At 54.1% G+C, this 57,671-nt stretch carries 49 protein-coding genes (2 of these 49 only partly in view); 23 read left to right on the top strand and 26 right to left on the bottom strand.

Annotation, left to right across the window (positions count from 1 at the left end; all coding sequences use genetic code 11):
• Window positions 1-665, top strand: the 3' portion of a protein-coding gene (locus tag DB48_RS01600) for a DUF4382 domain-containing protein (protein WP_052813604.1). 340 nt of this gene lie to the left of the window's left edge; only the last 665 of its 1,005 coding nucleotides appear in the window; the start codon falls outside the window, past its left edge; the stop codon is at window positions 663-665.
• A 13-nt stretch (window positions 666-678) separates the two neighbouring features.
• Here DB48_RS01600 and DB48_RS01595 read toward each other — a convergent pair whose 3' ends face one another.
• Window positions 679-2,529 (bottom strand): ABC transporter transmembrane domain-containing protein, encoded by a 1,851-nt coding sequence (locus tag DB48_RS01595; protein ID WP_235375312.1) that lies wholly within the window; start codon window positions 2,527-2,529, stop codon window positions 679-681.
• A 109-nt stretch (window positions 2,530-2,638) separates the two neighbouring features.
• Window positions 2,639-3,949, bottom strand: a complete 1,311-nt coding sequence (locus DB48_RS01590; RefSeq protein WP_041508568.1) for a short-chain fatty acid transporter — start codon at window positions 3,947-3,949, stop codon at window positions 2,639-2,641.
• Between the two features lie 187 nt (window positions 3,950-4,136).
• On the opposite strand from DB48_RS01590, the gene DB48_RS01585 reads away from it, so the two are divergent.
• On the top strand, window positions 4,137-4,460 hold the full coding sequence (locus DB48_RS01585; RefSeq protein WP_041508567.1) for a DUF2956 domain-containing protein: 324 nt from the start codon (window positions 4,137-4,139) through the stop codon (window positions 4,458-4,460).
• Window positions 4,461-4,494: 34 nt separating this feature from the next.
• Here DB48_RS01585 and DB48_RS01580 read toward each other — a convergent pair whose 3' ends face one another.
• Window positions 4,495-4,794 carry a winged helix-turn-helix domain-containing protein gene (locus DB48_RS01580; protein ID WP_041508566.1) on the bottom strand — a complete coding sequence of 100 codons (300 nt, stop codon included), beginning with the start codon at window positions 4,792-4,794 and terminating at the stop codon, window positions 4,495-4,497.
• 145 nt (window positions 4,795-4,939) lie between these two features.
• Here DB48_RS01580 and DB48_RS01575 point away from each other — a divergent pair, with 145 nt between their 5' ends.
• Genes DB48_RS01575 through DB48_RS01560 form a run of 4 tightly spaced genes read left to right on the top strand, consistent with a single transcriptional unit; the run spans window position 4,940 to window position 8,436 of the window.
• Window positions 4,940-5,503, top strand: coding sequence for a PH domain-containing protein (locus DB48_RS01575; RefSeq protein ID WP_052813603.1), 564 nt, complete (start codon window positions 4,940-4,942; stop codon window positions 5,501-5,503).
• Window positions 5,504-5,506: 3 nt separating this feature from the next.
• Window positions 5,507-7,057, top strand: a complete 1,551-nt coding sequence (locus DB48_RS01570) for a PH domain-containing protein (RefSeq protein ID WP_041508565.1) — start codon at window positions 5,507-5,509, stop codon at window positions 7,055-7,057.
• Window positions 7,058-7,076: 19 nt separating this feature from the next.
• On the top strand, window positions 7,077-7,631 hold the full coding sequence (locus DB48_RS01565) for a DUF924 family protein (protein WP_041508564.1): 555 nt from the start codon (window positions 7,077-7,079) through the stop codon (window positions 7,629-7,631).
• A 43-nt stretch (window positions 7,632-7,674) separates the two neighbouring features.
• Window positions 7,675-8,436 carry a sulfite exporter TauE/SafE family protein gene (locus tag DB48_RS01560; protein ID WP_041508563.1) on the top strand — a complete coding sequence of 254 codons (762 nt, stop codon included), beginning with the start codon at window positions 7,675-7,677 and terminating at the stop codon, window positions 8,434-8,436.
• Between the two features lie 21 nt (window positions 8,437-8,457).
• Here the strand turns inward: DB48_RS01560 and DB48_RS01555 are convergent, their stop codons facing one another.
• Both DB48_RS01555 and DB48_RS01550 read right to left on the bottom strand, forming a co-directional pair.
• Window positions 8,458-8,847, bottom strand: coding sequence for a hypothetical protein (locus tag DB48_RS01555; protein WP_041508562.1), 390 nt, complete (start codon window positions 8,845-8,847; stop codon window positions 8,458-8,460).
• A gap of 4 nt (window positions 8,848-8,851) precedes the next feature.
• A complete protein-coding gene (locus DB48_RS01550; RefSeq protein WP_041508561.1) occupies window positions 8,852-9,835 on the bottom strand; it encodes a zinc metalloprotease in 984 nt (327 codons plus the stop codon).
• Between the two features lie 270 nt (window positions 9,836-10,105).
• On the opposite strand from DB48_RS01550, the gene DB48_RS01545 reads away from it, so the two are divergent.
• Entirely contained in the window at window positions 10,106-12,277 is a 2,172-nt protein-coding gene (locus tag DB48_RS01545; protein WP_041508560.1) for a TonB-dependent siderophore receptor, read from the top strand.
• A gap of 101 nt (window positions 12,278-12,378) precedes the next feature.
• On the opposite strand, the gene DB48_RS01540 is transcribed toward DB48_RS01545, so the two are convergent.
• Entirely contained in the window at window positions 12,379-13,419 is a 1,041-nt protein-coding gene (locus DB48_RS01540; protein WP_041508559.1) for an alkene reductase, read from the bottom strand.
• A gap of 131 nt (window positions 13,420-13,550) precedes the next feature.
• On the opposite strand from DB48_RS01540, the gene DB48_RS01535 reads away from it, so the two are divergent.
• Window positions 13,551-14,129: a TetR/AcrR family transcriptional regulator gene (locus DB48_RS01535; protein ID WP_041508558.1), complete on the top strand. Its 579-nt coding sequence runs from the start codon at window positions 13,551-13,553 to the stop codon at window positions 14,127-14,129.
• Window positions 14,130-14,231: 102 nt separating this feature from the next.
• Here the strand turns inward: DB48_RS01535 and DB48_RS01530 are convergent, their stop codons facing one another.
• The 3 genes from DB48_RS01530 to DB48_RS01520 form a co-directional block, all read right to left on the bottom strand.
• A complete protein-coding gene (locus DB48_RS01530; protein WP_041508557.1) occupies window positions 14,232-14,675 on the bottom strand; it encodes a universal stress protein in 444 nt (147 codons plus the stop codon).
• 100 nt (window positions 14,676-14,775) lie between these two features.
• Window positions 14,776-15,207 (bottom strand): universal stress protein, encoded by a 432-nt coding sequence (locus tag DB48_RS01525; RefSeq protein WP_041508556.1) that lies wholly within the window; start codon window positions 15,205-15,207, stop codon window positions 14,776-14,778.
• A gap of 401 nt (window positions 15,208-15,608) precedes the next feature.
• The gene (locus tag DB48_RS01520; RefSeq protein ID WP_041508555.1) at window positions 15,609-15,986 is read right to left on the bottom strand and encodes an STAS/SEC14 domain-containing protein; all 378 of its coding nucleotides are present in this window, start codon (window positions 15,984-15,986) and stop codon (window positions 15,609-15,611) included.
• A 412-nt stretch (window positions 15,987-16,398) separates the two neighbouring features.
• Between DB48_RS01520 and DB48_RS01515 the strand changes: the two genes are divergently transcribed.
• A complete protein-coding gene (locus tag DB48_RS01515; protein WP_052813602.1) occupies window positions 16,399-17,823 on the top strand; it encodes a coniferyl aldehyde dehydrogenase in 1,425 nt (474 codons plus the stop codon).
• Window positions 17,824-17,835: 12 nt separating this feature from the next.
• On the top strand, window positions 17,836-18,420 hold the full coding sequence (locus DB48_RS01510; protein WP_041508554.1) for a TetR/AcrR family transcriptional regulator: 585 nt from the start codon (window positions 17,836-17,838) through the stop codon (window positions 18,418-18,420).
• A gap of 1 nt (window position 18,421) precedes the next feature.
• Here the strand turns inward: DB48_RS01510 and DB48_RS01505 are convergent, their stop codons facing one another.
• The gene (locus DB48_RS01505) at window positions 18,422-19,303 is read right to left on the bottom strand and encodes a LysR family transcriptional regulator (RefSeq protein ID WP_041508553.1); all 882 of its coding nucleotides are present in this window, start codon (window positions 19,301-19,303) and stop codon (window positions 18,422-18,424) included.
• A 110-nt stretch (window positions 19,304-19,413) separates the two neighbouring features.
• Between DB48_RS01505 and DB48_RS01500 the strand changes: the two genes are divergently transcribed.
• The gene (locus DB48_RS01500; RefSeq protein ID WP_041508552.1) at window positions 19,414-20,085 is read left to right on the top strand and encodes a type 1 glutamine amidotransferase domain-containing protein; all 672 of its coding nucleotides are present in this window, start codon (window positions 19,414-19,416) and stop codon (window positions 20,083-20,085) included.
• Between the two features lie 132 nt (window positions 20,086-20,217).
• Window positions 20,218-21,375 carry a membrane dipeptidase gene (locus DB48_RS01495; protein ID WP_041508551.1) on the top strand — a complete coding sequence of 386 codons (1,158 nt, stop codon included), beginning with the start codon at window positions 20,218-20,220 and terminating at the stop codon, window positions 21,373-21,375.
• 367 nt (window positions 21,376-21,742) lie between these two features.
• Here DB48_RS01495 and DB48_RS01490 read toward each other — a convergent pair whose 3' ends face one another.
• Complete coding sequence (locus DB48_RS01490; protein ID WP_041508550.1) at window positions 21,743-22,702, bottom strand: hypothetical protein; 960 nt, start codon at window positions 22,700-22,702, stop codon at window positions 21,743-21,745.
• Between the two features lie 589 nt (window positions 22,703-23,291).
• Between DB48_RS01490 and DB48_RS01485 the strand changes: the two genes are divergently transcribed.
• Window positions 23,292-24,176: a DMT family transporter gene (locus DB48_RS01485; RefSeq protein ID WP_041508549.1), complete on the top strand. Its 885-nt coding sequence runs from the start codon at window positions 23,292-23,294 to the stop codon at window positions 24,174-24,176.
• Between the two features lie 238 nt (window positions 24,177-24,414).
• Here DB48_RS01485 and recJ read toward each other — a convergent pair whose 3' ends face one another.
• The 4 genes from recJ to brnQ form a co-directional block, all read right to left on the bottom strand.
• Window positions 24,415-26,139 (bottom strand): single-stranded-DNA-specific exonuclease RecJ, encoded by a 1,725-nt coding sequence (gene recJ, locus DB48_RS01480; protein WP_041508548.1) that lies wholly within the window; start codon window positions 26,137-26,139, stop codon window positions 24,415-24,417.
• Between the two features lie 94 nt (window positions 26,140-26,233).
• Window positions 26,234-26,983: a bifunctional protein-disulfide isomerase/oxidoreductase DsbC gene (gene dsbC / locus DB48_RS01475; RefSeq protein WP_041508547.1), complete on the bottom strand. Its 750-nt coding sequence runs from the start codon at window positions 26,981-26,983 to the stop codon at window positions 26,234-26,236.
• A 219-nt stretch (window positions 26,984-27,202) separates the two neighbouring features.
• On the bottom strand, window positions 27,203-28,120 hold the full coding sequence (gene xerD, locus DB48_RS01470) for a site-specific tyrosine recombinase XerD (protein WP_041508546.1): 918 nt from the start codon (window positions 28,118-28,120) through the stop codon (window positions 27,203-27,205).
• Window positions 28,121-28,202: 82 nt separating this feature from the next.
• The gene (brnQ, locus tag DB48_RS01465; RefSeq protein WP_041508545.1) at window positions 28,203-29,534 is read right to left on the bottom strand and encodes a branched-chain amino acid transport system II carrier protein; all 1,332 of its coding nucleotides are present in this window, start codon (window positions 29,532-29,534) and stop codon (window positions 28,203-28,205) included.
• Window positions 29,535-29,991: 457 nt separating this feature from the next.
• On the opposite strand from brnQ, the gene DB48_RS01460 reads away from it, so the two are divergent.
• The 6 genes from DB48_RS01460 to DB48_RS01435 all read left to right on the top strand — a co-directional run bounded on the left by DB48_RS01460 (window position 29,992) and on the right by DB48_RS01435 (window position 39,657).
• Window positions 29,992-30,705 carry a tRNA1(Val) (adenine(37)-N6)-methyltransferase gene (locus tag DB48_RS01460; protein WP_041508544.1) on the top strand — a complete coding sequence of 238 codons (714 nt, stop codon included), beginning with the start codon at window positions 29,992-29,994 and terminating at the stop codon, window positions 30,703-30,705.
• 89 nt (window positions 30,706-30,794) lie between these two features.
• Entirely contained in the window at window positions 30,795-32,015 is a 1,221-nt protein-coding gene (gene srmB, locus DB48_RS01455; RefSeq protein ID WP_041508543.1) for an ATP-dependent RNA helicase SrmB, read from the top strand.
• Window positions 32,016-32,251: 236 nt separating this feature from the next.
• A complete protein-coding gene (locus tag DB48_RS01450) occupies window positions 32,252-33,466 on the top strand; it encodes an efflux RND transporter periplasmic adaptor subunit (RefSeq protein WP_041508542.1) in 1,215 nt (404 codons plus the stop codon).
• A complete protein-coding gene (locus DB48_RS01445) occupies window positions 33,466-36,603 on the top strand; it encodes an efflux RND transporter permease subunit (protein WP_041508541.1) in 3,138 nt (1,045 codons plus the stop codon). Before DB48_RS01450 ends, DB48_RS01445 begins: the two co-directional genes overlap by 1 nt.
• Before the next feature lie 150 nt (window positions 36,604-36,753).
• Window positions 36,754-37,356 (top strand): TatD family nuclease-associated radical SAM protein, encoded by a 603-nt coding sequence (locus tag DB48_RS01440; protein ID WP_041508540.1) that lies wholly within the window; start codon window positions 36,754-36,756, stop codon window positions 37,354-37,356.
• 84 nt (window positions 37,357-37,440) lie between these two features.
• Complete coding sequence (locus DB48_RS01435) at window positions 37,441-39,657, top strand: PAS domain-containing protein (protein WP_052813601.1); 2,217 nt, start codon at window positions 37,441-37,443, stop codon at window positions 39,655-39,657.
• 59 nt (window positions 39,658-39,716) lie between these two features.
• Here the strand turns inward: DB48_RS01435 and DB48_RS01430 are convergent, their stop codons facing one another.
• On the bottom strand, window positions 39,717-40,670 hold the full coding sequence (locus DB48_RS01430) for a LysR family transcriptional regulator (protein ID WP_041508539.1): 954 nt from the start codon (window positions 40,668-40,670) through the stop codon (window positions 39,717-39,719).
• Window positions 40,657-41,634, bottom strand: coding sequence for a LysR family transcriptional regulator (locus DB48_RS01425; RefSeq protein WP_041508538.1), 978 nt, complete (start codon window positions 41,632-41,634; stop codon window positions 40,657-40,659). Before DB48_RS01425 ends, DB48_RS01430 begins: the two co-directional genes overlap by 14 nt.
• Window positions 41,635-42,152: 518 nt before the next feature.
• Between DB48_RS01425 and DB48_RS01420 the strand changes: the two genes are divergently transcribed.
• Window positions 42,153-44,330, top strand: coding sequence for an OmcA/MtrC family decaheme c-type cytochrome (locus DB48_RS01420; protein WP_041508537.1), 2,178 nt, complete (start codon window positions 42,153-42,155; stop codon window positions 44,328-44,330).
• Window positions 44,331-44,907: 577 nt separating this feature from the next.
• On the opposite strand, the gene DB48_RS01415 is transcribed toward DB48_RS01420, so the two are convergent.
• Together DB48_RS01415 and DB48_RS01410 are read right to left on the bottom strand one after the other, a co-directional pair.
• The gene (locus DB48_RS01415) at window positions 44,908-45,900 is read right to left on the bottom strand and encodes an AraC family transcriptional regulator (protein WP_041508536.1); all 993 of its coding nucleotides are present in this window, start codon (window positions 45,898-45,900) and stop codon (window positions 44,908-44,910) included.
• 60 nt (window positions 45,901-45,960) lie between these two features.
• Window positions 45,961-46,743 (bottom strand): SDR family NAD(P)-dependent oxidoreductase, encoded by a 783-nt coding sequence (locus DB48_RS01410; protein WP_041508666.1) that lies wholly within the window; start codon window positions 46,741-46,743, stop codon window positions 45,961-45,963.
• 720 nt (window positions 46,744-47,463) lie between these two features.
• Between DB48_RS01410 and DB48_RS01405 the strand changes: the two genes are divergently transcribed.
• On the top strand, window positions 47,464-48,057 hold the full coding sequence (locus DB48_RS01405) for a hypothetical protein (RefSeq protein WP_152619073.1): 594 nt from the start codon (window positions 47,464-47,466) through the stop codon (window positions 48,055-48,057).
• 1,172 nt (window positions 48,058-49,229) lie between these two features.
• Here DB48_RS01405 and DB48_RS01395 read toward each other — a convergent pair.
• From DB48_RS01395 to DB48_RS01385, 3 genes are all read right to left on the bottom strand, one after another.
• On the bottom strand, window positions 49,230-50,639 hold the full coding sequence (locus DB48_RS01395; protein ID WP_041508533.1) for a hypothetical protein: 1,410 nt from the start codon (window positions 50,637-50,639) through the stop codon (window positions 49,230-49,232).
• 69 nt (window positions 50,640-50,708) lie between these two features.
• A complete protein-coding gene (locus tag DB48_RS01390) occupies window positions 50,709-51,230 on the bottom strand; it encodes a hypothetical protein (protein WP_041508532.1) in 522 nt (173 codons plus the stop codon).
• Window positions 51,223-52,044 (bottom strand): winged helix-turn-helix domain-containing protein, encoded by an 822-nt coding sequence (locus DB48_RS01385; RefSeq protein ID WP_041508531.1) that lies wholly within the window; start codon window positions 52,042-52,044, stop codon window positions 51,223-51,225. The genes DB48_RS01390 and DB48_RS01385 overlap by 8 nt, the downstream gene beginning before the upstream one ends.
• Before the next feature lie 723 nt (window positions 52,045-52,767).
• Here DB48_RS01385 and DB48_RS01380 point away from each other — a divergent pair.
• Window positions 52,768-53,589: a hypothetical protein gene (locus DB48_RS01380; protein ID WP_041508665.1), complete on the top strand. Its 822-nt coding sequence runs from the start codon at window positions 52,768-52,770 to the stop codon at window positions 53,587-53,589.
• Window positions 53,590-53,600: 11 nt separating this feature from the next.
• Window positions 53,601-54,125 carry a hypothetical protein gene (locus tag DB48_RS01375; protein ID WP_041508530.1) on the top strand — a complete coding sequence of 175 codons (525 nt, stop codon included), beginning with the start codon at window positions 53,601-53,603 and terminating at the stop codon, window positions 54,123-54,125.
• Between the two features lie 325 nt (window positions 54,126-54,450).
• Here DB48_RS01375 and DB48_RS19595 read toward each other — a convergent pair whose 3' ends face one another.
• From DB48_RS19595 to DB48_RS01355, 4 genes are all read right to left on the bottom strand, one after another.
• A complete protein-coding gene (locus DB48_RS19595; protein WP_052813600.1) occupies window positions 54,451-54,906 on the bottom strand; it encodes a winged helix-turn-helix domain-containing protein in 456 nt (151 codons plus the stop codon).
• Between the two features lie 244 nt (window positions 54,907-55,150).
• Entirely contained in the window at window positions 55,151-55,891 is a 741-nt protein-coding gene (locus tag DB48_RS01365; RefSeq protein ID WP_041508529.1) for a DUF481 domain-containing protein, read from the bottom strand.
• Window positions 55,892-56,107: 216 nt separating this feature from the next.
• Window positions 56,108-57,172 (bottom strand): class II fructose-bisphosphate aldolase, encoded by a 1,065-nt coding sequence (gene fba, locus DB48_RS01360; RefSeq protein ID WP_041508528.1) that lies wholly within the window; start codon window positions 57,170-57,172, stop codon window positions 56,108-56,110.
• A gap of 145 nt (window positions 57,173-57,317) precedes the next feature.
• Window positions 57,318-57,671, bottom strand: the 3' portion of a protein-coding gene (locus DB48_RS01355) for a phosphoglycerate kinase (RefSeq protein ID WP_041508527.1). Its footprint extends 822 nt past the window's final position; only the last 354 of its 1,176 coding nucleotides appear in the window; its start codon lies off the right edge, out of view; the stop codon is at window positions 57,318-57,320.

Genomic DNA, 57,671 nt, shown 5'->3' with positions numbered 1-57,671 from the left:
ACGACGTGCATTTCACTCTGGTCAATGGCGATCAGGCCCAGGGCTGCGCCATCGAAAATGGCCAGGGCTTACATCCACTGATGATAGAAGATGGCCACCTGCCCCTGGCAAACTTCACCCTGGGTGAGCACCAGCACCTCAACCTGACCATGGAGATCGATCTCTATCAGGCCATGCATCTCACAGATGGTCAATATCAGCTCAACCATCACGGCATCTACTCTATCGACGACGATTCCATGGGCCACCTCTTCGGTGAGATGGATCCTCAATGGATAGCCGATTGTGAGACGCAATACGCCGATAGCGCTCCCGAGGGCGGCCATTTCTATCACATGGCCTATCTCTACTCGAATGAGGTCACCAGCCTTGCCCAGATGGGCGACATAGCGCAGACCCGCAGCGACGGTCTGTTCTCGCCGGTGGCCATCTCCCCCATACGCCAGGACGCCGACGGCAACTGGTCGTTCGCCATGGGCTATCTACCGGCCGGTAGCTACCGGGTGGGTTATACCTGTCTGGGACATCTGGACTCCCCGACCGAAAATGATATGACTCAGGGCGGCTTTAAGCTCTTTGAGGATGGCGGAGCGATCACGGTTGAAGATGGCGGCAGAGAAACCCGCCATCAGTGTGGTGGTGGCCACGGCGGCCACAGAGGCTAACCTTTCAGGGTCTTTAGGCCTCATCACTGAGCAGCTGCAGGCTGGCGAACTCGCGGTAGAGGCTGCTGCTCTGCATCAGCTCGCCATGGGTACCGCTGGCCACCAGCTCTCCCTTATCCATCACCAGGATACGGTCGGCGTTGAGCACTGTGGCCAGGCGATGGGCGATGATCAGCGTGGTTCGTCCCTGCATCAAGACATCCAGGGCCTGTTTCACCTTCTGTTCACTCACCGCATCCAGCGCACTGGTCGCCTCGTCGAGCAGCAATACCGGCCTGTCTGCCAATATCGCCCGGGCGATGGCGATGCGCTGCTTCTGTCCGCCCGACAGGCGCACGCCGCGCTCACCCAGATAGGTCTGATAGCCCTCGCTAAAGTCAGAGATAAACTCGTCGGCGCGGGCGGCAACACAGGCCGCCTGCACCTCCTCCAAGCTGGCGTCGGGGCGACCGTAACGCACATTCTCCAGCACGCTGGTGGCAAAGATCACCGACTCCTGGGGCACCAGGGCATATTGTTGACGTAGCAGCTGCGGACTCAGACTGGCGATGTCGATACCATCTAAGGCGATCACCCCGCTGTCCAGCACATAGAAGCGCTGCAACAGCTCGAACAGGGTACTCTTGCCCGCACCGCTGGCGCCCACCAATGCCACCCGCTCACCGGGGCGAATATGCAGGCTAAGACCACGAATCACCTCATTGTGCCCCTTATCCTGTGCCTCAAGGCGGTCAACCTTGTCATCTTGATCGCCTTCCTGATTTGCCAGGGTGCGATAACTGAAACGCACCTGCTTGAGGCTCAGTTCGCCGCGTACCTTGCTCGGCAGGCTTAGCGGCGTTGCCGCAACTGGAATATCGATAGGCGTCTCCACCAGCTCTATCAGTCGCTCTGTGGCACCGGCGGCGCGCTGGATCTCACCTATCACCTCGCTGATGGTCGCCACGGCACCAGCCACCATCACGGCGTAGAACATGAAGGCGGAGAGTTCACCCGGCGTGATCGCCCCAGCCATCACATCCTTGGCGCCCACCCAGGTGATCAGGGCGATGGCCAAGATACTGAGAAACATCACCAGAGAGATGAGTATCGCCCGGTACTTGATGCGTCCCCTGGCCGCCTCCATCACCGCCTCGACCCGCTCGAAGAACAGCTGCCTGTCGCGATCCTCGTGGCAGTAGGCCTGCACCGTATGGATCTCGTGCAGCGACTCATCCACATAGGCCCCCAGATCCCCGACCCTGTCTTGGCTTTTACGCGACAGCTCGCGCACCTTACGGCCAAAGAAGAAGATAGGCCCGAGCACCAAGGGCACGGCGAGCAGCACCAGGGCGGTCAGCTTAAGGCTGGTGATCGCCATCATCACCAGGCCACCGACGACTGTGACGCAGGCCCGCAGCGCCATGGAGAGGCTGGAGCCCACCACAGATTGCAACAGGGTGGCATCGGCGGTGAAGCGGGAGATCACCTCCCCGGTGCGTAGCCTGGCGTAGAACCCAGGCGAGAGCTTAAGCAGATGGTCATATACCTTGAGGCGGATATCGGCGCTAACCCGCTCTCCCAGCCAGGTCATCAGGTAGAAGCGGCAGAAGATGGCCGAACTGCTCAACGCGGTGATGCCTATCACCAGCAAGATGATCTCGTTGAGGCGCTCGCTATTTTCCCTGAGGAAACCTTCGTCCACCATGAGGCGTACCCCCTGGCCCAGCGACAGCCAGGCGAGGGAGCCGATAAACAGAAACACTATGGCGGCGATCACCTTGCCACGATAAGGACGTAGGAAACTGCCGATCCAGGGCAAAACCGACCGCTTAGGGCTGGGTTTCCTGTCCTGAGGTACGGCGGGAGAGAGAGATTGAGACAAGCTGGCATTCCTTTTAGTCAGCGCGCGACACTTGGCTGACAGAATAACAAAACCCGCCGGGAAAAGCGGGCTTTGTTTGTCACCTCATTCTGCTTCAACAGAGCGCTGACTAGAACCAGGTCAGGCCTATGCTGATCACTATGCCTGTGATGATCAGCTGCATCAGGCAGAAGCCCATGATGTCCCGCGCCTTGAGGCCGGCGATCGCCAGCACGGGCAGGGCCCAGAAGGGTTGGATGAGATTAGTCCAGGCATCGCCCCAGGCCACCGCCATGGCGATACGCGCCACATCTGCGCCCAGCGCCTCGGCCGCCGGTAACATGATGGGGGCCTGCACCGCCCACTGGCCCCCACCCGAGGGCACGAAGATATTAACGATACCGGCGCTGATAAAGCTCCAGAACGGTAGACTCTCGGCACTGGCGATGGCCACGAAACCCGAGGAGATGCTCTGTGCCAGACCAGACTGCACCATGAGCGCCATGATTCCCGCATAGAAGGGGAACTGGATCACTATGCCGGCGCCGCCCTTTATCGCCTCATTGAGGCTGGTCAGCAGGCTGCGGGGCGTCTGATGCAATATGATGGCGAGAAACAGGAACAGGTAGTTAACGATATTCAGGTTGAGCTTGCCCCCTGAGGCAAAGAAGTATTGCCCCAGATATACCAGGCCTGCACCACCCACGGCCCAGGCCAGCAACCGGCTGTTTTCCAGGTAATCCGCCGGGCGGGTGACAGCCTCCTTCTTGACCTCGGGCTCAGCTAACTTTTCCTTATCGACATAGATGCTCTCCTCCTGGCTCGGCAGCATGAAGCGATTAACCAAGGGGATGAGCACGAAGAGTATCGCCACCAGCGCCAGGTTAAATCCGGCGAAGATAGTCGTGTCCGTAGGGATAATGCCTATCTTATCTTCGGCAAAATGCCCCTTAGTGGCTATGGTCAGGGGAATCGAACCCGCCAGGCCGCCGTGCCAGACCACGAAGCCCGAATAGGCACTGGCCACCAAGAGGCGATAATCCACCTTCACCTGACGCGCCAGCGCCTTGGCAAACAGCGCGCCCACCACCAGGCCGAAGCCCCAGTTGATCCAGCTGGCCAGCAGCGACACTAGCGTCACCAGGATGATCGCCTGGGGCGCACTCTTAGCCAGGGCCGCGATGCCATCTAACAGGCGCTTAATGGGCGGCGAACTGGCCAGCATATAACCGGCCACCAGCACCAGCAGCATCTGCATGGAGAAACTCAGCAGGGCCCAGAATCCCTGGCCCCAGTAGGTAACCAATTGCAAGGGGCTCTGCTGCTCCACCAGCATTGCGGCAATGAATACCAGCAGCGTGAGGAGTAACACGAAAATATAGGGGTCGGGCAGATAGCGGTCGACCAACTTGACCAGAGGTTTTGCGGCCTTATTGAGCATAATCTTGTCCTTGATAGCAGGGTATTATTATTGATTGAATTTGCCACAGACAGGTTAAGCGATAACTTAACTAAATCATACTCATACTATGGTATAGGGGCGAAGGCTACACCAGCAAACAAGGTCCGTAACCCTGGCGGGCGACTCATGTTATAGTGAGGCCATCATTCATCAGCTTAATGACCTTATGGCGCAGCAGATCTCCAACGAAACCAAAGATGAGGCGATGAAAATTGCCAAGGCCACCCAGAAACCCGGGCAAACCAAGGAACAGACCAAGCTTATCGCCCAGGGAATAGAGAAAGGGATCGCCGAATATAAGAAGCGCCAGAAGAGTAAGGCCAGAGACAGGGATAAGCAGCGCAAACAAGTCTTGAAGGAAAAGCAGCGTCAACCCGTCGAACAACAGAGTGAGCCGCGCCAAGAGACGCCGACAAGCAACAAGCTACCCTGGCTGCTACTGGCCCTCAGCTGGTTAGGCTTTATCGGCTTCTACCTGCTAAATAACTAAACCTCTCAGATTCGCACTATTCAATACCGCAAAACTATCGGCTAGGCGTTAACGACTGGGCGATGGTCTCGATATGGCTCGCTACCCAGGCCTTATCGATAGGCCCCCAGTCATTGAGGCGATAGTAACCGGCATTATGGCGCTCGCCGTCCTGCACGAAGGTGCAGGTAATGCCGATATCCCCCATGGCGGCAATCGCATCTTGCAGGGTGCGGCGCGGCATAGAGGTGGCCTTGTTCAACGACAGTAAGTTGTGTTGCTCACCGTCGATCATATGGGCCAGGTAGAGCTTTCTCAGGAAGGCGATTTTCTGCTTAGATAACTCGGCGCTCAAGACATCCTCTCTTCTCTAACTTGTTATCACTATTATTTTTTATACTCTTGTAACATAAAAGATCCATCTCATACAGACGCAAATGGCTGACAGCCAAAGGAAAGATGTTATAGTCAGTCAATTGCCAACTTTAGCAGGATAACAAATGGAAGATGTGACTCCTCAAGCTTCGGCCTCGATGCAGGCCCGGCATAGGCTGGAGCAGCCGGATTGGATCAGCATAGACGAAGTGCCTCTGACCCCCTTGGAACGGGCCTATCTGCATCAGGTGCAGATAGAGAATCTGCTGATCTTCACGCCGCTGCTCATCATTGCGCCCCTGGCCGCCATACTACTCAATCTGCCCGGCAGCCTAATCATCGCCCTGGTGACTCTGCTGCTTGTCCTGGCGGGCGTTGTTAGCTACGGCCGTTATCGCTACGCCCTCTCTTTCGCCTACGGCGTATTCGACCACGAGTTCATCATGCAGAAGGGATTGATTTGGCATAAGAAGATCGCCCTACCCTATACCCGCTTACAACATGTCAGCCTGTCTCAGGGACCGCTGGAGCGCTATTTTCGTCAGCACACCCTCAAGTGTTTCAGTGCCGGCAGTGGTAGCGCCGAAATCAGCCTGCCCGGTCTGGGCGATGACACGGCGGAGCCACTGCGCAAGCACCTGTTAGCCAAGGCCTCCCAAAAACAAGCCCCCGGCGAAGATGAGGCATAGCCCATGAGTATGCGCTTCGCCCAATGGGCGAGCCTGTCTCCCTGGTCAATAGTCAGCTTCAGCGTCGGCAGCCTGAAACAGATACTCACCAATGGTTATGCCCTGATCCCCCTGGTCTATACCGGCTGGCAGCAGGGCTTTAATTCTCCCTGGGTGCTGCTGGTCGGCCTTGGCGTCATACTCATCACACTCACCTATGCAAGCCTGCAGTGGGCCAGATACAGATACCGGCTCAGTGATGCCAAGCTGGGGATACGCCAGGGGCTAGTGTTTAAACGCGCGCACGAGATCCCACTCAATAAGATCCAAAACGTGCGCCTGGAGCAGCCCCTCTACTTTCGCCCCCTAGGTCTCTACAGCCTGGTGGTGGAAACGGCTGGCTCCAAGCAAGATGAGGCAGTGCTGGCGGCGGTTAACTACCGTCAGGCCATGTTACTCAAGAAACAGCTATTTCCGTCTCAAGCAATTAAAGGCGACAGCGAATCAATTGGGGGGCACAATGAGCCGGTTCAGGCTGACCGTCAGACCATAGCGGCCAACACCGACCAATCGGGACGCCGCGGCGAAGGCCTGGTGGTCGCCAAAGATCTCAAGGCGCTTTTGATCTTCGGCCTCTATCAGAACAACCTCATCTGGCTGTCACTGATCTCTGGCTCCATCATAGGCCAGGTAGACTGGGAATCCCTGGGGCAGAACAGCCTGGTGCAAGGGGTCTGGCACTGGTATCAGGCCAACGTCGCCACTGGGCTTGTCTATCAGATCCTGGCGGTGCTGGCCGCATTGGCGCTACTCGCCCTGCTGCTCTCGTTAATCTCCATCGCCTCGGCCGTGCTTAAGTATTATCCCTATCGCCTCAGCCTGCGCCAGGGCACGCTACACAGAACCGGCGGCATACTGGCCAAGCAACAAGATGCCTTGCGCCTACACAGGGTACAGCTGGTACGCTTCGAACAGCCCGCCATAGGCCGACTAATCGGCCGTTGGACGGTGCATTTTGAACAGGTGAAGGGCAATGAGATTGAGCAGCTGAGCAAGCGTCACCTGTTGATCCCCAGCATGACCCAAGCTGAGATCCCACAGGCCCTCAAGCGATTAGATAACTTGGCCGCCAAGGCCAATGCCTTACCCACAGGTTATCAGGGGATAGATATCGGCTGGTTTTGGCGGCGCGCCGCCCTGCTGATACTGCTCCCCATAGTGATAACCTCAATCGTTGGCATCAACCCCTTCACCGAACTCCTTGCCGGCTTCACCTTGGTGGCGCTTGTCGGCCTCTATCTCAACTATCGACAGTGGGGCTACCAGCTGGAGGGCGACGACTGCTGGATCCACACAGGCGCTCTGGGACAAACCTGGCGACTGGTGCCTCTGAGTAAGACTCAGGATATCTGTATATCACAGACACCGGGGCAGAGGCGTAAGTCTTTGGCTAACCTGCACTTAGGCCTAGCCTCAGGCCCCTTAGTGATCCCCTACATTCCCCTGAAAGAGGCTAGATTGATCGCCGAAACCGCGTTAAATTTGACCAGGCAAGATCCGAAAAACTGGATATAGGTGGAGATAAGGAGCAGACATGAACAGGATAGCCCACACGCCAGACGAGATTATTCGCTTCTGGTTCGAGGAGATCGAACCTAAGGCCTGGTTTATCAAAGATCTCGCCTTTGACCAAACAATAGCCCGCCGCTTCGGCGAGCTGGTCACCCAGGCAAAACAGGGCGAACTCTATCACTGGCGCACCACACCACAGGGACGCCTGGCGGAGATCATCCTACTGGATCAGTTTAGCCGCAACATCTACCGGGATACGCCCGAGGCCTTCGCCGCCGATCCCATGGCCTTGGTCTTGGCTCAGGAGGCCGTAGCGGCCGGTATCGATAAGCAACTGCAACCTAAGCAGGTGCCCTTTCTCTACATGCCCTACATGCACAGCGAATCCCGGGCGATCCACGAGGTGGCATTGATCCTCTTTAACCGCGAGGGCGCCGAGAATAACCTGGCGTTCGAGCAGCGACACAAGTCGATTATCGACCGTTTCGGCCGCTATCCCCATCGCAATGCGATTCTGGGGCGCAAGTCCACCGACGAGGAGCTGGCGTTTCTCGCCGAACCTGGCTCGAGTTTCTAACTTATCCAGCGAGTCATTCCCCATTAGGGCGTAAGGAGTACCCATGGAGATCACCCTCACCCACGGCCTGCTGCTGGTCGTCACCGGCTTCTTGGCTGGCATCATCAACACCCTGGCCGGCGGCGGCTCTAACCTTACCCTGCCAGCCCTGATGGTCATGGGCATGCCCGCCGAGGTGGCCAATGCCACCAATCGTGTCGGGGTGACGGTGCAATCGATCACCGCCATGCTGGGCTTTCACAAACATGGCAAGCTAGATACGGATGACAAGGGACCGATTCTGGTGCCAACCATACTCGGCGGCTTCATCGGTGCAGGCCTGGCCGCCTACGCCCCCAGTACGCTGATAAAACCCCTACTGCTGGGCACCATGCTGCTGATGGCGCTCATCATCCTAGTGCGTCCCGCCATCATAGCCCCCGAGCTGGGCACCCCGGTCAACAGAGTCAAAGACACCCCCAAGTCCTGGTTCTGGCTGACCCTGGCCGGGATCTACGGCGGCTTCGTACAGGCGGGAGTGGGATTCGTCTTGCTTGCCGCCCTGGCGGGCAGCCTAAGATATGATCTGGTCAGGGCAAATGCCTTCAAGGTGTTCTGTACGCTGTTTTTCACCCTGGCCTCCCTGCTTATCTTTATCAAGGAAGATCTGATCCTCTGGGTTCCCGGACTCATACTGGCGGCAGGTACCATGGTGGGCGCCCACCTAGCGGTCAAGCTGGCCATCAAGGTCAGCCCCAAGGTATTGAAGTGGTTTCTGTTTCTGATGACGCTGTGCGGCAGTGTCGCCGCCATGCTCAGCGATTAAAGCGGGGCAGGAAAGCTAGAGTCACTCGAGCCAGTCGATCATGAAGCTGATAGCGCCGGCGTTATCGCAGCGCCATACTCTCACCCGCACCGAGGGCCTGAGCACGCCGGGAGACAGCTCGAGCCGTTTCCAGTCTGGCAGGGTAAATAGTCCGCCATTTAGCCGCATCTGCTCAAGACGATAGGCGATATCCAGACGTTCCAGGGTGCCGTCGACGGTGCGAATGCCGAAGGCAATCTGTGTCTCGCTTCTGTGGTAGTTGAACACCTCCCCCTGCCAGGAAGTCAGCTGGTTCCGCTCACAAGGGACAAAATCCGGCGCGCGCAGCCGCTCAGCCAAAGCAGGACTCATCCACAAACAGAGGCCCATGGCGAGACACCATAGGCCCTGTTTCAGCATGGGATTTGTCATGAGGCTAGTTACTTGGCCAGCGATAGGCGCCGCTTAAGATATCGGCACGCTCGGACTGGCCCGGAGTGAACTCGACCATGCAGCTGTCATCGGTATAATCCATGAAGTTGTAGATAGGATCGTCACCGCCATCGCGCCTGCAAGTATCGCGTCCCGTTGGGCAGCCATAGGCCGCCGAACGCTCGGCCGCAGTATCGGCCACCTGGTCTCCACCATTACAGCCCCCCTGGAAAGTATGATACAGGCCCAGCCAGTGACCGACCTCATGGGTGGCCGTATCGCCTTCGTTGTAGGGTGAGGCGGTACCACCAGGCAGAGACTGATTGAGGATCACCACGCCATCATCGCTAGGATTGCTGGCATAGTCTGTGGGAAAGGTCGCCCAGCCAAGCAGGCCACCACCAGGGTTAGAGATATAGATATTAAGCGTGTCGGCGCCACCCTGACGCAGGCTTTGCTTCATAGCACGCTCGGCACTGGTGCCCGGCCCAGCACTGTACCAGGCATCGTTTGTTGTTTTTGTCGTTCCCATTAAGGTAAAGCTGAACTTGGTGTCGAATCCACTGCCACCACCTGCACCGGAGAAGGCGTTGTTCAGTACACTCATCTGCTCCGCAACCAGACCTGACACATCACCGTCACCATTACTGCTCAGGATCAGGTGCACATAAACGGGAATGTTGTGGCCAATTGCAGTGTACGGGTCTGTGGAACCACCACCATTACCACCACCGCCGTTACCGTTGCCATTGCCGTTACCGACACCTTCAGGCTTCTTCAAAGCTTTCAGGTGTTCGTTTAGCATGCGCACCTCGAGATCCGAGGGAGTACGGGTGCCGCAGCGCAAGAAGGCTGCATTGCTGTTGGCATGGTCGAAGGCCGGGGTCGAACTCGTCTTAGCATGCTCTTGGCCCGCCAACGCCTGACCGACTAGGGCACTTGCCGACATCAATAGCAAACCAGTTATTCTTATTACGCTTCTTCTCATGGGAGCCTCATCTTAAAATCTGATCCAAGTCACATCACTGAGTATAGAAAAAGCCGACGAACTTGCTAACGCAAAGGCCAACGCGGCCACCAGGCTTAAAAATTGACGCTTGCCTTTACATTCGACACAAAAGTAAATGATAACCATTCCCATTTAAAGTCCTGCTTATTTTGTATATCCTTTGTTGCGTTAATTTGGTTGGCGTGCAAAGTCCCCAGCGGTCTTGCACCGCTCCTCACTAATCCTCTTTTGCTAAGATGACGACAGATCATGAAACTTAAGCCTATTTCGCTCGCTATCTTCTGCGCCCTGAGCATGGCGACCATGCCAGGCCACGCAGAAGATCAAACTGCTCAAGCAGACAAAGACAACCAACAGGGTGATCAACAGATCGAGAAGATCGAGGTTCGCGGCCGCTATGTGCAGGGCTACAATGCCCACTCGGTCGGCGGTGCCTCACGCCTAGACCTGGCCATTATCGATATTCCCCAGTCGGTGTCTGTGATCACAGATGCCCAGCTGGACGACTTTCAGCTCAACGACATCAACAGCGCCCTGGACAGTGCCACCGGCATCAATGTCGAACGTATCGAGACAGACCGCACCTATTACACGGCTCGCGGCTTCGACATCACCAACTTCCAGATCGACGGCGTCGGCCTGCCGCTGACCTCCGGCAACAACCATGCCGACGAAGATACCGCCATCTATGATCGCATCGAGGTGATCCGCGGTGCTAACGGCCTGATGACGGGCGTGGGCAACCCCTCGGCCACGGTCAACTTTATCCGCAAGCGTCCCATGGCCGACAATCAGCTCAAGCTCCAGGCGAGCTACGGCAGCTTCAACAACGCCAGAATCGAGGCCGACGCCAGCGGCCGCGTCAACGACACCTTCGCCGCCCGAGTGGTAGCGGTGAAGCAGCAGAAAGACTCCTACCTCGACCGATACGAGACGGATAAGAGTGTGCTCTATGCCTTTATCGAGGCTAACCTGAGCGACGACACCAGCCTGTCGGTCAGTCACAGCTACATCAACAACGATGCCACCGGCAATAACTGGGGCGCCCTGCCGCTCTACTATACAGACGGCAGCCCGACCCACTACGACAGATCCACCAACACCTCGGCCAACTGGTCTAACTGGCAGGTGATCAAGCACAATACCGTCGTGGAACTGAGCCATTACTTCGGTGATGACTGGCGCCTGCGTGCCACCTACTCCCACAAGAGCACAGACGAAGACACCGAGCTCTTCTACGTCTACGGTACCCCAGACAGAGAAACCGGCCTGGGCCTCACGGGTTACGGCAGCGAATATGACCTGGACGAGAGCCATGATCTGGTCGATATCTATGTCGACGGTGAAGTCAGCCTGTTTGGCCGCGATCACCAACTGGTGGCCGGGGTAAACTATGCCAAGGTGGACTATATCGACAGCTCGCTGTACGACTACACCACGGGTAATGGCTTCCCGGCCATGCCGGATCTCAACACCTGGGACGGCAACACGCCCAAACCTGTGTTTGCCGATAAGCCTCGTGGCAGCGATGTCGGTGCCAAGCAGCAGGCTGCCTATTTTACCGGTCGTTTCAACCTGTTTGACGGCTTCCATTTCATCGCCGGTGGCCGCTTTAACAAGTGGCAGGCCGAAGGGATCTCCTATGCCAAGGTGCAAGATGTAGAAGACAGCCAGTTCATTCCCTACCTGGGCGCCGTCTATCGCATCACCCCAGAACTTGTGGCCTACGCCAGCTATACCGAGACCTTCAAGTCGCAAATCGAGAAGGATATCGACGATAACCTGCTGGCCCCAGTAACGGGCGAAAGCAAGGAGATAGGCCTTAAGAGCGAGCTGTTTGACGGCCGCCTGATCGCCAGCCTAGCCTACTTCGACGTCCAGCAGGTCAATCTGGCGGTGCCGGATCCCCGCACCGCCGCTCTGCCGCCAAGCGATCAACGCTACATAGGGGCCGATGGCATCAACAGCAAGGGCTATGAGTTAGAAGTAGCCGGTGAGGTGTTCGATGGCCTCAACCTGAGCCTGGGCTTCACCGACTTCGACATAGATGGCAATGACGACAACGCCGCAAAGGTAGCCGCCTATACGCCGAGTCGCCTGCTCAAGTTTGCCGCCACCTATGATGTGGCCGCCATCGAGGGCCTCTCGGTAGGCATGAACATGCGTTGGCAGGATGATATCTACCGCAATCAGGGGCTGGTCGGCGAGGGATTCGACAATGCGGGCGAGGCGATCGTCACCCGCCAGGATGCCTACGCTATCGTCGATCTTATGGCCCGCTATCGGTTTAACGACAACCTTCAGTTGAGCCTCAACGCCAACAACGTGACCGACGAGAAATACCTCAATAGTCTCTATTGGGCCCAGGCCTTCTATGGTGCGCCGGCGAACTACAGCGCCACCCTGAGCTGGAAGATCTGATCTAAGTCCATCAACAAAAGGGCTTAAGAAAAGCGCACTAAAAAGGGCATGTCGCCGAAGCGATATGCCCTTTTTGTTGTTTAACTGATATACCCGCCGACTTAAACCAACTCGGCCAACATCTCATCGGAGTAAGTCACCAGCGGCTGTCTGTCCCGTACCCTGACAACATAGTCTGGGTTGGCGATAAAGGGACGACCTATCGCCAGCAGATCGAAGCGGCCATCGGCAATGGCCTGTGCCCCTGTCTCGGCGCTGTAACTACCTACCCCCACCAGGGTCTGGCTGTAATGGGCGCGCACATAGTCCGACACTCGCCCGTCGAGATAGTCGAATGTCAAAGCATCGTCGAAGATCCCCACGTGCAGGTAGGCTAACTGGCGCGACTCCAGCTGTTTTAAGAAGTAGTCGAACACGGCGCGATCTCGGCTATCACCCTGCATATTGACATAGGCGCCCGGCGACACCCGCAGCGCGGTGCGATCCTGGCCGATACGCTTAATGATGGCATCCACCACGGCCAGCGGGAAGCGCGCCATATTCTCCGGCGTGCCGCCAAACTCATCATCGCGACGGTTACTGTCATGATGCAGGAACTGATCGATAAGGTAGGCATTGGCGCCATGGATCTCGACGCCGTCGAAACCGGCATCGATTGCATTGGCCGCCGCCTGGGAATAGTCGGCCACCAGCTGTGCTATCTCCTCACAGGTCAAGGCCTTAGGGATCTCATAGGCCAGCTCACGCTGACGCGGTACCGTGCCTTCAATCTTTACCGCCGACGGCGCCACGATCTGTCCACCGAAGAAGTGAGAATGCGCTACCCGGCCCGTGTGCCACAGCTGGGCGAAGATCTTGCCACCCTTGGCATGTACCGCGCCGGTTACCTTCTGCCAGCCCTGGATCTGCTCTGGGGTAAACAGGCCCGGGGTATTGGGATAGCCCTGACCATCGGGGCGAATGATCACCGCCTCCGAGATGATAAGCCCGGCATCGGCACGGCGAGCATAGTAGTCTGCCATCGCTTGGGTTGGCACCAGATCATCGTCGGCCTGACAACGGGTGAGCGGCGCCATCAAAATCTTGTTATTAAGGGTAATACTGGCGTTAAGCGCATAAGGCTGAAACAGATCGGCTGTCATAATCGGCTCTCTATCTTGAATGAGCGTTCAAGATACTCCCAGGCGAAAAATGATTCAAGATCTTTTTTGAACGTACATTCAAAATTAAGTACAATCTCATTTACCCCCAAGCAAACAGCGACAAGAGTAAGATGCGCAACGCCGAATTTGATCGCCAACAGGTACTGAGACAGGCCATGAATGCCTTTATCGACAAGGGCTACGCCAAGACCAGTATGCAAGATCTCACCAAGGCCACAGGGTTACACCCTGGCTCCATCTACTGCGCCTTCGACAACAAGCGTGGCCTGTTGCTCGCGGTAATTGAACAGTATGGGCAAGACAGGCGAGCCGAACTGGCCGCCTGCTTCGGCTCATCCCTCCCCTTCCCTGAGCAGCTCAAACAGTATCTGGCCAGCGTAGTCGATGAGTGTCAGTGCCAAGGCACACCTAAGGCCTGCCTACTGACTAAGGCGCTCAATGAGGTAGCACAACAGGATGAGGTGATTGAGAGTGCCATCAAGCAGCACCTAGAAGACTGGCAGCAGCTGCTTGCGGCGCAATTTAGCTCGGCAGTCGATAAGGGAGAACTCCAGGGGGCCCCTGAACACCTGGCTCGCTACTTCATCATGGGCGTCTATGGGCTGAGAACCTTTGCCCATACCAAGCCTGCGCCAGAGGTATTGCACGCCCTGGCGGCTCAGCTTCATCAGGATACCTGCCGACGCTAAGGCCTTAGCCAATTTGTGTAGAATCACTAGCCTGCACTGGCTCTGACCTATATTAAGCACCCTCAAACTGCTATAAAACAGAGAAGGTCAACAGGCTCTAGGCTATTTCACGACCATCACGGGGCACTTGGCCTTGTTGGCCAGCTCCTCGGCCACGCTCGGGTTCAGCAGGTGAGACAGCCCGGTATGACCATGACTGGCGACCACTATCATACCCACATCGTACTCTTCGGCATCCAGCAGTATCTGGCCCAACACGCCACCGGTACGTACTTCGCTGTGCACCTTGAGATGGGGTGGCATCTTAATCTGCGCATCCCTGACAATCTCACCCAACTTACCGTTGGCATAGGCATGCAGATGCTGCTCCAGCTCATCCTGACTCTCAACCACAATCCCATAGTTATGGGCGCCGTAGGGTTCACTCACCACATGAACGATACGCAGATCCACGCCATATAGCGTCGCCATCTCGATGGCATAACTCAAGGCGTGTGATGCCGTCTCGGAAAAATCCGTTGGGCATAATATTTGACGGGTACGCATATTCACCTCCTCAAATCAGGCGCTCGTCTCCCTCTGTCACAGACACGACAACCAGGCTGCGCCCTCAGCCATCTGCCGAAGGCCAGCTTAGAAACCAGCACTATTTGACGACAAGCACTGGGCACTTGGCGCGGTTCGCCACCGCCTCTGCCACATTAGTATGCAGAAAATGAGACAAACCTTTACGGCCATGGCTGGCGATCACTACCATACCGACATTACTCTCTTCGGCCTCGGCTAAGATCTCTGTGGTGGGATCGCCACGACGTATCATGGTCTCGATAGGTAACTTGCTATCGAGCTTGGCCAGCAAGGACTTCATCTTCTCGGCGGCGGCATCTTCCATCGACTGGGCAAGCTCTTCCGGCGTGATGGCGAGGATCTGAAAGTTCTCATCCCCCATCGGCTGCTCGACCACATGGAGTAAGCGAAATCCCACCTGATACAGATTGGCCATCTCGATGGCGTAAGACAGGGCATGGGAAGCCGTTTCAGAAAAATCTGTCGGGCATAAAATTTGACCACTTCTCATCTGTTACTCCTTAAGGACCTATTACGCTTTCAGGTTTATTTTCTGTTCTCTCTAGACACATTTCGCCGACCACGCGAGCCATTTAGAGGCCCCTTCTAAGCAGCCCTTGTAGGACATTTCTCCTGCGTTATCACAGACTGGCGTAGCAAAATAACCTCACTGACTCCGCCTTTAATTAAACGCCTACAAACTACCGCAGAAACAAACAGGAAAGGCCAACAGGCCCCAACGCTATCGGCATTCTCTTTTTACTTAAGCATAGCGGATAAAATTGACACAGGCTTGACAGAAATCGCTTATATTGCAGGCCCTTCTCGTCATCTATTCCCGTTGGTAACAGGCCTTGGCAAGATGCTGTAAGCAGCCTCTGTTTCACTGCATACGACACCCGTCACAAGCCATCAACACAGCCACTCGAGCGCGTCGCGTTTATCCTCGAAAAACCTGAACTCGCCCGGAGTGAACCAATTAGCGACCCGGGTCGCCCACTGCTGCAGATCTCCCGCACCTATGATGGCCACCCGCTTAAACTCCTTGCCGTGTTTCAATCCCAACTTAAGGTCATCCCAGACGGCGTGCAGCGACAGGCCATCGAGCTCTGTGATATCGATGAGGGCCACGATTTCGGGCGCCTCAATACCCGCCAGAGCCGACTCCAGCAGGGGCGTCATCTGCTGATAATCTTCGTGGGTTAACTTGCCAACGGCCTTGAAGGCCAAGTAAAAATTCTCCTGACTGCGCTCTATGCCTATGGCGATACCATGTAGGTTTATGCTCATATCAAGCTCCTCTAATCCAGCCTAAAAGTGCCTTCTTCATTTTAGATTTCCAGCCCTCTCACCCGCTTGATCAAGATCACACTTTTCGCCGTCATCGAACAATATTTGACCCGAGCGATTTAACCCTCTAACATTAGACCGACTAATCAGTCGGTTTTTTTTGTAATTTCCCATCCTTCACCACCTCAGGTGGCTTGAAGGGAGATAAAGCAGAGGCGCCTAGCGCCCTAACGAGTAATAGCAATCACGGTCAGTATGTGATCAGAAACAGCGCAGCAAAAAACCTTGAGAACCAAGCAGGATATTTAGGTAAGTAGTTATTCTACAATTAAAAATACTCATACAGTTATCGAGTGTTTTAGCAAGCTAGCATGATCAATTATTTATTACGATTGGTATAAGGATAAGCACCATGAATATGCCCGCCAACCTAGATATCGGCCAAGGCCTCAACCAACTGCTGGCAAAACAGAAAGCCGGCTTCAGAGCCGAGGGCGCCCCCTCGCGGCAGGCGCGTGAGGCACAGCTTATCGCCCTCAAACAGGCGCTGCTAAGTCATCAAGAGGCAATAGTCTCGGCGCTCAATGCCGACTATGGCCACAGATCAACTGATGACAGCCGTATCTCAGACATCATGCCCTGCGTCAACAACATCAACTACACGTTGAAGAAGCTTAAAGGCTGGATGAAGCCGAGCCGACGTCACGCCGGCATACTACTGGCGCCCGCCAAGGTACAAGTGCAGTATCAGCCTCTGGGTGTGGTCGGCATCATAGTGCCGTGGAACTTTCCCGTGATGCTCTCCATCGGCCCCCTCATCACGGCGCTGGCCGCCGGTAACCGCGCTATGCTCAAGCTGTCTGAATTTACCCCAGAGACCAACAAGGCACTCAAGCAGATGTTGGCCGAGATTTTCGACGAGACCCAGGTGGCCGTAGTCGAGGGGGAGGCCGAGGTCGCCGCCGCCTTCTCGGCGCTGCCCTTCGATCACCTGCTGTTTACCGGCTCCACTACGGTTGGCCGCCATGTGATGCGCGCCGCCGCCAACAACCTTACCCCGGTCACCCTGGAGCTCGGCGGCAAGTCGCCAGTGATCATCGCCCCGGATATGCCGCTGGATACCGCCGTGGAGCGCATGATCTACGGCAAGTGCCTCAACGCAGGGCAGATCTGTGTCGCCCCCGACTATGTGCTGCTCCCCAAGGGGCAGAGCGAGGCCTTCGTGCAGGCCTTCATCAGACGCTTCAAGCAGATGTATGGTGAGATAGGTCAAAACCCGGACTACGGCGCCATCATCAACCAACGCCAGTTCGACCGCCTGCAGGCGGTACTGCAAGATGCCATCGACCTCGGCGCCAGGGTCACCCCCACCAGCGGCGAAACCATGGCGCCCGGCAGCCGCAAACTGCCGGTGCAGCTGATAACCGGGGTAAACGAGCAGATGCGGGTGATGCAGGAGGAGATCTTCGGCCCACTGCTGCCCATCATAGAATATGACAGCCTGGAGTCGGCTATAGAGTATGTAAACGATCGCCCTCGTCCGCTGGCGCTCTACATCATGAGCTTCGATACAGATACCCAAGAGCGACTACTCAACCAGACCCACTCGGGCGGCGTCTGCATCAACGAGACCGTATTTCATGTGGCGGCGGACGATGCACCATTTGGCGGCATAGGTCCTTCGGGCATGGGCCACTACCATGGCAGAGAGGGCTTCCTCACCTTTTGCCACGCCAAGACCATACTAAGTCGCGGCAAGCTGAACACGGGCAAGCTGGTGCACCCACCCTATGGCACAATCATCCAGCGTATGCTGATGAAGCTGTTTTTACGCTAAGGGGCGCCGCAGATGACAGCCGGTAGCAAACCCACCAAGAAACAGGCGATCCTGGATACCGCCCTACGGCTCTTCGTGAGTCAGGGCTTTCATGGCACCAGCACCGCCACCATAGCACGGGAGGCGGGGGTGGCTACTGGCACCCTGTTTCACCACTTCCCCTCGAAGGAGCAGCTGCTTGAGCAGCTGTTTCTCAGCGTCAAGCAGGAGTTTGCCGACGCGATACAATCCGCGGTAATTAAGCGTGGCGATCTCAAGCAAGATGCCGAGCAACTCTGGTTTGCCGCGCTCAGTTGGGCCATAGACAACCCGCTGGAGCAGGCCTTTTTTCAGCTCTATTCTATGTCGCCCAACGTCGAGCAGTCGGTACGCGATCAGGCGATGCACAGCATCTTAGGCTTCATCGGCGCGCTCATCCGCCAGGGCCAGGCACAAGGCTTGCTGGCCGACTTCCCTCAGGATCTGATGCTGGACAACTGTCACGGCCAATACCTGGCCGCCACCCGCTACTTCGCCGATCATCCCGAGCGCTGGCAGCAAGAGCATGAACGCAGCGCCAGCTTCGCCCTGTTTTGGAATGCGATGGCGGTGCGGTGAATCACTCCTGCCAATCGGCAAAGTGTGCTAACAGATGGTCAATAGCCATCCGCGCCCGCATCGGCAAGAAACGACGATTTTGATAGACAATCCAGCTGGTGATCCCCCGATTCCAGTATGAGGACAATACAGGTACCAGACTGCCCTTGGCTAGCGGCACAATAAAGCTACTCTTGGGCAGGTAGGCGATACCCAGGTGTTGCTCTGCCGCCGCAATCACGGCAGGCACATTATTACTGCGCCAACGTCCCTCGACCTTGATGCTCAGCTCGCCATCCCCTTGCTGGAACAGCCAGTGATCATTGTTCGAGATGATGCAGCTATGCAGTCTAAGATCCTGCGGCGTCTTGGGAATACCAAACTCAGCCAGATACTGAGGACTGGCCACGGCCATCATGTCTCGATTCGCCAGCTTACGCGCCACCAGCCCCGAATCTTTAAGCGCCCCAAAACGAATGGCGAAATCGATACCGTCTTCGACAAAATTGACCATACGACTATTGAAGTCCATCTCTATCGTCAACGCTGGATGCTGCCTTGCAAAGTCAATCAATACCGGCGCAATATACTGCTCAGCAAAGGCACCTGCGGCACTGACTCTCAGCGTACCGCTTAGCTGCAACTGCTGCTGGGTCACCTCCTCATTCGCTTGCCTAAGTCCCACCAACAGATTCTGACACTGACGATAATAGCCCTGCCCGGCCTGAGTCAGACTGACACTGCGCGTAGTACGCGCAAACAGGGCGCAGCCCAAACGCGCCTCGAGTCTTGCCACCTGACGACTGACATGACTGGTAGAAAGTCCCAGTTGACGAGCCGCCGCAGAGAAACCGTTAGACTCGGCAACCGCTATAAATTCGACAATACCCTCAAAGCTGTCCATGAATCACCATTATTGCTATATAACAATATTAATTTGCCATTAAGCAGGATTATCGCCACACAAGGGAAGAATTACAATGAGTCCACTTTCAGTAACAGAGACATTGCATCATGAAAAAAGTACTTATCTATTTGACAAACCACGCGACCCTAGGCGATACCGATGAGGCCAACGGCACCTTCGCACCTGAACTCACCCACGCCCTACATGAGCTGTTAGCCGCAGGGTTGGATTATGACCTGGTTTCAATTAACGGCGGCAAGGCACCACTGTATGGCACAGATATCGAAGGCGATGAGATTAACGCCTCTATGCTGCAAGACGCCGCTTTCATCAGCCGGGTCAACAACACCATTCCTGCCTCACAGATCAACATCCAAGAATACAGCGCCATCTACTACCCCGGCGGATTTGGGCTATTGTCGGATTTAGCCCATAACCAAGAGGTTGCTCGTCTCAGTGCGGCGCACTACGAAAATGGCGGCGTCATAGGCGCGGTCTGTCATGGGCCTGCCGGCCTGCTCCCCATCACCTTGAGCACAGGCCAAAAACTCATTGCCGATAAATCTGTCACCGGCTTTACCCGCGAAGAAGAGGTCGACTACGGTACTATCGATAAAATCCCCTTCCTGCTCGAAGAAGCACTCACCCGCAGTGCCAAGCGCTATAACAAGGTGCAACCCTGGAACGCTTTTGTCATCGAGGATGACAGGCTTATCACGGGACAAAACCCCGCCAGTGCAGGCGCAGTCGGTAAGGCCATTGCCGCGCACTTCGCCTAATCCCAGGCAGGCACTCATGGTCACAACGATGGCCATGAGTGTCACCCAGCGCTCCACGGTTCACCCTTTTGATGTTAGTATCAGCAACTTAATTCATATTAGTTTGCCGGGTTCATCATAAGGGAGCGCAACATGCCTGTAGAAATTCAGCGACGTCAGCTACTCAAAGCCTTAGCCGCAGCGGGCTTGTTAACTCAGTTATCGCCCCTGAATGGCTGGGCAAAAACCGCAGGGAAGCCCCTCTATATCGATGGCCTCTCTTTTCTGCCCGAAGATTTAGCCGATCTTCACGCCTCAAAGCTCGATGCCTACCTGTGTGATATCTCCGCCATCGAGGCCATAGAACAGGCCGACGGCACCACCAACTACAAGCGCACCTACAATGCCTGCGTCAAGAGCATCGGCGAGGCCTTAGAGCGGGTCAATGCCAATCCAGACAAGCTGATACTGGGGCGCAGCGCCAAAGATATTCAGACCGCCCACGAAAGCGGCCGCACCGCCGTCTTCTTCCAGATCCAGGGGGCAGACTGCGTCGAGCCGAGCATAGGGCAAGATCTCAACCAGGTGGATGAGTTTTACGAGCGCGGCCTGCGGGTACTGCAGCTCACCCACCACTACGGTAACCAATTCAGCGGCGGCGCCCTGGACAACGATGGCAAGCAGGGGCTCGACCTGCCGCTGACACAGGCTGGCCATCAGCTGATCGATAAGCTCAACAGCAAGAAGATGCTTATCGATGTCAGCCACTCCAGCCCTCGATCGGCGCTCGACACGGCCAAGGCCAGCCGCGCCCCGATAGTACAGAGCCACGGCGCCGTGCGCGCCATCGTCAATCACGCCCGCTGCTCACCCGATGCGGTGATTAAGGCTATCGCCGACACCGGCGGCCTGTTCGGCGTCTTCATGATGACCTTCTGGCTCACCACCGATCACCCCCCCACCACAGAGCACTACCTGGCGCAGCTCAAACATGTGGTCAAGGTAGGCGGCATAGATGCCGTGGCAATTGCCAACGACTATCCGCTGCGAGGTCATGAAAATCTGCTCAAGCTGGGCAACGACAACGGCGAAGGGGTGAAACAATATATCGAGTGGTGGCACAGCCTGCGCGCCCGTGGGGTGCTTGGCTTCGACCACGAACCTCAGCACGTGGTGATCCCAGCGCTTAACCATATCGAGCGCATGGAGCGCATCGACACCGCCCTATCCCACGCCGGATTTAGCAGCAGCGATCGCGCCAAGATCATGGGGGAGAATTGGCAAAGGGTGTTGGCCGAGGTACTAGGCTAGTTCCTCTAACCCAGGCTGGGTGCTCTGACCTAGGCTGGTTAGCGGCCAGCCTGCTTCAAGCTTAAATGAGCATTGACCTAAAGTGCTCTGAATGATGTGGCGAAACACTTACGGAATTTCTTATAGGGATGCGCAGCTTACTCTGCTTGAACTTAGCTTAAGTGAGCGTTAACCATCATTGTTTTGAATTGCCTGCGGCAGGCTACCGTGCAAACACGCTTTTGGCACGCAGCAAGTCCATCCTTGGATGCTCTGCGAAATCATCCCTGATTTCGAAGGCCAAAAGCGTGTTTACACCAAGTTATTCCATCTCTTCGATTTGACCTTATGGGAAACATCTGGACAAAAGCTTGTGTGGTCGATAGCTCTAATATGTGAATTTCAGATTAATACTTCTGTCTGCTAACGCTTCAATCAGTATTGGTGAAGTACCTATGTTTTTGTACTCATAAATAGCTTTTGCTCTTTTAACTAGTCTCTTATCCTCTGACAAGATTGCAGAGCAGTATGCTCCCATAGCAATATGACCGGCATCACTTCTCACATTGTGAATTTTACTTATTTTCCGGCACTTCTTTTCTGCTTGAAAACCCAATATATCCATAACTGCATTGCATCCAATTATACCAAGATACAGGGGCCACAACTCATACCCTTGCTTATCAATGGGATCAAACCCAAAAAACTGATCGCAGCTAATACCAGACCCTTCCATTGTTGGAGATATTATGTCCCAAATTTGGGCAACCTGATTTTCCCCAGAGACACCACCAATAGCTCCTTTTTCATCACCAAACGCAGCTCTAGTCTTTTTTATGTCGTTTCCGTTCGAAATCAAATCGTCAACCATCGAATCAAATTCAGGTTTAATAGCGCCGATTTTGTTAGTCATTTCTGTTGTGTCATTTGGCAAATCAGATGTTAGTTGTAAAACTTGATTCACTAAATTATCTGAAAGTTCTTTTAACGGCCCCTCATCTCCACCGCCGTTAATCCACACTTGAAATGAATCAAACATGGTTTCATCAAATTCTACGTTGCCTATTGCCTCAATATAGTTCTGATAATTCTCAAATGGAGTAAGAACCTCGATCAGTCTTGCTTCACCAGTAATTTTCCAATCTTCATCATGTATAAGATCCAGCATTATTGCGCCAATCTTATTTAGCACATCTAAATATTTTTCTGGATCATCAGCTCGCTTGATTTCCGCAAGATGTTCTTTTGAATAGACCCATTTCAAGTCATCTCTTGTGCTAAGGTTAATATGCCCTTGCAACTGTAGACCTATAATATTTTGATCGATATAGACTAATGGGATACTCATAAATCTCCGAGAAAGCTAACAGCTTATAAGTCCGCATGCGCGTTTACGTCATTAAAATAGTGAAAACGCGCATTGTTAACTGATTGTATTACAACGAAGTTATCACCTTTACTTCAAATACACCATCCAGAAAAACTCGCATGCACGTTTTCCAATCCTCCTCCCTAGCCGGCATAAAGTTAAACACTGATTTTATTACCCTTTATTTTCATTCGGTTTGCCGCCGATAGCTCACAAAGTGGCAAGGATGAACTAAGTTTTCCTATCTATCGGCAAAAAATGCAGCCAAATCGAAGAGACGTTTAGATACGAGTGTAAGCACGCTTTTGGCTCTCGGCGGCATGGACGCCGCCGTGAAGCCCACATGGATGTGCTTGCGGCGGGCCAAAAGAGTGCTTACACATCCCCCGCCGGGCAGGCGTTAGATTTCCATAAAGGTACGACCTTCAATTCCCTCAATAAACAAGTACGCCGCTAAAAGCTAAACCTTCATAGCAAACAGCCAAACGCTAAACCACCGTGGCAAACCAACAATCCCACGATACACTGAAACTAATATCGCTAAGAGATTCAACGCAGAAGGATTAGCATGCCCAAACCCTCCTGGCTACGCCTGGTCATTCTCACCTCAGTCACCATGCAGGCATTCGCGGCCAACTCGCTCTTCTGCCGTGAGGCATTGGCGACAGGCAGCATAGATGCGGCCAGCTTCACCCTGATACGTATCGCCTCCGGCGCCCTGGTACTCGGGCTAATCGCATCGCGTCAGATTCGCGCAAGCGGCCTGGGCGGTAGCTGGCTGTCGGCCGGGGCGCTATTTGGCTACGCGGTAGCCTTCTCTTTTGCCTACAACAGCCTGAGCGCAGGGACAGGCGCCTTATTACTGTTTGGTGCGGTGCAGATCACCATGATCTTCTATGGTTTGTGGTCGGGCGAACGAATAAATCGCAAACAGATATTGGGAGCCATGCTGGCGGGCGGAGGCTTGGTCTGGCTCGTGCTCCCCGGCGTGAGCGCCCCTCCCCTAGTGGGCGCCATGCTGATGTTTGCTGCGGGTGTCTCCTGGGGAGTCTACTCTCTGCTCGGCCGTGGCAGTGAAAAACCGACACTGGCCACGGCGGGCAATTTTATCCGCGCCGTCCCCATGGCCTTGCTGCCTCTGGTATTGCTTACCCATTCACAGAATATCAGCATCACAGGTATTGGCTATGCCGTGGCATCAGGCGCCCTCGCCTCGGGGCTGGGCTACGCCCTGTGGTACTCTGTGCTGCCTTCACTATCGGCCCTCACCGCCGCGACGGTTCAGCTCAGCGTACCTATCATTGCCGCCTTCGGCGGCTTTATCTGGCTCGGCGAGGCGATGACCACGAGACTCCTCGTCGCCTCCATCGCCGTCCTCGGCGGCATCGCCCTGTTTGTCATGAGTAAACAAGGCAATCACGCCAGCAATGAAGTCAAATCGAAGAGAGATTAGGCCCTAGATCGGGATATTATTACGCCTTTGGCTCTTAGCGACAGCTCTTAGCGACAGCTCTTAGCGACAGCTCTTAGCGACAGCTCTTAGCGACAGCTCTTAGCGACAGCTCTTAGCGACAGCTCTTAGCGACAGCACGTAGCCGAGAGCCAAAAGCGTATCAAGAGTAAGGCCATCGGATGCTATGTCAAAAAACACCGTCTGTCGGCAAAGTAAGCTCCAGCCTTAATGACAAGGCTCACTTAGGCTCGATCTGCTCCACCATCAGCTGCAGACTCTCATTGCCACGAAACTCATTGATATCCAGCTTGTAGGCAACCTCGGCGTATTGGATGGTGGCATCTGGCCAGGTGGCGAGGTCCACGTTGAAGGCGATAGCATCCACCATGGTCTGGCCGCACTCGCTCTCGAGCACTAACTTGAGGTGACGCTCGCCGACGATCCGCTGCTGCAGGATACGAAACACGCCGTCGAATATCGGCTCGGGGAAATTCTGTCCCCAGGGGCCGGCGCTGCGAAGCTCTCTGGCCAGTGCCATGTTGAGCTGGGCCGGGCTCAGCTGACCGTCGCTGACGATCTCGCCTGTAAGTTGTTCTGGCGCTAACAGTTCGCGTACCGCCTCATCATAGGCCCTGGCGAAACGCTCGAACTCTCCGGCGTGCAGCGACAGGCCCGCCGCCATGGCATGACCGCCAAACTTGATGATCATCCCGGGATGACGGGCGTTGATCAGCTCAAGCAGGTCGCGCATATGCAGGCCCTTGATAGAACGCGCCGAGCCCTTGATCTCGCCTTCCCCCGCCTCGGCAAAGGCGATCACCGGCCTGTGGTATCTGTCTTTGATACGCGACGCCAGGATACCTATCACCCCCTGATGCCAATCCTGCTGATAGAGGGCGATGCCCCAGGGCAGTTCGCTCTCATCAAGCGACAGACTCTCCAGACGTTTTAACGCCTCCTGCTGCATGCCGGTTTCCAGCTCGCGCCGCTCGGCGTTGAGCCCATCCAGCTCGCTGGCCATGCGCCGCGCCCGCATCATGTCATCGCACAATAAGGTCTCGACCCCAAGTGCCATCTCATCCAGGCGCCCGGCGGCGTTCAGCCTGGGGCCGACCGCGAAACCAAAGTCAGAGGCCACGATGCGTGAGGTGTTGCGCTTGGCGACCTCCAAAAGCGCAGTGATCCCTGGGCGACAACGCCCCGCCCGCACCCGCTTGAGTCCGGCGTCCACCAAGATACGGTTGTTGGTGTCGAGCGACACCACGTCCGCCACTGTGCCCAGGGCAACGATATCCAGTAGGCTGGCGAGATTGGGCTCTTGTACGCCTTGAGCCTGATACCAGGCGCGACTGCGCAGCTCGGCGCGCAGGGCCGACATGAGATAGAAGGCCACCCCGACCCCGGCGATCGCCTTACTGGCGAAGCCACAGCCCAGTTGGTTAGGATTCACTATCGCGTCGGCCTCGGGCACGCTTTTGCCCGGCAGGTGATGGTCGGTGATCACCACCTGCATCCCCAGCGCCTTGGCCGCCGCAACGCCCTCGATAGAAGAGATGCCATTATCTACCGTGATCAACAGCTCGGCTCCCATCTGCTGCGCCACCTGCACTATCTCAGGGCTGAGGCCATAACCGTAATCGAAACGGTTAGGAATGAGGTAATCCACATTGGTCGCCCCCATCATCCTCAGAGCTAGCAGGCAGACACTGGTGGAGGTAGCGCCATCGGCATCGAAGTCACCGACGATCAGTATCGATTGCTGCTTGGCCATGGCGTCGGCGATGATGGCCGCGGCCTTATCCACATCCTTGAGCGTGTCGGGGCGCAGCAGGTTAGCCAGCGCCAACTCGCAGTCGTCCGCCGTGCAGCCTCGGCTGGCATAGACTTGTTTTAGGATGGGAGAAAGATGACTCGGCAGATGGCTGTCATCTACCTTGGGGCGGCGCACTATCTTATGGATCACGACTCAAACAACCTTTAAAAATCTTGCCGCTAGCATAACAAAGCCAGCGCTGAACACACAGCAAAAGATGGGCAAAAAAAAGGTGAGCTGTGGCTCACCTTGTTTCACGCGTTAGCGACTTATTGGATGCGATCCAGCACCTGGACAGCTGCTCGGGCGGCTGATAACCCGGGATCATGGTGCCGTCTTCCAGGATAATGGCAGGTGTACCATTTACGCCCAGGCTTTGACCCAGATTATATTGCTGAGCGATCTTAGCGTCACACTTGGCGCCGCTGATCTGCTTGCCCGCCTTGGCATCGGTTAGTGCCTTAAGCGGATCCGCCGAGCACCATACGGCTTCCATATCGGTAGCATTCTTCGATGGTATACCCTGACGCGGGAAGGCCAGGTAACGCACAGTGATGCCTAAATCGTTGTACTGATCAATCTGGTTGTGCAGCTTGCGGCAGTAGCCACAGGTGATATCGGTAAATACGGTAACCACATGCTTCTCGTTCTTGGCCTTGTAGACCAGCATGTTCGGCTCGAATGGCTTGATCGCCTCCATACGCGGGCCAGCCAGGGCGGCCTCGGTCAGGTTCTTCATGCCATTATCGAGATCATACAGATTACCGTGAAACAGCTTGCTGCCATCTTTACTGATATAGAGTACGCCACGGTTAGTGATCGCCTCATACAAGCCTGGAATAGAAGACTGACTCAGGCTTTGTACCTCTACGCCTAAGGTGTCTGTTAATTTCTGCTTCAACTGGTCGCCATTGTCGACCACGTTATTCGATGCCGCCATCAGGGGCGTGGCCACCATGGCAACAACTAAGGTGAGCGCTCGGGTAAACTTCATTAGAATTCCTATAGGGTGTTAGGGCTAATAGCTTTAAAGCAAATTAGGCTGCCGGTATTCCAACCTAAATTGTTACTAAAACTTGCTATGACCAATATGTCATTTTTATAGACCGGCCTTGAGGCAGAAAAGTTACATGCTCACGGTCGCTAAAGCAAACGAATAATCGTAATGGCCGCCACACTTTAGCGCATTCATGAGGCATTTCTCTGATTCTGGTCAGCCTCTGGGGTGATGTTGTTGATGCAGCTGCGCCAATCTGGCCTTAGCCACATGGGTGTAGATCTGGGTCGTCGACAGGTCGCTATGGCCAAGCAGTAGCTGCACCACACGTAAGTCCGCGCCGTGATTGAGCAGGTGAGTCGCAAAGGCATGCCTCAGGGTATGCGGCGACAGATGCACATAGATACCGGCGCGCTGGGCGTATAGCTTAATCCTGTGCCAGAAGGTCTGGCGGGTCATCATGTTGCCGCGCTTTGAGGGAAACACCACATCGCTGGCCTTACCCTTGAGCAACTCGAACCTGGCCGCCTTGAGATAATCTTCTATCTCGGCGCCCGCCTGCTCGCCAAAGGGCACCAGACGCTCCTTGCTGCCCTTACCGACGATACGCACCACGCCTTGTCTCAGGCTCATCTGATCCAGCGTCAGCCCCACCAGCTCAGATACCCGCAGGCCACTGGCATAGAGCAGCTCCAGCATGGCGCGGTCCCTGGCCTCGACGGGATCTTCCCGGTTGGGCTCGTTGAGCAGGCGATCCACATCGGCCTCGCTCAGGGCGTCGGGAAGCTTTCGTGCCAGCTTGGGCGGCTTGATCATCGCCATGGGGTCGACCTCGATCAGCTTCTTCGCCAGCAGGTATTTATAGAAACGCCTCAGGCTACTGAGCAGCCTGGCGCTGCTGGTCTTGGCAAAACCCTGTTCGACCCTTTGAGCCAAGTAGTCCCGCACCTCGGCCTGACTGGCCGACAACAGGCTGGAGCGCTGCTTTTGAAGGTAGCGGTCGAAGTGGCTAAGATCGCTACGATAGGCCTGCAGCGTGTGATCGCTCAGCCCCTTGGCGGCCCAGAGCTCATCGAGAAAGGGCTCGATGAGAGGATCCAGATGATGGGCTTGAGCTTGAGCTTGAGCCGACATGCAACACTTCCTTATCAGATAAAAAAACGGTGCTAACTCTCAGAGTTAACACCGTTATCTTACGCTATGGGCGTAAACGACATCAATTGAGTACCGCCTCGCCGCTCGGGCGTTTGACCACTAAGCAGGCAAAGATGGTAATTGCCGTCGGCAGTAACCAGGCCATACCTTGAGCCGACAGTGGCATCACATCGAACACGCTCATGTCGACACCCGCAGCCTTGAGGCCGTCGATGATGCCAAACACCAGGGCCACGCTCAGCACCATGCGGTGGGCAAAGGCTGGCTGAGCGAAGCGCTCGGTCAGGTAAGTCACAGCCACCAGGGCGATGGCTACCGGATAGATGGTGACCAGCACAGGGATGCTGATGCTGATCAACTGCGCCAGGCCTACGTTCGCCACCACGGCGCAGGTCACACTCATCACCACCACCAGCAGTTTATAAGAGAGGCGAGGCATCAGCTCGTTGAAGTATTCGGCGCAGGCAGACACCAGGCCGACAACCGTGGTCAGACAGGCCAGGGTCACCACGGCCGCCAGCAATAGCTGACCCGAGGCACCAAACTGATGATTCACATAGTTAGTAAGAATCACCCCGCCGTTATCGGCGCCCACGGCCAGGTCACCGGCGGTCGCGCCCAGATAGAATAGCGAGATATAAACAAACGCCAGGCCACCGGCGGCGATAAAGGCCGCACGCACCAGATACTTGGTCTGCTCTCTTGGCGAATCCACGCCCTTCTTACGCAGCAGATCGATGATCAGCATGCCGAAGATCAGCGACGCCAGGGTATCCATGGTGTTATAGCCTTCGATGATCCCCTTGGTTAATGGGTTCGCCTGATAATCGCCTACGGCTGGCGCCACCTCGGCGCCCGGCAGGATCACCACAGAGAGCGCCAGGCCCATCAATAGGATGATCATGATAGGGGTCAGCACCTTGCCCACGCTGTCCAGCAGCTTGCCGGGAAATAGCGACAGCAGCATGGCGATACCGAAAAAGATGCTGGTGTAGAAGAGTTGTGAGCTGGTGAAGACCACACCGGCAAGTTCAAAACTCGCCTCGGCATTTTCGATGAAGGGCTTGTAACCCATCTCATAGGCGACGAGACCGGCGCGGGGCGCCGCAAAGGCCGGGCCTATGATGATATAGATGGCGACCGCCAGCATGGTCGCGGCCAGCGGCGGCAGCAGGCCCATCACCTTGCCATTGGCCTTCGCCACGGCGATCAGGGTGATGAGCGGCAGGGTCACCGCCGTCAGCAGGAAGCCAATCATGGCCCAAGACATATTCTCACCGGCAAGGAATCCGGCCAGTGGCGGGAAGATCAGGTTACCCGCCCCCAAGAAGAAGGCAAAGGTCATGAAACCTAAGCCCAATGTATCCGTCATACTCAATTTATTATTCTGCACACAACGCCCCGTTAATCTGCTTTGTATAATGATCTTAATCGCTTAGTGGAAATTATCGGCTAATGACCGCGACCTTCATTGCGTGTAAACTTCTTATTACACGTCTCCGTGGTAAATCTAGCCCATTCTTGGCTACTTCTTGAACGACAGCAGGATTAACTAACGCTAAAAATGCATTCAAACTGGCTTACCTGGCTCAAATCAAGGCTTTCAGCCCTGACAGGAGGACCTACTATTAGCAAAAAGGTTAATGAGACACAAGATTATGGCTGCAGATCGACGCAAATGAGAGCGTAAATTTAACAATCTCGCCACACCCTGTTTTCACCCGTCACACCAGGCAACATTTGGCCCTAGCAAGATTCACTGTTTTGCGCCCCTGTAACAGCGGACTTTCTGCCCTCGGTGCAATCACGTACAATGCGCCCCAAGAGTTTCTATCTCCAAACGTCAGGCCATGCCCTTTACCTTCAAGCAATTTCACGTCGATGACAGCCACTGCGGCATGCCCGTCAGCACAGATGGCGTCCTGCTCGGCGCCTGGGCCCCACTGGCTCAGGCAAAAACCATACTGGATATCGGCGCGGGCAGTGGTCTGCTGAGCCTGATGGCAGCCCAACGTAGCGAGGCCAGCATACTGGCGCTGGAGATAGACCCCATGGCGGCCAGGGACTGTCAGCATAATATCGACCAGAGCCCCTGGCGCGATCGCATCACGCTGATCCAGGCGGATCTGCTGGACTGGTATCCACTTGCTCAGGCTCAGACTCAGTTTGATCATATCCTCTGCAATCCGCCCTATTTCGATAACGGTCCCCAGGCCCAATGCGACAAGCGCGCCCAGGCCAGACACACAGACAGCCTGGCATTCGCAGACCTGCTAACGGCCATCAAGCACCTGCTGGCCCCACAGGGTCAGGCGAGCCTGATCCTGCCCGCTGCCAGCCTGGACAGATTCCTGTCGCTGCTCCCCCAATGCGAGTTGGCGCTCCAGGCCAGGGTCGATATCACCACTACCCCAACCAAGGCGCCTCAGCGCCACCTGCTATGCCTGAGCCACGGCGCGTCGAGCACACAGGTAAAGACAGAAAGCCTCAGCATACGCACGGCCTCAGGGGAGTACAGCAAGGCGATGGTTGCCCTGACCCAGGCCTTCTATCTCAAGCTCTAAGGCGCGGCGATGACGCGAGGCAAGCGGCCTCGCACTTTACTCAGGTTTGGGTGTATAATGCCGCGCTATTATTTAGAGAGACGCAGCGCATGCAATTTGAAGATTTCCACCTTGACGACACCCTGCTCGAGTCGCTCAAGGCCATGGGCCATCTTGCCCCGACGACCATCCAGCAACAGACGATCCCCCTAGCCCTGGAGCATAAAGATATCCTGGCGCGGGCACCGACAGGTACCGGCAAGACAGCCAGCTTCCTGTTACCGGCGCTGCAACATCTGCTGGACTTCCCGCGCCGCTACTCGGGTCATGCGCGCGTGCTGATCCTCACGCCTACCCGTGAGCTGGCCAGTCAGGTACACAGATACGCCTCTCACCTGGCCACCGGCCTGGGACTGGATATCGCCATCATCACCGGCGGCGTACCTTATGGTCCTCAGGAGCAGGCGCTCAAGGAAAATATCGATATTCTGGTGGCCACACCCGGCCGTCTGATGGAGTACCTGGACAAGCAACTCTTCGACGCCCAGTCGGTTGAGATCTTAGTGATCGACGAAGCCGACCGCATGCTGGACATGGGCTTCTCGTCGGCGGTACAGTCCATCGCCATCGAGGCGCAGCAGCGCAAGCACAACATGCTGTTCTCGGCCACCCTGGAAGGCGGTGGCGTGAGCCGCTTCGCCGAGATGCTGCTGACCAATCCCGTCACCATAGAGACCAAGCCACCGCGCAGCGAGAAGGCCAAGATCCACCAATGGATGCACCTTGCCGACGATAAGGATCATAAGTTCGCCCTGCTGTGCGACATCCTCAAGCGTGAAGAGGTGAGCCGCGCCATCGTCTTCGTCAAGACCCGTGAGGTCGTGGCCAGCCTGGAAGGTCAGCTGCAGCAGGCCGGCATCCACTGCGCCTTCATGCGCGGCGACATGGAACAGAAGGCGCGTTTTCAGGCGCTGGGGCGCTTCACCAAGGGTGAGGTCAACGTGCTGCTGGCCACAGACGTGGCGGCACGGGGTATAGACATCGACGGCATCACCCATGTGATCAACTTTGACATGCCGCGCTCGGCCGACACCTATGTGCACCGCATAGGTCGCACCGGTCGCGCCGGTAACAAGGGCACTGCAATCTCACTGGTGGAGGCCCACGACATGCGCGTGGTGGCCAAGATTGAACGCTATATCGAGCAGCCGCTGAAACGCCGGGTGATCGACTCGCTACGTCCTAAGCATAAGGAAGCTAAGGTGCCCACCAAGAAGAAGGTGAAGAGCAGCGACAAGAAGAGCCCCAAGAAGGGCAAGAAGAAACGCTAAGCACTATTGGGCTCATATCTGCCATCTCGACAATGAAGCGTCCCCCTGGGGGCGCTTTTTTTATGAAAAATTAACAAGTCGATAGCAAGCATCACCAGCTTCACTTGATTTTCAATATGTTAAATTGGTTTAACAGAGTAAATTTGACACAATTTATTTACAAAAAGACTTTTGCGCACCGAGTAGACTCTGGTAATTTATAGGGCATTAGCTCAGCACGGAATAGCATGAAGTCAATGATAAAAATTATCCTACGAAGAGTTTTCCCGCCCATCCTTATCCTGATCGTCTTCGGTCTATTTGCCGCACTCTTGATGAGCACTCAGGAAGCCCCTGAGCAGAAAGCGGAAGAGATGCCCGTCCCCATAGTGGATGTGATGCAGGTAAAGAGTGAGACCGTCTCACTCAATCTGCCCTCTTACGGCGTGGTGCTCCCCAAGAACAAGACTCAGCTGGTCACAGAGGTGCAGGGACGCATGCTGACCATCTCGGACAAGTTTGTCGCCGGTGGCATAGTCAAGCGTGGTGATATGCTGGCGCAGATCGAGCCCTCAGATTACGAGGCGGATCTGATGCAGGCTCAGGCTACCCTGGCTCAGGCCAAGGCCGCACTGGACGAGGAGATCGCCCGCGGCGAGGTGGCCAAGAACGACTGGAAAGGTTACGACGGCGGCGTACCGCCCGAACTGGGCCTGCGTGTGCCTCAGCTCAAGAAAGAGCAAGCCAACGTCAAATTTGCCGAGGCAGCCCTGGCGCGTGCCCAGCGCAACCTGGAGCGCACCACCATACGCGCACCATTTGACGGCATCATCAAGTCTCGCAACGTAGATCTGGGCCAATATGTCACCCTGGGCACTAACCTGGGTGAACTGTACGACACCCGCATCGCCGAGATCCGCCTGCCACTGGCCAACCATGAACTGGCCTACCTGGAGTCTATCGACAACCCAGACACCCAGGTGACCCTCAGCGCCGAGCTGGCGGGCCGCACAGTGAACTGGACTGGCAAGATAGTACGCAGCGAAGGGGTGATCGACGCCGACAACCGCATGGTCTATCTGGTGGCCGAGGTCAAAGACCCTTACCTCAGACAGAACAAGGATGCAGGTCAGCTGCCGCTGAAATATGGCAGCTTCGTTAACGCCATCATCAAGGGCCGCACGGTCGAGGGGATAGTCAAGCTGCCTCGCTACATCGTCAGGGATCATCAGGTTGCCGTGGTGCGCGACGACAACACGCTTGAGATGCGTGAGGTTAACGTGGTGCGCAGCGATATCGACAAGGTCTATATCAAAGACAGCCTGGAAGATGGCGAGCGCATCTCGCTCACCACCATCAACAACATGGCCACCGGCCAGCTGGTGAAGGTGATTGGCGAAGAGGACAAGTCCCAGAGCAAGGACAAAGAGGAAGATGAGCAGCAGACCTTAGTGGCAGCAGGTGAGCAGTAATGGAGACCAATACCCACAAAGGCATTATCGCCTGGTTTGCCCGCAACAGCGTGGCGGCCAACCTCTTGATGTTTGCGCTGTTGATCGGCGGCCTGTTCAGCACCTTGCTGATCAACAAGGAGGTCTTTCCCTCCTTCGAACTGAACTATCTGCAAATTTCCGTGGCCTATCCCGGCGCCGCTCCCCAGGAGATCGAAGAAGGGATCAACATCAAGATCGAAGAGGCGATCCAGGACATCAGCGGCATCAAGAAGGTGACCTCGGTCGCCAGCGAAGGCGCGGGTAATGTCACCATCGAGGTGGAAGACGGTTTCGATGCCCAGGATATCCTCGACGAGGCCAAGCTGCGCATCGACGCCATCGCCACCTTCCCCGACAATATCGAAAAGCCCAATATCTTCCGCATCAAGCCGGAAAACAACGTCATCTGGGTCTCTGTGTATGGCGACATGAACCTGCACGAGATGAAGGAGCTGGCCAAGAGCATACGCGAGGAGATCACCGCCCTGCCCGCCGTTACCCGTGCCCAGGTTACCGGTGTGCGCGATTATGAGATAGGCATAGAAGTCTCGGAAGACAAGCTACGCGAGTACGGCCTAAGCTTCGCCGACGTGGCCATCGCGGTGCGTAACTCCTCCATCGACCTGCCCGGCGGCTCGATTCGCGCCGAGGATGGCGACATACTGCTGCGCACCAAGGGCCAGGCCTACACGGGCGATGACTTTGCCAAGATAGTGGTCAAGACACGTAAAGATGGCAGCCGCATCATGCTGCCCGAGGTGGCCAACATACGCGACGACTTCGAGGAGCGTCTGGAATATACCCGTTTCAACGGCAAGCCCGCGGCCATCATCGAGGTGCTGAGCGTCGACGATCAGAACGCGCTGGATATCTCCTCCCAGGTGAAGGCCTATGTGGAAGAGCGCCGAGCCACCCTGCCGGCAACCGCTCAACTGGATACCTGGGGCGACTTGACCCACTACCTCAAGGGTCGTCTCAACATGATGCTGTCGAACATGTTCTACGGTGCTTTGTTGGTATTTATCATACTGGCCCTGTTCCTCGACCTGCGTCTGGCCTTCTGGGTAATGTTGGGTCTGCCTGTCTGTTTCCTCGGCGCCATGCTGATCATGCCGCTGGAGCCCTTCTCGCTGTCGATCAACATGCTGACCCTGTTCGCCTTTATTCTGGTGCTGGGGATAGTGGTGGATGACGCCATCGTCATCGGCGAGAGCGCCTATACCGAGATCGAGCGGCACGGCCACTCGCTGGACAATGTGATCAAGGGCGCCCACAAGGTCGCCATGCCCGCCACCTTCGGCGTTCTGACCACCATAGCCGCCTTCATTCCCATGCTCATGGTGTCCGGCCCCATGGCGATCATCTGGAAATCGATTGGCCTGGTGGTAATCCTCTGTCTCGCCTTCTCACTGGTGGAGTCAAAGCTTATCCTGCCGGCGCATCTGGCACACCTTAAGCCGCGACGCCCGAATCCTAACCCCAACCGCTTTGTGCGCGCTAAGCTGGCGCTCAACAACAAGGTGCAACACTTTATCCATCATAACTACCGCACCTTCATCGGCCGCTGTATCGAGCACAGATACAATGTGGTCGCCACCTTCGTCGGCGTGCTCATCCTCTCGGTGGCTTTGGTCGCCAGCGGTAAGGTGCGCTGGGTCTTCTTCCCCGATATCCCATCCGACTTCATTCAGGTGAGACTGGAGATGGATGTGGGCAGCTCTGAGGCCAACACCCTCAAGGTGGTCAAGGAGATCGAGAACGCCCTCTATGTGATGAACGATCAGATGGAAGACGAGTACGGCTATCCTGTGGTGAAACACAGCTTCATCAACATGGGTTCGCGCACCTCGGCCTTTATCTTCGCCGAGCTGACCAAGGGTGAAGACAGGGACGTGGACGGCGTCACCATCGCCGATGCCTGGCGCAAGGCGCTGCCGGAGCTGATCTCGGTGAAGAAGCTCAACATCAACGCCAGCACCAACGACGCCGGTGGCGATATCTCCTTCAGGCTCACCTCGAGCGACTTGGAGCAGCTCTCTCAGGCCGCCGACGAGCTAAAACAGAAGCTGCGCACCTACGAGGGGGTGTATGACATCTCGGATAACTACTCCTCGGGTAGCCACGAGATCCGCCTGGCGATCAAACCCGAGGCCGAGGCCCTGGGGCTGACCCTGTCGGACCTGGCCAGCCAGGTGCGTTACGGCTTCTACGGCTATGAGGCACAGCGTATTTTGCGCAACAAGGAAGAGGTCAAGGTGATGGTGCGCTACCCGCTCGAGCAGCGCCGCACCCTAGGGCATCTGGAAAACATGATGATCCGCACGCCCCAAGGCACCTCTGTACCCTTCTCTAGCGTGGCCAACATCGAGCTGGGCGATTCCTACTCGTCGATCACCCGTGTAGATGGCCGCCGCGCCATCACTGTGGTCGCCAACGCCAACAAAAACGTGGTCGAGCCCTCTAAGGTGGTGGCCGAGATCCAGAAGGATTTCCTGCCATATCTCGAGAGCAAGTATCGCCACATCTCCACCACACTCGATGGTGGCAGCGCCGATGAACAGAGCGCCATGATAGGCCTTATTCAGGGCTTCTTCTTTGCCATGTTCACCATCTATGCGCTGATGGCGATTCCGCTCAAGTCCTACAGCCAGCCGCTGATCATCATGTCGGTGATCCCCTTTGGCATCATCGGCGCCCTGTTCGGCCACTTCATCCTGGGGCTCTCCATGAGCGTCCTCAGCCTATGTGGTATCGTGGCGCTGGCTGGGGTGGTGGTGAACGACTCGCTGATCCTGGTGGACTTTGTTAACCGCGCCCGGGCCCAGGGCTTGCCACTGAAAGAGGCGGCCATAGACGCAGGTTGTTATCGTTTTCGCGCGATCATCCTCACCTCTATGACCACCTTCGTCGGCCTGGTGCCTATCATCTTAGAGCGCAGCCTGCAGGCGCAGATAGTGATCCCCATGGCCACCTCGCTGGCCTTCGGTATCCTCTTCTCGACTGTGGTGACCCTAGTACTGGTTCCCGTGCTCTATATCATTCTCAACGATATCAGACGCCTCTTCCGTTGGTGGTGGCAACCCCGCAGCTATCGCATCGAGGGTGAACGGTCCTGATTGACAGTGGAGATACATTCAAAGGGGGGCTAAGCCTCCCTTTTTGATCCAGCTGACGTTTTCGCCGCGTCAAACGCGGTAGACTCAAGCCATCATCTTTGCAGGCCGCCTTACCAGGGGCTTGTTCACCACAGCTTAACCGTGAGAGCCATGAGTCAGTCCACCTTAGTCTACGATATTCGCAACAGCCGCTACCTTAACATCACAGGGCGCTGCACCCTGCGCTGCCAGTTCTGCCCCAAGCATAACGGCAGCAAGCAGGTGCATGAGTATCAGCTGGATCTCGACCATCAACCCAAGAGCGAGGAGATCATCCCTTTGCTTGGCGAGGTCAGTCAATTCGACGAATATGTGTTCTGCGGCTATGGCGAGCCGACACTCAACCTGGCCACCCTGCTCGAGGTAGCGCGGGAGATCAAGCGTCGCGGCGGCCGGGTTAGGGTCAACACCGACGGCCTGGGTAACCTGTTTCACCGGCGCAACATACTGCCTGAGCTGTCCCAGGTGGTCGACGCCCTCTCCATCTCCCTCAACGCCGACACCGAGGCGGCCTATCTCAGCCACTGCCAGCCCAAGCTCAAGGGGGCCTATCAGGCGCTGTGGGACTTTATCCGCCAAGCACCTAACTATATCGAGCAGGTGCAGGTGTCTGCCATCGAGGGCTTGCAAGGTGTGGATATCGACCGTTGCCGTGAGCAGGTAATGGAGGTCAAGGCTGAATTTAAACACAGAAAACTTGGGGTCGTCGGCTAGCGTTGCCGGTTTGTAACCGACTGTGTTCTGCGGCGAAAATCATGCTAACATAGCCGTAAAATCACTCGGGAAACACCGCTTGCAATGCTGACGCAGAAACAACCACAACTGATCGCCGGACAGGGCCTGCACTGGTCTGCGCAACGCATCTTCTCGGTGGTCACCCAGATCATCATCTTGCTGATCAGCGTCTTGCTTCTCACTAACGTCATCATCACCCTAGGCGAGCGCCGCCTGCAGGAAGATTGGGCGACCCAGAGATACAGCGAGCTGCAATCTGTCGGCACCCTGATCGCCGACAAGGTCTCCTTCCAGCAGTTTCGTACCCAGATGTTTGCCAACGATGAGCTGCTCAAGCGCTACCTGACCATCCCCAGCGAGGTGCGTCAGCGCAAGCTACAGGAAAGCTGGGAGGTGATGATACGCAACATTCCCGAGCTGCTCGATATCGCCCTGTTCGATCCTCAGGGCAAGTATAAGTTCTCCACCACCAACGACTTTAGCCGTGACCCGCTGCCACCCTCGCTACTGGGCGGCGCGCGCAACATGGGCGGCAACGAGGTCTACACCTCGCCACTGGAGTTTACCCCCATCAAGGGCAAACTGGAGCCTTACCTCTATCAGCTGGCCTGGCTTGAGAATCCCGACCAGAGCGTGCGCGGCTACTTGCTGACCTATCAGTCGATGACTCGCATGCTAAAGAGTATCAAGCCCGCCTACTCCAGCGCCGAGTCGCCGCTGCTGATGCTCGACACCCAAGGGCTGCTGTACGCCGGCGCCGAGAGCAAGCCGACCATCAACCGCATCCCGGATACCATGGGCGGTAGCCTGCGTCAGACCTATCCAGCGCTGTGGCGCAAGATGGCCATGAGCAACTTCGGCCAGTTCCATGGCGACGACGCCACCTTCGTCTACCTCAAGATAGAGCTGACCACTCAGTATGAGACGCGCCGGGAATATTACCTGGTCTCCTATGTGCGCAACGACGCCATCGCCGAGCTGTTCTCCGAGTGGCGCAACATCTTAATCGTCGGTGCCGTGGTACTTACCCTGTTGGCACTGGTGCTGATCCTGCTGAGCCACTCCTATCGCATAGGCCAGCGCTCGCGGGAATACAGCATAGAGCTGGCCCACCGCCTGTTCCATCAGGATATCGGCTGTGTGATCATCAACGACAAGAACCGGGTGATGACCGCCAACGAGAAGGCCGCCGAGCTATTGTGCCTGCCCCTGGATGAGCTGCAGGATCGAAACCTGCAACGCATCTTGCAGTTCGAGAACGAGCAGTACGCCGAAGTGGCCGCCCAGCTGGAGGCCAACAACAAGTGGCAGGGGGTCATCGACTTCGACTCGCCCGGCGGCAGTCATCTGGCGATCACTGTCACCAGCTCGCCGCGTCGCAGTCGCCAGGAGAAATATTATCTGGTGACCTTCGAGGATGTGTCGCAGCTCAGAAAGGCCCAGCATCAGGCCAAGCTCAACGAGCTATTGAACGACAATGCCATCCCCTGCGCCTTGGTGCAGGCCAACGGCATGCTGGAGCTGGCCAACCAGGCCTTCATGCAGCTGGTCTCCATCCATGATATTCAGGGCAAGAACCTCACCGAGCTGCTCAACAACGATCTCAGCTCCCAATGGCCGAGGATCACTCAGCAGATCTTGCTGCAGGGCAGCTGGAAGGGGCAGATCCTCTGTGACCCTAACAGCAAGGAGAACACCTGCCTGCAGGCGACCCTCAAGGGCCACCTCGACGCCGCCGGTGAGATAGAACATATCGTCTGTACCCTGGAACAGGCACAGAAGCGTGCCCTGCTGCAGGACTCGGGCGACTTCATCCCTCACCGCAGCGCCATCTTAGTTAACCTCAGGGATCTGGATGACTACTTTAAGTCCCTCAGTGCCACCAGCCGTGAGCACTCCAGCCTGCTGCTGATCGACATCACCGCCGAGAGCATGCTGAGCCACATGAGCGACATAGGTCAGCTGGAGAATCGTCAGCGCGAGGTGGAGATCCATATCCTCAGAACCCTGCCGATCAACTACCAGATGTCCCATTGGCAGCTGGGCAAACTGATCGTCATCCTGCCCGACACCAACTCGGACGATGCCCACCATTTCGCGGTGAAGTCGTTAAATGGCCTCAACGAGATAGGCCTGGGTACAGGGATCTGCATGGGCATCGCCAGCTACCAGACGGGTCAGAATCTGGAGCAGTACCTGAGTAATGCCGAGGTGGCGCTCAAGCGCGCCAAGCAGATAGGTGAGCAGAATATTTGCCAGGCGTTTACGCGGCAAAACTAACGCAGCGAAACTAACGCGGCAAAACTAAAGCCCACACTAGACGCCTGAAGGAATCAGCATTACTGATGCATGGAAAGGATGTAATCTTCCAGGCAATGTTGCAGCCAAAATGGCGTCGTCACCTTGCCACTCGCATCGAGCCTTAGCCATAGATAGACTGTGGGGTGGCTGAAGTTTTCCAAGATGATGTTGTCTTGCACAAGCTCTATCTGCTGTGCGCGCAGCCCTTTGATGTTTCTCAGGAAGTTTACGGCTCCCTTCACGCCGATAATAATGATGGCATCTGAATTTAGCAGGCTGTTGGCCGCACTTCCTAAGTCGGGTGCCGTGGCATAGATCTCTAACTGCTTGCCGACTCGCTTGGCATAGTTTCCCAGCGGCGACTTGTTGGCGGGGAACGGCATGGTTCTGAGCTTAACCAAGGGGTAATCGATCATGTTATCCACATTGGGCGCCGACCAGATGGGATGATCTTCCCGAGCAACAAGATAGCCACCACGATGCTGAATAACGGATTTAGACAAGATGGCGCGATCATTTGCCCGCTCGAAACAGATCGCGGCGGCGATCTCGTCGTTGAGCAGTTGCTGCTGGGTTAACTCGCCCCAGGCGGACGTGCTCACCATCAACTCGCTGTCAAAGACACGATAGGCGGCCTGCTTAACGCTTTGGGTTAAATTGACCTCCAGCTGAGGCACGGTGGCGATTTCAACATGGTCGTGAACCGCCCCAGTCACACCGCGCATCAAGAGGTCCACCTGCTGACGACACGCCAGCATCTCGTTAAACAGAGGGTAGAGATCGTGGGCCCTGTCTGTCGCCTGAAACTGGCTTTCCCTGCGAATAAACAAAGGATCATCGAATACGTTGCGCAGCGCCGCCAGGGCTCGGCTCACCTTGGGCTGTGACAGATCTAAATGATTTGCTACCTCGATGGCGTTCTTCTTCACATACACCTGGCAGAATATCTCTATGGTCGCCAGGGAAATATCCAGCAGCTTATCCTTTGGCATAGCCAGCTCCTTCACAGTTGAGAATGACATTCCCCTGGATATAAGAAGCTATCTCCTGCTCCAACCATGGCGGCCTATTCCCTCCTTCTCTGAGCTTGGTTAAGTAATGGCGATGACCATCGGCGCGGCGATTGAGTAGCCTGTTTTGGTCCTCCGGCAACGCCAGGGCCGACAGATTGGCCTTAGCACATAGGAAGGCGACCGCATCGCGATAACAGATAAGGGTTAACGCATCGCTACGCTCCAGCTGAATCATGAGATCCGACAGCAAACAGACCTTGGCAACCAGGTTAATGGGCAATCCCCTGTCTAATGCATAGAGGGTAAGCGGGTCATGTTCCTGCTCCAGCTCATGACCGTTAAAGCTTATATAGGGATATTGCAGCATAGCCTCAATATCCGCCCGGGCTTCGTGATGAAAAATCGGATGCTGCTGGTTGCCCACCAGCACATAGGCGTCTGCCCGCGCGACAAAGTCAGACGATAGACGCTCAGAATTAAATGCCCTCAGGGTAATGGCTAAATCCACATTCTGACGAATAAGCAGCTTGTCGATATCATTGCTACAAGGCTTAATATTGAAGGTATAACGCTGCTTAAGCTGCGAGGCCTTGTCCTGTAGATAACTTAACAGGTTTAGCGAAATAGGAGGCGGGCAGGCAATCGTCAGCTCGGTATGAGACTGCTCGGTATCCTTACTGGCGCAGGAGAGACTCGCCTCAGACAGGGCTAACATCTGCTTCAGGTGAGGATAGACACTCTGGGCAAAAGGCGTGTGTTCGAAACCATGCTGCCTGCGGACAAACAAGGGTTCATCGAAGGAGTGGCGCAATGCCTTTAAACTCCGGCTGACTTTAGAAGATGCCACCCCGAGTTGCTGGGCCACCTCAGTGGCATTTAAGGTATCAAACAGTAAGACAAACACTTTAATATTGAACAGGGTATTAGTATTAATCTTGCTCATGCCTCTCCTTGAAGAATCGCCCTTAAATAAGGCTTAAGTGCCGTTAGCTAATGTACGCTAAGTCACCTGGCATTACGTTTACCCAGTGCAAACTTTTATCTCTTCACCCGTGCATTTGTTAAATATGTGACATCGAAAAATGCCATACCTCTCGGACACAGATAACCGACAACAGAGAGTAACACGACACCATAAAAACAGAATACTTCATATTAAACATAAGGATAGATAGACGTAAGCCTTTGCAGATAAAATTCACTTTTGCCATTTGCATAATATGAATATGAGAGTTCCACTTTCTAAAAAGCGAGATGCCTCACTAGTAACAGCCAGCCAAACAGACCACTGCACTAAAAACCTGCATGCCAGCAAAGCAAACACCAAGCAAACCCGAAGCTAAACAGCATTTTATATAGTTGAAAACTTTATTGTTAAGGTGATGTGCTTCATATCTGACAAAAGCCCGCTTCTTTAACATTTCTCCTGGCTATACCCCAGTGGTTTATCTTGGAGAAAAAATGATGATAACAACAAAAACAACCACACTGGCGGCACTTATCGCTTCGGCAATGATGCTGTCGGCCTGTGGAGATGGGAATGATGGAAAAGATGGTATCGACGGTGAAAATGGTCAACCCGGTACACCGGGCACACCTGGCGCCGTCGGTTTACATATTGACATGGCAGAAGAGGCTATCGCCAATATCAACAAGGCAAGCTATGCCGACGGCATCATAAGCGTCGACTTTGAGCTGGAAAACCGCCAAGGCGTAGGCCTGTTTGGTTTAACCGGTGAGAATCCGTTTCACGATTTCCGCTTCTCACTGGCGCAGCTGCAAACCCATGAGGGCAGCGACCTGAAACAATGGATATCCCTGCTCAACGACACCACCAACGACGATGGCACCACCTTTGAGCAAGGTTTCGAGAAGATTAAAGACTGTATCGAATGCCTAGTCGATCATAACGACGGCAGTTACACCTACACCTTTAGCACCAACCTGCTCACCGCCGAAGATGCCGCCGACGTCGAGTTTAACCCTGACCTGACCCAACGTATCGCCATCGAGATGCAGTTCGAATATGACTCGGGCCATGAACTGGCCGAAAATGCTCACTTCGACTGGATCCCCTCTACCAACGGCAGCGAAGGCATAGAGAGCCGAGAGCTGGTGACCATGCAAACCTGCTACACCTGCCACCAAGCCGATAGCCTCAAGGCACACGGTGGACGTCGCCTGGACCTGGAAAACTGCCAGGCCTGCCATAACGGCATAGTCACAGATCCCAATGCCATCTCTGTCGAGTTTGGCCACATGGTCCATGCCATCCATATGGGGCCACACCGTGAAGGTAAAGACGCAGATGGCAATGTGGTACCCATGCCATACACCATCGCCGGTTACGGTGGCGATCATGCCTTCGACTACCCCGCCTTCCCGACAAAACCCTTCATGGACTGCGCGGCCTGCCATGTCGAAGATGACAACTTGGCAGACAAAGATCTCTGGCTCGCCAACGCCAATGCCAACGCCTGTACTGGCTGTCATACCGACTCGCCAGCCCAGCATCAGTCAGACAAGAACCCGGCGCTGAGCTGCACCGACTGTCATAGCGCCGCGGTGCATGGCGATCATGCCAAGCCCTATCAGGCAGCCAAAGACTATGATGTCACCATCAGCAAGGTCGCCATCTCTGCCGCCAACGAGATCAGTTTCGACATGGCCATCACAGATCCAGCCGGTAACCTGGTGAGCCAGCAGGAGGTCTACAAGCTTGGCTACAGCAAGCCTTACATGGTGGTCAGCTGGGACGTCGACAAAGATTATCCCGACTATGATCAGTCGCCCTACAGCCAGCGCCGTATCGACATCAAAGATCCCACCAAGGCAACCTGGAATGCCGACAACAGCGTCAGTGTAAAAGTCGCGATGAACTTCCCAGCCGACATCGCCTCACGCTCGCTGGAAATCCTGCCTGTACTCAAGGTTTGCTTTGCAGAAGGCAGCGGCTCCCGTGTTAGCTGCGATGCCGACAACGCCTACCCAGCCTATGTGCAGACCGATGCCTTGCGCACCGTGCTTGATGACAGTGAAGCCGTGGTGGCCGATCGCCGCGCCATCATCGACAGCCAAAGCTGCTATGGCTGTCACAGCTTTGAGTTCTATCACGACTCAAACGGCGTCAACTGTATCGCCTGCCACACCAATGACAAGAAGCTGGGCGCGGTCGAAGACGCCAACGGTGACGCCGTTGCCTGGGGTGAGATGAAGTCCACCAGCTTTATGTACAAGGCCCACAAGGCAAAAGGCCATGACAATGGCCATGGCGGCAGCGGCACCCTGCTAAAGACCGACTGCATGACCTGTCACTCGGCCGAGCAAGGCTGGGGCGGCCTGTCCTACGGCTTTGAGCTGGGCCGTAACCCAGGACAAGCCCATACGGTGCCTAGCTTCATCCCAGGTAAGAGCAACGACCCTGCGGTCAACCCGGTAGCAACCTGGTATGCCTCATCCGATGCCGCAGCCTGCATGAGCTGTCACCAGAAGTATCTCTCTGAGGCGGCCGTGGCTCACATGGAGGGCAACGGCGCCTACATAGGTGCCGACAAGGCCAGCGCCAAGGCGGCACGCGAAGCCTGTGCGACCTGTCATACCCCTGAGAAGCTGATGCACGCTCACGGTCATCAACTGTAAGACCCAAAGGTGCTCGCCCTCACCGAGCACCGAGTTCCACCCTGCAATGTCAAAGGCACCTTCGGGTGCCTTTTTTTGCCGCTAAACTTTTTGTTTAGCAGGTAGGGGTATGGAGCACCCGGCATGGCGACTTAATGCCTTTCCTTTGGCAGGTTCGTTTGTGCACATTTCGCAGTCGTAGCGTCTACCTGAATTTTTGTTGGAACGCGAGTTGAAGGTCGTACCTTCATGGCTATCTAACGCCTCTTCGATTTGGCGCCATTGTTTGCTTCAATGGTTTCTGGCTTTCCCCTAATTTGAATCGACTAGGGGATTGAAGGTCGTACCTTCATGGCAACCTAACGCCTGCCCGGCGGGGGATGTGCAAACACTATTTTGGCACGCCACGAGCACATCCCTGTGGGCTCTACGAAATCATCCCTGATTTCGAAGGCCAAAATCGTGTTTACACTGGATATCTAACGCCTCTTCGATTTAGCGGTATTAGGCGCGAGTAGCGAATCTAAAGGCTGGTTTATTTTTTCCCCGAAGCTTGCTAGAGGCTATGTAAGCAATAATTACATAATCTAATCACAATTTAGGTACGGACTTTTCCTGGTGAAACTCCAGTCCATGTACTGTACGCCCGAATAAACGAGTTTGACTCTTGATAACCCAACAAGAAAGATACCTCAATGAGTGGTAGCTCGGTTTCATTCAAATAATATTCGGCTAACTGAAGACGTACTTGCTGTAAGATGGTTTGATAACTAATACCTTCATTAGTTAGCTTTCTTTGTAAAGTGCGCTTACTTACTGCCATGTGAGAAGCAACAGATTCAATAGAACTCTCACCTTGAGGAAGCAAATCAAGCAAAATTTTAGATACCGAATCAGAAGTCGTACCACGATGTGTCACGGTCTCTAATCTCTGCTTTAACTCATCATCAAAAACAGACAGCATCATCTGATTATCAGTCAGGAATGGCATTCGAGCGTCTTCAGCACGAAACGCAATGCTTGTTTTGGAGCCTTGGCGAATGGAACAGCCAAAGTAAGTTTGATAGGCATTCAGGTTATTCGGCAGGTCTGGCAGTATAATCTCAACGGGTTGTACATTTGACCGAGTAGCAAGCCGTGTCAATTGAGTGAAAAATACTAACTCCATAAGGTTAAGCATGCTCGGCAGTAAGCCTTCATAGCCATAACAACTGATATCAATACGAGTATATTGCTCAGTTTGTTCGATAGTTAGCAACATTGGGCCTATCAGAGGTTTATATTCCTGAAGCCGTTTGACTGCCGCATTAAGATTCGCGCTGCAGATTGCGGCGAATATAGGAGCATCAAATGACTCAAAACTCATAACTTGCGCAAATTTTAGAGCGATATCAATGCCTTTCACCTGAGCGGCAGCTTCAATACCATGCCATAGTTGGAAGTATTGAGACGGGGTTAGTTGCACCTTATTTTGTTCAAACAACATTTGTGGCAGTTTGGCAAAACCTAATATGTGTTGAAGCTCTATCCCCAAATCTTTAAATAGCACTTTCCAGTTTGGTGGTATAACAAACTTACTCGCTCTTTTCATCGCAACACTTTTAACCTATTGATACTACAAATACCGACTACATCAAATTAACCTGTTACTTTATTTGACGCTCTTTTCCATTGCTTGGCGTGAGATCTTTAATATTAGTTTGCGAGGTAAAAATGGGATAATCCAGTTAAGCATGAACTTCAATGAAGGCTCATTAAATGCTACCAGCTCACCTTTTTCCATAGCGCTATAGCCACACTCTGCAACGGAGCTTGGTGTTTTTGCATTTTTCCACGCATCAACTCCTTCTAAATTTCCCGCTTCTATAAACCCAGTCGCCACAGTACCAGGGCATAGTGCCGTCACGGTTACACCGCTATCTTTAACTTCTTCTGCTATCGCCTGACTAAATGAGGTGACATACGATTTTGTCGCGTAATACACCGCCTGTAGTGGACCTGGCATAAATGAAGCTGTTGATGACACATTAAGGATTTTACCTTGTTTACGTTCAACCATGCCCTTTAAATAAAGGTGTGTCAGATTAGTCAATGTAACCATGTTCACTTGCATCATCGCTTGTTCATCGACTAGAGAACGTTCATAGAATTTGCCGTGGCCGCCAAAACCTGCGTTGTTAATTAGTGTATCGACTTTCAGAGAACGTGCTTCTGTTTGTTCAAATAGCACTTGAGCTGAGTGAGATTGAGATAGATCTAAAGCAATGACTGTGACCTGAATACCATACTGATTTTCTAGCTCCATTTTAAGCTCATTGAGTTTCGACTCAGAGCGAGCCACAAGTACCAGATTACCACCTTTGCTTGCGTGAATTTTTGCCAGTTCAAGACCAATACCGCTTGATGCGCCAGTGATTAGTGCTGTGTTTGTCATGCTGAATGCCTCTTTTAGTGTGCTTATTATTTGCTTAGCGTCGTAAGCTGATGGAGACATTATAGACACTCAAATTGCGCCACCAGACATCCAATGACGACAGCATTCAATCAAATCGTGCCAATCATTCGTTCTGTATTGAAGCAAAGCCTTTATCTTTTGTTTCTCTATCTCATTTTCTATTGGGAATGTAGTGGATAAGTGAATTTGGCCACATTCATGGCTGTTTAGCACATGGTTTGCAATGCCAGAGGTAATCCGAACAATCGAGTGCGTTTTGGTATGTAACTCGGAATTGTCCAAAATGGCTTAATTTGAACAATTGCAAAGATCAAATGCGGCTAAATCGAAGAGACAGATAACTCGGTGTAGGTGCGGCTGAGGCCTTCCGAGGCAGGGCCGCTCTTTGACATCCATGTCATCGCGGCATTTGTGAATCCATTCACATCAGATGCCATGAAGACCGCGAAGGTCTACTCGTTTAATATAAAAAACCTTTTCAAATACAGAAACAAGCCAGACAACTAAAATTTGTTCCATTACTTAAAGGAACTACAACACATCTTCCTAAATTTTTCTGTTATATTCGCCCCAAAAAAGCCGATAACCTATTGCCCCTATTGAATAAAAGATTAAACTCTGGAAATGATTTGGGTTATGGACTATTGCCTTAACCAAGAAATTTCACTAAATTTTCCACTAGTAGACAGGGAAGACTCGATGGCTAGTTATCTTTGTGCCTTTACCGCTCCCGATGAGCACATTAATTTTCTTCTAAATAATCCTGATCATCTATTCTCTTATGTAGAGGGTGAACTCCCAAAACTCCCTAAGGTAAAACAAAGTCTTTTAGAACGTCTATTTGGACGCCCCACTCAACTTTCTAATCGTATTCCGAAAAATTGGCCATCCTCAGAAGTAGAGATGATTGGACCAGTCATTCATCACCGTAACGTAGATCTCCACCATTGGATTCTAAATGGTCAGCAAGAGTTTGTATCCGGTAGTGGAACCATCTTCCAAACTTGGCTTATGAACAAGCAGGAAGCAGATCACGCCGCATTGGATATCGGTGGTGATAATGAAAACTTCGCTTTCTTATCGAATCAGATTCCTGAATTATTTGATCTCGTCAAAAAAGTAAATGAAAAACAGATAAGGGAAATTCTCTCTGCATGGTTTGAATTTAATGGGAAAAATGAGCCCCCTACTAACCATGAATGCGAAGAAATCACAAATGAGTACCAAATGTTTGCAATGAAACTCGCAGAAGGAATAGAAAATGAAAAAGGACTTATATGGATTATCTGTTAACCATGGCTCCAGTTAAAGTACTTTCTGTCGCTAACTCGCTGAAGACTCCATGGACAAATAGACCGTTAGGAGGATACATAGGAAGCACATTTTCTACGACGAACATTCAGCTCAAGGAATCCATTTGTTTTGATCGAATATTACTTTAAATATTCTAAGTACTTGTTTTCAATATTTGCATTCATAATGCTAGTAGTTGCGATAAACGAACATCAACTTACATTTGGGGTTATAGACTTTTCTTTGAGCCTTATCTGTTTGTCACTACCAGTTTGGCTAACATTTGGATACGGTACGAAAATATATCGCGACTTTGGGTCTTCAGGCCTAAAAGATTACCCCTTGGCCGTATCTGCCTGTATTCTCGTCGGCGAACTATTCTTCGTCTACAGTGCAATATATTCAGTATCTGGTTTATTTATAACATTTTTATTTGGTTGCGTGGGATTTGTGTTTTTCTACGTTACCAACCTAATGCTATCGATTTTTGCTAAGACAGATAAGTAAAGACCATAGGATAAATCCCTTATTAACTTCCATCTACAACGGTTAATCGAAAAAATGAGAGACCAAGTGTAGGTACGCCGGTGAGCTTCCGAAACAGGGATGTTTCGGCAGAGCCTACAGGGAGGTATTCACGGCGTCTCGCAGGCGTATCTGCACATAAGGTCGCTCATTCACATCTGACCTATAGAGATATGGGAAATGTCGGCCTGATGTAGAGAACATCACCGACCATGTGATCGCGACATTGGTGCATCCATGCACTGCACCACCCTCAGGCAATTCAATTGCAATGACGGTTAACGCTGCGAATAGCTAGATTCGTCAAAGTCTGCTGAAGCTAAAAAGCGAAATGCTTTATCTAATACCACCTCTCCTACAACCATAAGAGTTAATCGAAGAGGCGGAGAACTAGGTGTAAACACATTTGTGACCTTCCGAGGCATGGATGCCGAGGTAGAGCTCACAGGGATGTGCTCGTAGCGTGTCACAAATGTGTTTGCACATAAGGTCGCTCATTCACATCCATGTGATCGCGACATTGGTGCATCCATGCACTGCACCTGCGGCAGGCAATTGATAAACCATATGTCATAATGAACGGTTTTCTATCAAACACCTAGTCAGGTAGTGGCTAACCCCCGTAACCAGCCCCGACGAAGGGCAAGTTAACCCTCAACCTCATCGTGTTCTAACCCTATCCCCTCTACGCCATCTGGCATGGCGCTCTCGCTGATATCCACTATGGTGGAGCGGTTCATGGTGATCTTGTAGCGGGCAAATTGTGGCGGCTTGCGACCCTCTTGCAGGGAGAGCACCAGGTTGATCTGATAGCGACGCTCTACCGAGTCGCTGCTGATCTTACCGTCGGCCTCCTTGTAGATCTTGGCCTTGCCGCGCTCCAGATAGCGGGCGAAGGGGGCCAGGCTAAAGTTCACCTGCTCCTGAATGGTGGAGTAACCCGCAAGGAAGTCTTTGCTGGCGATGCGCGAGTTGATGCCGTAGTGCAGTATGTCGGCATCGAGCTTGTTCTGACTGTGGCGGCGCCTCAAGATCTCATCTATCTGCTCGGGCAGGTCCTTAGACTTGATGAAGTCAATCCACACATGCTGCCTGGCGATCATCGCCTGACTCGTGGTGTCGCGCAGAATCCGGCTCCAGCGCGGACGTCCCTTCTGGATCACCCGCCACAGGGCATTGCGAATGTCCTCTTTGAAGATCTCACGAAAGCCGTAGATCACCGCCAGGGTAAATACCAAGGCCATGGTCAGGCCGCTGAAGATCCCCTGAGCCTTGATGATCAGGGTCGAGACCACCAGCATCACAAATGCGGTGGCGATCCCCGTGGTCATCTTCTTGAGGCCCACACCTAATCGTTTCTGCTCCTCTTTCAACACAACCCCTTGCTGGATCAGGCGACGAAGCAGCAGCATCTTGTTAGAGATGCGGTTAGGGTCGTTCAGTGTCTGAGAGGAGTTATAGTTCTTGCTGTCGCGATAGCTGTTCTCGCTGCGGCACAGGTTGATCACCTCCTCGGTCACCTCGCTGTAGTCGCTGCTGCGGGGCGCATGGGACATGAGTTTCAACAGGCGCTGCTCACAGAACCAGGAGAGGTAGTTATCGGCGTTCTCGAAGTAGTGCTTCCACTTAGGGTCGCTGGGCTCGTTACGGCGAAACTTCTTCAGCAGCTGGGTGACTATCTCGCTGAGATCTTTGAGCGAGGCATAAAACTGCTCCACATCCTCCACCTGGGCCAGCTCCTTGCTGTCGGTCTCGATGGCCACAGCAAACTGATAGGCAAACAGGTTGAGGTAGAGCCTGAACTCCTCGACGGTACGCTTCTTCTGGCTGATAAAGCGCCCCTGCACCAGTGGCAGATGCAAGCCTGAGGAGTAGTAGGAGCGTCGGCCGGCGATGGCCGCATGATAATATTCTTCTTCGTCAAGGCTCTGGGGATTAATCCCCATCTCTTTGGGCAGAAAGAAATAGAGGTCGAGCCGTCTATGGTCACCCACCTTCATCTGATGGGTAAACTTGATCGACAGAGACTCTTCCTGCTTGATATTGACCTTAGACACAAAACCTCAGAATAATAGAATTATTTCAGTAATTTAGAAATGCACATCCTGAGTATAGCCTAAGTGCGACTATTGCACTATACGGCAACCACAGACGGTATTACTCGGCTGGAATAATACCACCGCATAGTCCCTGTGGGGATCTAATTCCAGTGTCTCGATGGAGAGGTTATGCATCCCCTTGCTGTCTAAGTTAAACGAGCTGATATAGGAGAGATATTGCATATGCCTTGGCATGGTCTCGGCCGATTCGGTGCCTATCTCCTCCTTGGTCTCTACCGAGAAGTGATAACGGCCATTGGCCTTATCGAAATCGAGGAAGCTGCCCTGCATGCGTATGGTGCCCGCCGAAGTGCCGTCGAGGTTAAAGTAGCGATAGTTGATCTGCGCCTGCTGCTTCTTGGCCATGATATCCACCAGCAGATAGTGACGTCCCTCGGCCTGAGCCTCGTCGCGGCGATCGAACAGCTCGGAGCTACAGCTGAGCATGATGCTTTCGCTGGGATAGAGATAGCGATAACTGATGGTGATACTTATCGCCAGCAGCCCCAGCACAATAATATTGATCGCCCACAGTACCTTTCTATTCACACAGAGATACCTCTTTAAACCAGGCCTCGGAGATAAACCGCTTCTGCTGCCTGTAATCGGTTAACTTAAGGTTGCGCACCAATGACTGCCCCATCTTCTCGCCTCGCATGGTGATGTTAAACACCTGCTTGTCGTGGGACAGCGACATATAGACCTCTTTCCAGGGCGATGACTCACAGCGCTCAAACGCCTGAGACATCTTCTCCGACAGGCGCAGCAAAGAGGTGTTATTGGTCTTGGACTTGGCGTAGCTGATAAACATCATCTTCTGCCCCGACTCCAGGGTGATACCGTGGCGCAGATAGGGTTCGCTATGTTGCACCTCGAGATTTACCGAAGAAAAGAGCTGCAAGGAGACCAGGGCGCCCAGTAGCAGGACGATCAGCCCTATCCACAGCTTGATCCAGCGATGGCGCTTGCCAAACAGCCAGGCTAAAACCGCCTCGATGCGCTCACCCACACCATGGAGCTCCGCCTTGGCAGGCGCGTTGTCGGCATGATGCACGCTTGAGGGCACGGCGCTATCCAGGCGCAGACGATAGCCCTTGCCCTTGACGGTTTCTATCATATGTTCATGCAGCGGGCCGAGGAAGGAGCGCAACATAAACACCGCCCGCGCCACCGACGAGTCGCTTAGCGGCGGGTGCTCGTCATCCCCGGCACCCAAGACGCGCTTAGCCACCACCTTGTCGCTATTGGCCAGCAGGAGCGATAGCACCTGCAGTTCGGCGCGCGGTAGATGCCACTCTTCACCCGTCAGCTCGTTGGTGAGCACGCCAGCATGTCTGTCGAATCGGCAATCACCCAGTTGCATCTTTGTTACTCTGTCGTTTCATTGCTAATAAGCTTATGCAAACGCAGTAAAAAAATCTGTGATCCCCTCTATCTCCTCGAAACTCATCTAAAAAATGCCCTTACAATTGCTAGGGCCTGTTGACCTTTTGAGAACAAATTTTGTTCTAATTGAGCACGTTCAAATCGCGGCAGGAGGCTTGGAGTATAGTTATTCTATATAAAAGCCGAGTAACAAAGAGTTGAACGTGCTCAAGACGAACCCTGCGGGCAGCGTCTGTATCATTTTTCTACTGCGTTATCGCTCATTGATGTAGCACACCACATTACAATCGCTCTGCCTTGTACAAAAGCGATACAGAATGCTGCAAAAATGAACGCGAAAGATAAACAGGCCCTAGGGAATAATAAGCTATGTGATCCCCGCCGCCTTCTTCACATCCATAGGCCCATTATTTATCGCCACGCGAAAGCTACAAATTAACATGAATATTACAAATAAGGTGATCTAGCCCACAGCGCAATCTAGCCAAACAATACCCAGCCAACACATTAATAGAACAAATCGATGCAAGGCACCCAAAAAACGCCTGCCCGCAGATGTTCATCCATCCCATGGCTTCATCCAGCCCAAATCACACTATTTGCAATCTACCCGGACCACACTGACCCCAAGTTCAAACCGGCGTATCCCTTTAACCACGCCAACAACAAAAATAACATCTATCCAAGTGAGGACATTGTCATGACCATCAATAGACGCCAAGCACTTAGCCAAATCATCGGCATCAGCACCGCCGCGGCAGGCGCAACCCTAATGGGCACATCGGCCTTCGCCGCCACCGACGAACAAGGCAACTACAAACTGGAACTGGGTGAAAAGCTCAAGTATGTTCCACTCGATCCTATGGCGACAGCCAAGCTGGCCTATGAGACTGGCGGCGGATGTATGCACCAGGTGTTCTACGCCTTAGTGACTATGCTGGCTAACTCTGACAGCCCAGACGCCGACAAGTTTAAGACGATTCCAACGGCGCTGGCCGGTTATGGCTGGGCGGGTATCGTGGGCCAGGGCACAGTGTGTGGTAACAACAACGCCACCGGCATGCTGGTCAACATCTTAGACGACATCAACGGTCAAAACTCTGCCGTGATCGGTGCCTCTTTCCGCTACTACGAGGTGACCGAGCTGCCGTATTCAAGCGATGAGTTCGTGGCTGGTATCGGCTCTACCGCCGAGAAGACGGCCCTGGTCGGTAAGTCATCGGTTGCCAACAGTATCCTGTGTCACTCATCTATCAGTAACTGGTCTAAGGCCTCTGGCTTTACCTTCAGCCAGAAGGGCGAGCGTTGTAAGCGTCTGTCGGCCTCTGTGGCCTATCATCTGGTCGAGCTGCTTAACCGTGCCCATGCAGGCGAAGATATCTCAGCACTACCTGAGTCAAAGCCTTCAAGCGAGGCCCAAGGCTGTCAAAGCTGTCACGGCGTAGAGACCACCATGGGCAGCGCCGCCAGCGTGAAGTCTGACATGGAATGTACGACTTGCCATACCGGCCACTTTAACTAAAGGAGCAGGTCATGAATGAGAAGTTATTAACTGCCCTACTGGCAACGGCGCTTATCTGCGGCGGCTGCGGTAGCGACGACAACGATGATAAGGATGACGGCGGTAACATTACTCCGCCACCAGTTGCCGACACCATAGATGCCGGTGAGGCCTTAGCCATCAACCTGACCCTGGCCGAGTTTGACGGCGCAACGGGCGCACTGAACTTTGCCCTGAAGGATGCTGACGGCCTGGCCATCACCAATGCCAAGGATTATCGCATCGTCTACTTCGGCTTCCCCGACAGCACGACAGCGTCTTCTAACGCCAAGGCTTGGAAACACTGGCACGTGACCCAGAGCTATCTGTGTGACAGCGCCGAAGGCGACTGCCAGGGCGTGCTAACAGAGACTGACAAGGGTCAGTACAGTTTCGAAGCAACCGATCTTAACTGGGACGCCAACACGGCGCCTGGTTCGGTAAAGGAATATAAGGTCGGAATCGAGATAAAAGGTGCCAAGGCGACCAACGAATTGGTTCTGCTCCCCTCCACTTAACCCACTGCACCACTTTGAGGGTCACCGCCTAGCGTGTGGCCCTTTTTTTATGCCCCGATTTTATACCAAGCGTAATAAATAATTGATCATTCTAGCTTGTTAAAACGCTCGATAACTGTATTAGTATTTTTAATTGTAGAATAACTACTTATCTAAAAATCCTGCTTTGTTCTCAAGCGTTTTTCCTGCGCTATTTCTGATCACATGTTTACTGTGATTGGTATTAGAAAGCATCCCGTGTCGGCCGAGGCTGAGACTAGGTATGCAAACTAAACATGCGCACGAGTATGGGCATGAACTGGCCTAGCCAGAGATCGGGAGGAGGCTATTGCTCGCCGAGCAGTTCGCCTAGGGAAGGCAGATAGTTGGAGGGCTCAAATACGGAATAGATGAGCAGAAACAGCAGCAACAGCTGGGAGATCAGCAGGATATATTGTTGCTTGGTCATGCGGCGAATTGGGCCGCTGCCCAGCAGCTCGCGGTGAGGTGAGAGTTTGGCGTGCAGTATGTAACCCTGATCGCCCACCGACTCCAGCAGCTTGCCCGACGGGCTACCGAGAAAGAAGCGAATACGATCCACCGCCTGTACCAGACGCGCCATGTTGGCCTCCTCCTCTGGCAGGCAGGCCAAGAGGTCGGCATTGGACATCACCTGTCCACGGCGCTCGGTCAGTAATTTGAGTACGGCAAACTCCGCACCCGGCATACGCCAGCTGGTGTCATTGTCTTGATTTGACAGCGTCGACTGAGACGGCTCAAACCAACAGCAACCTATTTGCATCGGGGTCTCACATTAAGGGAATCACACAAAAATCACGACGCCAAACCTGGCTATCGTCTCTTTGCTAGTGTGACACTTAAGCCCGGCGACTTTCGTGACAATCAGCACATAACCCATTAAATTATTTAAATAATTATGATACATCCCGATACAGATTTAAGCTGACCCAGGCCTATTTTCAGGCTGATTTCAGCTAAAAAAAAGACGCCCCGAAAGGCGTCTCTTGAACCCAATAAAAACCCTATTAGAAAGAGTACAATAGGGTCATGTTGGTTTCGGTGTCTGTGCTCTTCTTGTCGTCCAGCGGCTCGCTGTTGTAACGCACGATAACCGCAAACTTCATCGCCAACGCGCCAACTATGTTGGCCGTGATAGAAGTCTCTGAGCGGCCTTCCAGGCTCTCACCATAATCGGCCACAAACAGCTGCTTGAACTTAGAATTGTCGGTGATCTCGGTTTCGAAGTTCATCACGCCGTGCGCTACCCAGCTATCTTCGGTGTCATAACCCGCTTCGGCGGCGCTCTCATCGTCCAAACGCTTGTACTGGTAACCAGGACCCACTTCGATAGCTAAGGTCGTCTTCTCGGTATCGACAAACTTGTGACCATAACCGGCAGAGATCGTCGACTTAGAATCGAAACCGGTAAATGGGTCGATCTCGTGGTTGGCGTTGGCAAACATATAGTTCACGTCGCTGAACTTGTAGTTGCCCTGTACCAGACCGTAGTAGCGCTTACCCGTCTCTTCGCCGCTATCTTCTTTATAGAGGGCTTCTAACAGGTACTGGTTTTCCCAGTTGCCCAGCTCGTGCTTCATGTCCAGACGGCCCTTGAGCGAGGTCGTCTCTGTGTTACCTGTGGTAACCGTCGCACCCAGTTCGGCGTCGGCGGCAAAGGTTCTGTCACCCTTAACAAAATCGGCACCCGCATGGGCAGCAAAAGGAGCCGCCATCAGGATGGCCGTGGCTGTCAGCAGTTTTTTCATTATTTGTTTACCTATTTATCTAAGTCCCTTAAAAATTGGCGCAATAGTATCACTCGGCGCACAGAAATGAAAATTGCACTTGCCTTTACAGCATTTTGAACTAGCCACTTACCTAATGGCGAGAGTTAGTCCTTACTTTTTATTGCGCTTTGGCCATAAAAAAAGCCCGCCGAAATGGCGGGCCTTTGTCAAACTTCCTATTGCCGTCAAGCCGGATTAGTTCACCTGTGGATCTAACTCGCCAGACTGGTATGCCTTGTACATGGCTTGCAGAGACTTAGGCTTGATCTTAGAGCCCATGCCCGCCGCACCGAAGGCTTCGTAGCGCACGGTACAGATGTCTGCCATCGCTTCCATAGAGGCCTTCAGGAATTTACGCGGGTCGAACTCGCTTGGGTTTTCCGCCAGGAACTTACGTACCGCACCGGTAGAGGCCAGACGCAGGTCGGTGTCGATGTTAACCTTACGCACGCCGTGCTTGATGCCTTCGACGATCTCTTCCAGTGGTACACCATAAGTTTCAGGGATGGCGCCGCCATACTGGTTGATCACTTCCAGCCACTCTTGTGGCACAGAAGATGAACCGTGCATCACTAGGTGAGTGTTAGGGATACGCGCGTGGATCTCCTTGATACGGTCGATACGCAGCACGTCACCGGTAGGCTTACGGCTAAACTTGTAGGCACCATGGCTGGTACCGATAGCGATAGCCAGGGCATCGACGTGAGTGTCGGCCACAAAACGCGCCGCTTCTTCCGGCGTAGTCAGTAGCTGCTCTTCGCTCAGGATACCTTCGGCGCCAACACCATCTTCTTCACCGGCTTGGCCAGTTTCCAGGCTACCTAGACAGCCGATCTCACCTTCTACCGACACACCACAGGCGTGTGCGAAGGCAACGGTTTTACGGGTCACGTCGACGTTGTACTCGTATGTAGCCGGTGTCTTACCATCGGCCATCAGTGAGCCGTCCATCATGACTGAAGACATACCCAGCTGGATAGAACGTTGACACACGTCAGGGTGAGTACCGTGATCCTGGTGGATACACACAGGAATATCTGGGTACTGCTCGAGCGCCGCCGCCATCAGATACTTAAGGAACTGAGGACGCGCATACTTACGTGCACCCGCAGACGCCTGAACGATAACCGGGCTGTCGGTGGCTTCTGCTGCCTGCATGATGGCGCGCATCTGCTCCAGGTTGTTAACGTTAAACGCGGGAACGCCGTATCCGTGCTCTGCGGCATGGTCTAGCAGTTGACGTAGGGAAATTAAGGCCATTTTTAACTCCAATAATAGGGTGGTCATCGGGCGCAGCCCGCTTAACCACCGAGGTCACTATCGTTTGGACAGATTTTTATACCGATAGCTGGACCTGCAATTCCATGCGGCCCGACTATCGGCGGTTTTTTTATAATACTTTTACTTATTCGCCGCGGCTTTCCAGCATAGCCACAGCAGGCAGTTCCTTACCTTCCAGGAATTCCAGGAAGGCGCCACCACCGGTAGAGATGTAAGAGACCTTGTCGGCAATACCATACTTGTCGACTGCCGCCAGGGTATCGCCACCGCCGGCGATAGAGAAGGCAGAAGAGTCGGCGATCGCCTGAGCGATGCGCTTGGTGCCTTCACCGAACTGATCGAACTCGAACACGCCTACAGGGCCGTTCCAGACGATGGTGCCGGCATTCTTAAGGATCTCGGCCAGAGCCTCGGCGCTGTCGGGACCGATATCGAAGATCATGTCTTCGTCAGCCACCTGATCGACCGGCTTAAGGGT

Source organism: Shewanella sp. cp20, assembly GCF_000832025.1.
Classification (GTDB): domain Bacteria; phylum Pseudomonadota; class Gammaproteobacteria; order Enterobacterales; family Shewanellaceae; genus Shewanella.
Note: the sequence above shows the minus strand (reverse complement) of the source record. Positions and strands in the feature narration are given on the sequence as shown.

Bases quoted from the DNA above. Each gene is read 5' to 3' on its own strand.
- DB48_RS01530 (WP_041508557.1), bottom strand. From the start codon at position 14,675: ATGCGTACCCGTCAAATATTATGCCCAACGGATTTTTCCGAGACGGCA.
- DB48_RS01490 (WP_041508550.1), bottom strand. From the start codon at position 22,702: ATGAGTATCCCATTAGTCTATATCGATCAAAATATTATAGGTCTACAG.
- DB48_RS01540 (WP_041508559.1), bottom strand. From the start codon at position 13,419: ATGACAGCCGATCTGTTTCAGCCTTATGCGCTTAACGCCAGTATTACC.
- DB48_RS01420 (WP_041508537.1), top strand. From the start codon at position 42,153: ATGATGATAACAACAAAAACAACCACACTGGCGGCACTTATCGCTTCG.
- srmB (WP_041508543.1), top strand. From the start codon at position 30,795: ATGCAATTTGAAGATTTCCACCTTGACGACACCCTGCTCGAGTCGCTC.
- DB48_RS01445 (WP_041508541.1), top strand. From the start codon at position 33,466: ATGGAGACCAATACCCACAAAGGCATTATCGCCTGGTTTGCCCGCAAC.
- DB48_RS01515 (WP_052813602.1), top strand. From the start codon at position 16,399: ATGAATATGCCCGCCAACCTAGATATCGGCCAAGGCCTCAACCAACTG.
- DB48_RS01520 (WP_041508555.1), bottom strand. From the start codon at position 15,986: ATGAGCATAAACCTACATGGTATCGCCATAGGCATAGAGCGCAGTCAG.
- DB48_RS01555 (WP_041508562.1), bottom strand. From the start codon at position 8,847: ATGACAAATCCCATGCTGAAACAGGGCCTATGGTGTCTCGCCATGGGC.
- DB48_RS01590 (WP_041508568.1), bottom strand. From the start codon at position 3,949: ATGCTCAATAAGGCCGCAAAACCTCTGGTCAAGTTGGTCGACCGCTAT.
- DB48_RS01560 (WP_041508563.1), top strand. From the start codon at position 7,675: ATGGAGATCACCCTCACCCACGGCCTGCTGCTGGTCGTCACCGGCTTC.
- DB48_RS01570 (WP_041508565.1), top strand. From the start codon at position 5,507: ATGAGTATGCGCTTCGCCCAATGGGCGAGCCTGTCTCCCTGGTCAATA.
- DB48_RS01375 (WP_041508530.1), top strand. From the start codon at position 53,601: ATGAATGAGAAGTTATTAACTGCCCTACTGGCAACGGCGCTTATCTGC.
- xerD (WP_041508546.1), bottom strand. From the start codon at position 28,120: ATGTCGGCTCAAGCTCAAGCTCAAGCCCATCATCTGGATCCTCTCATC.
- fba (WP_041508528.1), bottom strand. From the start codon at position 57,172: ATGGCCTTAATTTCCCTACGTCAACTGCTAGACCATGCCGCAGAGCAC.
- DB48_RS01405 (WP_152619073.1), top strand. From the start codon at position 47,464: ATGGCTAGTTATCTTTGTGCCTTTACCGCTCCCGATGAGCACATTAAT.
- DB48_RS01425 (WP_041508538.1), bottom strand. From the start codon at position 41,634: ATGAGCAAGATTAATACTAATACCCTGTTCAATATTAAAGTGTTTGTC.
- DB48_RS01510 (WP_041508554.1), top strand. From the start codon at position 17,836: ATGACAGCCGGTAGCAAACCCACCAAGAAACAGGCGATCCTGGATACC.
- DB48_RS01565 (WP_041508564.1), top strand. From the start codon at position 7,077: ATGAACAGGATAGCCCACACGCCAGACGAGATTATTCGCTTCTGGTTC.
- DB48_RS01415 (WP_041508536.1), bottom strand. From the start codon at position 45,900: ATGAAAAGAGCGAGTAAGTTTGTTATACCACCAAACTGGAAAGTGCTA.
- DB48_RS01380 (WP_041508665.1), top strand. From the start codon at position 52,768: ATGACCATCAATAGACGCCAAGCACTTAGCCAAATCATCGGCATCAGC.
- DB48_RS01410 (WP_041508666.1), bottom strand. From the start codon at position 46,743: ATGACAAACACAGCACTAATCACTGGCGCATCAAGCGGTATTGGTCTT.
- DB48_RS01545 (WP_041508560.1), top strand. From the start codon at position 10,106: ATGAAACTTAAGCCTATTTCGCTCGCTATCTTCTGCGCCCTGAGCATG.
- DB48_RS01385 (WP_041508531.1), bottom strand. From the start codon at position 52,044: ATGCAACTGGGTGATTGCCGATTCGACAGACATGCTGGCGTGCTCACC.
- DB48_RS01435 (WP_052813601.1), top strand. From the start codon at position 37,441: ATGCTGACGCAGAAACAACCACAACTGATCGCCGGACAGGGCCTGCAC.
- DB48_RS01585 (WP_041508567.1), top strand. From the start codon at position 4,137: ATGGCGCAGCAGATCTCCAACGAAACCAAAGATGAGGCGATGAAAATT.
- DB48_RS01485 (WP_041508549.1), top strand. From the start codon at position 23,292: ATGCCCAAACCCTCCTGGCTACGCCTGGTCATTCTCACCTCAGTCACC.
- DB48_RS01440 (WP_041508540.1), top strand. From the start codon at position 36,754: ATGAGTCAGTCCACCTTAGTCTACGATATTCGCAACAGCCGCTACCTT.
- DB48_RS01500 (WP_041508552.1), top strand. From the start codon at position 19,414: ATGAAAAAAGTACTTATCTATTTGACAAACCACGCGACCCTAGGCGAT.
- DB48_RS01550 (WP_041508561.1), bottom strand. From the start codon at position 9,835: ATGAGAAGAAGCGTAATAAGAATAACTGGTTTGCTATTGATGTCGGCA.
- DB48_RS01460 (WP_041508544.1), top strand. From the start codon at position 29,992: ATGCCCTTTACCTTCAAGCAATTTCACGTCGATGACAGCCACTGCGGC.
- DB48_RS01495 (WP_041508551.1), top strand. From the start codon at position 20,218: ATGCCTGTAGAAATTCAGCGACGTCAGCTACTCAAAGCCTTAGCCGCA.
- DB48_RS01535 (WP_041508558.1), top strand. From the start codon at position 13,551: ATGCGCAACGCCGAATTTGATCGCCAACAGGTACTGAGACAGGCCATG.
- DB48_RS01505 (WP_041508553.1), bottom strand. From the start codon at position 19,303: ATGGACAGCTTTGAGGGTATTGTCGAATTTATAGCGGTTGCCGAGTCT.
- dsbC (WP_041508547.1), bottom strand. From the start codon at position 26,983: ATGAAGTTTACCCGAGCGCTCACCTTAGTTGTTGCCATGGTGGCCACG.
- DB48_RS19595 (WP_052813600.1), bottom strand. From the start codon at position 54,906: ATGCAAATAGGTTGCTGTTGGTTTGAGCCGTCTCAGTCGACGCTGTCA.
- DB48_RS01430 (WP_041508539.1), bottom strand. From the start codon at position 40,670: ATGCCAAAGGATAAGCTGCTGGATATTTCCCTGGCGACCATAGAGATA.
- DB48_RS01525 (WP_041508556.1), bottom strand. From the start codon at position 15,207: ATGAGAAGTGGTCAAATTTTATGCCCGACAGATTTTTCTGAAACGGCT.
- DB48_RS01365 (WP_041508529.1), bottom strand. From the start codon at position 55,891: ATGAAAAAACTGCTGACAGCCACGGCCATCCTGATGGCGGCTCCTTTT.
- DB48_RS01575 (WP_052813603.1), top strand. From the start codon at position 4,940: ATGGAAGATGTGACTCCTCAAGCTTCGGCCTCGATGCAGGCCCGGCAT.
- DB48_RS01450 (WP_041508542.1), top strand. From the start codon at position 32,252: ATGATAAAAATTATCCTACGAAGAGTTTTCCCGCCCATCCTTATCCTG.